General features: G+C 68.9%; 60 protein-coding genes (2 of these 60 running past the window's edge). 32 read left to right on the top strand and 28 right to left on the bottom strand.

Translation table 11 applies throughout. The annotated features are described in order from the left end of the window. From K3A85_RS01650 to K3A85_RS01635, 4 genes are all read right to left on the bottom strand, one after another. Positions 1 to 1,999: the 5' portion of a chromosome segregation SMC family protein gene (locus K3A85_RS01650; RefSeq protein WP_225204754.1), read on the bottom strand. The gene continues 1,439 nt to the left of window position 1, outside the view; only the first 1,999 of its 3,438 coding nucleotides appear in the window; the start codon lies at positions 1,997 to 1,999; its stop codon lies off the left edge, out of view. A gap of 41 nt (positions 2,000 to 2,040) precedes the next feature. Further along, positions 2,041 to 2,805, bottom strand: a complete 765-nt coding sequence (locus K3A85_RS01645) for a thioredoxin domain-containing protein (RefSeq protein ID WP_225204753.1) — start codon at positions 2,803 to 2,805, stop codon at positions 2,041 to 2,043. A gap of 74 nt (positions 2,806 to 2,879) precedes the next feature. Further along, positions 2,880 to 3,608 (bottom strand): thioredoxin domain-containing protein, encoded by a 729-nt coding sequence (locus K3A85_RS01640; protein WP_225204752.1) that lies wholly within the window; start codon positions 3,606 to 3,608, stop codon positions 2,880 to 2,882. After that, positions 3,605 to 4,186, bottom strand: coding sequence for a DUF721 domain-containing protein (locus tag K3A85_RS01635; protein WP_225204751.1), 582 nt, complete (start codon positions 4,184 to 4,186; stop codon positions 3,605 to 3,607). Before K3A85_RS01635 ends, K3A85_RS01640 begins: the two co-directional genes overlap by 4 nt. 29 nt (positions 4,187 to 4,215) lie before the next feature. On the opposite strand from K3A85_RS01635, the gene K3A85_RS01630 reads away from it, so the two are divergent. From K3A85_RS01630 to K3A85_RS01610, 5 genes are read left to right on the top strand one after another with little or no spacing between them, the layout of a single operon-like run. Continuing rightward, entirely contained in the window at positions 4,216 to 5,307 is a 1,092-nt protein-coding gene (locus tag K3A85_RS01630) for an A/G-specific adenine glycosylase (RefSeq protein ID WP_225204750.1), read from the top strand. 17 nt (positions 5,308 to 5,324) lie between these two features. Next, entirely contained in the window at positions 5,325 to 6,599 is a 1,275-nt protein-coding gene (locus K3A85_RS01625; RefSeq protein WP_225204749.1) for a serine hydrolase domain-containing protein, read from the top strand. Further along, positions 6,599 to 7,483, top strand: coding sequence for an NAD(+) diphosphatase (gene nudC / locus K3A85_RS01620; RefSeq protein ID WP_225204748.1), 885 nt, complete (start codon positions 6,599 to 6,601; stop codon positions 7,481 to 7,483). Before K3A85_RS01625 ends, nudC begins: the two co-directional genes overlap by 1 nt. Beyond that, a complete protein-coding gene (locus K3A85_RS01615; protein WP_225204747.1) occupies positions 7,480 to 8,181 on the top strand; it encodes a DsbA family oxidoreductase in 702 nt (233 codons plus the stop codon). Before nudC ends, K3A85_RS01615 begins: the two co-directional genes overlap by 4 nt. Further along, complete coding sequence (locus K3A85_RS01610; RefSeq protein ID WP_225204746.1) at positions 8,178 to 8,426, top strand: hypothetical protein; 249 nt, start codon at positions 8,178 to 8,180, stop codon at positions 8,424 to 8,426. Before K3A85_RS01615 ends, K3A85_RS01610 begins: the two co-directional genes overlap by 4 nt. Before the next feature lie 12 nt (positions 8,427 to 8,438). Here K3A85_RS01610 and K3A85_RS01605 read toward each other — a convergent pair whose 3' ends face one another. Both K3A85_RS01605 and mgtE read right to left on the bottom strand, forming a co-directional pair. Next, on the bottom strand, positions 8,439 to 8,831 hold the full coding sequence (locus tag K3A85_RS01605) for a DUF1489 family protein (RefSeq protein ID WP_225204745.1): 393 nt from the start codon (positions 8,829 to 8,831) through the stop codon (positions 8,439 to 8,441). 10 nt (positions 8,832 to 8,841) lie between these two features. After that, positions 8,842 to 10,302, bottom strand: coding sequence for a magnesium transporter (mgtE, locus tag K3A85_RS01600; protein ID WP_225204744.1), 1,461 nt, complete (start codon positions 10,300 to 10,302; stop codon positions 8,842 to 8,844). Positions 10,303 to 10,412: 110 nt separating this feature from the next. Here mgtE and K3A85_RS01595 point away from each other — a divergent pair, with 110 nt between their 5' ends. From K3A85_RS01595 to K3A85_RS01585, 3 genes are all read left to right on the top strand, one after another. Next, positions 10,413 to 10,868: a peptidylprolyl isomerase gene (locus K3A85_RS01595; RefSeq protein WP_225204743.1), complete on the top strand. Its 456-nt coding sequence runs from the start codon at positions 10,413 to 10,415 to the stop codon at positions 10,866 to 10,868. Between the two features lie 104 nt (positions 10,869 to 10,972). Further along, positions 10,973 to 11,908: a helix-turn-helix domain-containing protein gene (locus tag K3A85_RS01590; RefSeq protein ID WP_225204742.1), complete on the top strand. Its 936-nt coding sequence runs from the start codon at positions 10,973 to 10,975 to the stop codon at positions 11,906 to 11,908. A 189-nt stretch (positions 11,909 to 12,097) separates the two neighbouring features. After that, entirely contained in the window at positions 12,098 to 13,789 is a 1,692-nt protein-coding gene (locus K3A85_RS01585; protein ID WP_225204741.1) for a M10 family metallopeptidase, read from the top strand. Here K3A85_RS01585 and K3A85_RS01580 read toward each other — a convergent pair. The 13 genes from K3A85_RS01580 to K3A85_RS01520 form a co-directional block, all read right to left on the bottom strand. After that, entirely contained in the window at positions 13,786 to 14,196 is a 411-nt protein-coding gene (locus K3A85_RS01580) for a hypothetical protein (protein WP_225204740.1), read from the bottom strand. The genes K3A85_RS01585 and K3A85_RS01580 overlap by 4 nt on opposite strands. Beyond that, complete coding sequence (locus K3A85_RS01575; RefSeq protein ID WP_225204739.1) at positions 14,193 to 15,074, bottom strand: LysR substrate-binding domain-containing protein; 882 nt, start codon at positions 15,072 to 15,074, stop codon at positions 14,193 to 14,195. Before K3A85_RS01575 ends, K3A85_RS01580 begins: the two co-directional genes overlap by 4 nt. Further along, positions 15,071 to 16,009 (bottom strand): hemolysin family protein, encoded by a 939-nt coding sequence (locus tag K3A85_RS01570; RefSeq protein ID WP_225204738.1) that lies wholly within the window; start codon positions 16,007 to 16,009, stop codon positions 15,071 to 15,073. Before K3A85_RS01570 ends, K3A85_RS01575 begins: the two co-directional genes overlap by 4 nt. A gap of 20 nt (positions 16,010 to 16,029) precedes the next feature. Beyond that, positions 16,030 to 16,533 carry an rRNA maturation RNase YbeY gene (ybeY, locus tag K3A85_RS01565; protein ID WP_225204737.1) on the bottom strand — a complete coding sequence of 168 codons (504 nt, stop codon included), beginning with the start codon at positions 16,531 to 16,533 and terminating at the stop codon, positions 16,030 to 16,032. After that, on the bottom strand, positions 16,530 to 17,579 hold the full coding sequence (locus K3A85_RS01560; protein WP_404822872.1) for a PhoH family protein: 1,050 nt from the start codon (positions 17,577 to 17,579) through the stop codon (positions 16,530 to 16,532). The genes ybeY and K3A85_RS01560 overlap by 4 nt, the downstream gene beginning before the upstream one ends. 131 nt (positions 17,580 to 17,710) lie before the next feature. After that, positions 17,711 to 19,045 (bottom strand): tRNA (N6-isopentenyl adenosine(37)-C2)-methylthiotransferase MiaB, encoded by a 1,335-nt coding sequence (miaB, locus tag K3A85_RS01555; protein ID WP_225204735.1) that lies wholly within the window; start codon positions 19,043 to 19,045, stop codon positions 17,711 to 17,713. A 41-nt stretch (positions 19,046 to 19,086) separates the two neighbouring features. Next, positions 19,087 to 19,956 (bottom strand): lysophospholipid acyltransferase family protein, encoded by an 870-nt coding sequence (locus tag K3A85_RS01550; protein ID WP_225204734.1) that lies wholly within the window; start codon positions 19,954 to 19,956, stop codon positions 19,087 to 19,089. Further along, entirely contained in the window at positions 19,940 to 20,362 is a 423-nt protein-coding gene (locus tag K3A85_RS01545) for a Fur family transcriptional regulator (protein WP_225204733.1), read from the bottom strand. Before K3A85_RS01545 ends, K3A85_RS01550 begins: the two co-directional genes overlap by 17 nt. Before the next feature lie 88 nt (positions 20,363 to 20,450). Then, positions 20,451 to 20,891: a MucR family transcriptional regulator gene (locus tag K3A85_RS01540; protein WP_225204732.1), complete on the bottom strand. Its 441-nt coding sequence runs from the start codon at positions 20,889 to 20,891 to the stop codon at positions 20,451 to 20,453. Positions 20,892 to 21,060: 169 nt separating this feature from the next. After that, complete coding sequence (locus tag K3A85_RS01535; RefSeq protein ID WP_318248056.1) at positions 21,061 to 21,516, bottom strand: GNAT family N-acetyltransferase; 456 nt, start codon at positions 21,514 to 21,516, stop codon at positions 21,061 to 21,063. Positions 21,517 to 21,529: 13 nt separating this feature from the next. Then, the gene (gene tsaB, locus K3A85_RS01530; RefSeq protein ID WP_225204730.1) at positions 21,530 to 22,153 is read right to left on the bottom strand and encodes a tRNA (adenosine(37)-N6)-threonylcarbamoyltransferase complex dimerization subunit type 1 TsaB; all 624 of its coding nucleotides are present in this window, start codon (positions 22,151 to 22,153) and stop codon (positions 21,530 to 21,532) included. 18 nt (positions 22,154 to 22,171) lie between these two features. Next, positions 22,172 to 22,765 (bottom strand): malonic semialdehyde reductase, encoded by a 594-nt coding sequence (locus K3A85_RS01525; RefSeq protein WP_225204729.1) that lies wholly within the window; start codon positions 22,763 to 22,765, stop codon positions 22,172 to 22,174. A 22-nt stretch (positions 22,766 to 22,787) separates the two neighbouring features. Then, complete coding sequence (locus tag K3A85_RS01520; RefSeq protein WP_225204728.1) at positions 22,788 to 23,363, bottom strand: NifU family protein; 576 nt, start codon at positions 23,361 to 23,363, stop codon at positions 22,788 to 22,790. 172 nt (positions 23,364 to 23,535) lie between these two features. Between K3A85_RS01520 and K3A85_RS01515 the strand changes: the two genes are divergently transcribed. The 3 genes from K3A85_RS01515 to K3A85_RS01505 all read left to right on the top strand — a co-directional run bounded on the left by K3A85_RS01515 (position 23,536) and on the right by K3A85_RS01505 (position 28,580). After that, a complete protein-coding gene (locus tag K3A85_RS01515; RefSeq protein ID WP_225204727.1) occupies positions 23,536 to 24,129 on the top strand; it encodes an FKBP-type peptidyl-prolyl cis-trans isomerase in 594 nt (197 codons plus the stop codon). Positions 24,130 to 24,196: 67 nt separating this feature from the next. After that, positions 24,197 to 27,091 (top strand): M16 family metallopeptidase, encoded by a 2,895-nt coding sequence (locus K3A85_RS01510; RefSeq protein WP_225204726.1) that lies wholly within the window; start codon positions 24,197 to 24,199, stop codon positions 27,089 to 27,091. A gap of 115 nt (positions 27,092 to 27,206) precedes the next feature. After that, positions 27,207 to 28,580 carry a class II 3-deoxy-7-phosphoheptulonate synthase gene (locus K3A85_RS01505; RefSeq protein WP_225204725.1) on the top strand — a complete coding sequence of 458 codons (1,374 nt, stop codon included), beginning with the start codon at positions 27,207 to 27,209 and terminating at the stop codon, positions 28,578 to 28,580. 67 nt (positions 28,581 to 28,647) lie between these two features. On the opposite strand, the gene K3A85_RS01500 is transcribed toward K3A85_RS01505, so the two are convergent. The 4 genes from K3A85_RS01500 to K3A85_RS01485 form a co-directional block, all read right to left on the bottom strand. Next, positions 28,648 to 29,721: a phosphotransferase family protein gene (locus K3A85_RS01500; protein WP_225204724.1), complete on the bottom strand. Its 1,074-nt coding sequence runs from the start codon at positions 29,719 to 29,721 to the stop codon at positions 28,648 to 28,650. A 23-nt stretch (positions 29,722 to 29,744) separates the two neighbouring features. Further along, entirely contained in the window at positions 29,745 to 30,836 is a 1,092-nt protein-coding gene (locus tag K3A85_RS01495) for a Zn-dependent alcohol dehydrogenase (RefSeq protein WP_225204723.1), read from the bottom strand. Between the two features lie 92 nt (positions 30,837 to 30,928). After that, positions 30,929 to 32,221 carry an acyl-CoA dehydrogenase family protein gene (locus K3A85_RS01490; protein ID WP_225204722.1) on the bottom strand — a complete coding sequence of 431 codons (1,293 nt, stop codon included), beginning with the start codon at positions 32,219 to 32,221 and terminating at the stop codon, positions 30,929 to 30,931. A gap of 129 nt (positions 32,222 to 32,350) precedes the next feature. After that, positions 32,351 to 33,205 carry an SDR family NAD(P)-dependent oxidoreductase gene (locus K3A85_RS01485; RefSeq protein ID WP_225204721.1) on the bottom strand — a complete coding sequence of 285 codons (855 nt, stop codon included), beginning with the start codon at positions 33,203 to 33,205 and terminating at the stop codon, positions 32,351 to 32,353. 173 nt (positions 33,206 to 33,378) lie between these two features. On the opposite strand from K3A85_RS01485, the gene K3A85_RS01480 reads away from it, so the two are divergent. The 4 genes from K3A85_RS01480 (at position 33,379) to K3A85_RS01465 (ending at position 37,652) form a co-directional block, all read left to right on the top strand. Then, a complete protein-coding gene (locus K3A85_RS01480; protein WP_225204720.1) occupies positions 33,379 to 34,542 on the top strand; it encodes an acyl-CoA dehydrogenase family protein in 1,164 nt (387 codons plus the stop codon). A gap of 186 nt (positions 34,543 to 34,728) precedes the next feature. Beyond that, a complete protein-coding gene (locus tag K3A85_RS01475) occupies positions 34,729 to 35,868 on the top strand; it encodes an acyl-CoA dehydrogenase family protein (RefSeq protein WP_225204719.1) in 1,140 nt (379 codons plus the stop codon). A gap of 96 nt (positions 35,869 to 35,964) precedes the next feature. Beyond that, entirely contained in the window at positions 35,965 to 36,765 is an 801-nt protein-coding gene (locus K3A85_RS01470) for an SDR family oxidoreductase (protein WP_225204718.1), read from the top strand. A 5-nt stretch (positions 36,766 to 36,770) separates the two neighbouring features. Further along, complete coding sequence (locus K3A85_RS01465) at positions 36,771 to 37,652, top strand: SMP-30/gluconolactonase/LRE family protein (protein ID WP_225204717.1); 882 nt, start codon at positions 36,771 to 36,773, stop codon at positions 37,650 to 37,652. Positions 37,653 to 37,706: 54 nt separating this feature from the next. Here the strand turns inward: K3A85_RS01465 and gmk are convergent, their stop codons facing one another. Genes gmk through K3A85_RS01450 form a run of 3 tightly spaced genes read right to left on the bottom strand, consistent with a single transcriptional unit; the run spans position 37,707 to position 39,420 of the window. After that, a complete protein-coding gene (gmk, locus tag K3A85_RS01460; RefSeq protein WP_225204716.1) occupies positions 37,707 to 38,384 on the bottom strand; it encodes a guanylate kinase in 678 nt (225 codons plus the stop codon). A 60-nt stretch (positions 38,385 to 38,444) separates the two neighbouring features. Further along, positions 38,445 to 38,879, bottom strand: coding sequence for a hypothetical protein (locus K3A85_RS01455; RefSeq protein ID WP_225204715.1), 435 nt, complete (start codon positions 38,877 to 38,879; stop codon positions 38,445 to 38,447). 40 nt (positions 38,880 to 38,919) lie between these two features. Beyond that, entirely contained in the window at positions 38,920 to 39,420 is a 501-nt protein-coding gene (locus K3A85_RS01450) for an SspB family protein (protein WP_225204714.1), read from the bottom strand. 108 nt (positions 39,421 to 39,528) lie between these two features. Between K3A85_RS01450 and hisB the strand changes: the two genes are divergently transcribed. The 15 genes from hisB to K3A85_RS01375 all read left to right on the top strand — a co-directional run bounded on the left by hisB (position 39,529) and on the right by K3A85_RS01375 (position 51,037). Further along, positions 39,529 to 40,122 (top strand): imidazoleglycerol-phosphate dehydratase HisB, encoded by a 594-nt coding sequence (gene hisB / locus K3A85_RS01445; RefSeq protein WP_225204713.1) that lies wholly within the window; start codon positions 39,529 to 39,531, stop codon positions 40,120 to 40,122. Beyond that, entirely contained in the window at positions 40,115 to 40,735 is a 621-nt protein-coding gene (gene hisH / locus K3A85_RS01440) for an imidazole glycerol phosphate synthase subunit HisH (protein WP_225204712.1), read from the top strand. The genes hisB and hisH overlap by 8 nt, the downstream gene beginning before the upstream one ends. A 96-nt stretch (positions 40,736 to 40,831) precedes the next feature. Then, on the top strand, positions 40,832 to 41,602 hold the full coding sequence (locus K3A85_RS01435; RefSeq protein WP_225204711.1) for an SDR family oxidoreductase: 771 nt from the start codon (positions 40,832 to 40,834) through the stop codon (positions 41,600 to 41,602). Then, positions 41,599 to 42,735 carry a glycoside hydrolase family 130 protein gene (locus K3A85_RS01430; RefSeq protein WP_225204710.1) on the top strand — a complete coding sequence of 379 codons (1,137 nt, stop codon included), beginning with the start codon at positions 41,599 to 41,601 and terminating at the stop codon, positions 42,733 to 42,735. Before K3A85_RS01435 ends, K3A85_RS01430 begins: the two co-directional genes overlap by 4 nt. A gap of 394 nt (positions 42,736 to 43,129) precedes the next feature. Next, complete coding sequence (gene hisA, locus K3A85_RS01425) at positions 43,130 to 43,855, top strand: 1-(5-phosphoribosyl)-5-[(5-phosphoribosylamino)methylideneamino]imidazole-4-carboxamide isomerase (protein ID WP_225204709.1); 726 nt, start codon at positions 43,130 to 43,132, stop codon at positions 43,853 to 43,855. A gap of 160 nt (positions 43,856 to 44,015) precedes the next feature. Continuing rightward, positions 44,016 to 44,777 (top strand): imidazole glycerol phosphate synthase subunit HisF, encoded by a 762-nt coding sequence (gene hisF / locus K3A85_RS01420; protein ID WP_225204708.1) that lies wholly within the window; start codon positions 44,016 to 44,018, stop codon positions 44,775 to 44,777. Between the two features lie 32 nt (positions 44,778 to 44,809). Then, positions 44,810 to 45,130 (top strand): phosphoribosyl-ATP diphosphatase, encoded by a 321-nt coding sequence (locus tag K3A85_RS01415; protein WP_225204707.1) that lies wholly within the window; start codon positions 44,810 to 44,812, stop codon positions 45,128 to 45,130. Between the two features lies 1 nt (position 45,131). Beyond that, positions 45,132 to 45,530: a histidine triad nucleotide-binding protein gene (locus K3A85_RS01410; RefSeq protein ID WP_225204706.1), complete on the top strand. Its 399-nt coding sequence runs from the start codon at positions 45,132 to 45,134 to the stop codon at positions 45,528 to 45,530. Between the two features lie 66 nt (positions 45,531 to 45,596). After that, positions 45,597 to 46,073, top strand: coding sequence for a YbgC/FadM family acyl-CoA thioesterase (locus tag K3A85_RS01405; protein WP_225204705.1), 477 nt, complete (start codon positions 45,597 to 45,599; stop codon positions 46,071 to 46,073). Next, positions 46,070 to 46,771, top strand: coding sequence for a protein TolQ (gene tolQ, locus K3A85_RS01400; RefSeq protein ID WP_225204704.1), 702 nt, complete (start codon positions 46,070 to 46,072; stop codon positions 46,769 to 46,771). The genes K3A85_RS01405 and tolQ overlap by 4 nt, the downstream gene beginning before the upstream one ends. A 4-nt stretch (positions 46,772 to 46,775) precedes the next feature. Next, positions 46,776 to 47,231 (top strand): protein TolR, encoded by a 456-nt coding sequence (gene tolR, locus K3A85_RS01395; protein WP_225204703.1) that lies wholly within the window; start codon positions 46,776 to 46,778, stop codon positions 47,229 to 47,231. A 34-nt stretch (positions 47,232 to 47,265) separates the two neighbouring features. After that, entirely contained in the window at positions 47,266 to 48,228 is a 963-nt protein-coding gene (locus tag K3A85_RS01390) for a hypothetical protein (protein WP_225204702.1), read from the top strand. After that, positions 48,225 to 49,631, top strand: a complete 1,407-nt coding sequence (gene tolB, locus K3A85_RS01385; RefSeq protein WP_225204701.1) for a Tol-Pal system beta propeller repeat protein TolB — start codon at positions 48,225 to 48,227, stop codon at positions 49,629 to 49,631. The genes K3A85_RS01390 and tolB overlap by 4 nt, the downstream gene beginning before the upstream one ends. Positions 49,632 to 49,866: 235 nt before the next feature. Continuing rightward, positions 49,867 to 50,385 (top strand): peptidoglycan-associated lipoprotein Pal, encoded by a 519-nt coding sequence (gene pal, locus K3A85_RS01380; protein WP_225204700.1) that lies wholly within the window; start codon positions 49,867 to 49,869, stop codon positions 50,383 to 50,385. 118 nt (positions 50,386 to 50,503) lie between these two features. Beyond that, entirely contained in the window at positions 50,504 to 51,037 is a 534-nt protein-coding gene (locus K3A85_RS01375) for a J domain-containing protein (RefSeq protein WP_225204699.1), read from the top strand. Between the two features lie 186 nt (positions 51,038 to 51,223). On the opposite strand, the gene K3A85_RS01370 is transcribed toward K3A85_RS01375, so the two are convergent. Then, positions 51,224 to 51,607: a ribonuclease HI gene (locus K3A85_RS01370; protein ID WP_225204698.1), complete on the bottom strand. Its 384-nt coding sequence runs from the start codon at positions 51,605 to 51,607 to the stop codon at positions 51,224 to 51,226. 12 nt (positions 51,608 to 51,619) lie between these two features. Here K3A85_RS01370 and K3A85_RS01365 point away from each other — a divergent pair, with 12 nt between their 5' ends. Both K3A85_RS01365 and K3A85_RS01360 read left to right on the top strand, forming a co-directional pair. After that, on the top strand, positions 51,620 to 52,177 hold the full coding sequence (locus tag K3A85_RS01365) for a pseudouridine synthase (RefSeq protein WP_225204697.1): 558 nt from the start codon (positions 51,620 to 51,622) through the stop codon (positions 52,175 to 52,177). A gap of 10 nt (positions 52,178 to 52,187) precedes the next feature. Then, positions 52,188 to 53,630: a S41 family peptidase gene (locus K3A85_RS01360; RefSeq protein WP_225204696.1), complete on the top strand. Its 1,443-nt coding sequence runs from the start codon at positions 52,188 to 52,190 to the stop codon at positions 53,628 to 53,630. Here K3A85_RS01360 and K3A85_RS01355 read toward each other — a convergent pair. Further along, positions 53,620 to 54,347, bottom strand: the 3' portion of a protein-coding gene (locus K3A85_RS01355; protein ID WP_225204695.1) for a CCA tRNA nucleotidyltransferase. It continues 448 nt past the right edge of the window; 728 of the gene's 1,176 nt are visible here — the last part of the coding sequence; its start codon lies beyond the right edge, outside the window; the stop codon is at positions 53,620 to 53,622. The two genes, K3A85_RS01360 and K3A85_RS01355, sit on opposite strands and share 11 nt — an antisense overlap.

The raw sequence follows: 54,347 nt of genomic DNA, 5'->3' as shown, positions 1-54,347 counted from the left end.
CCAGCGCTCCCTGCACGCGGGCGAGCTCGGCGCGCGCCTCGGCGTCACCGGCTTCGGCTGTGGCCAGCGCTTCGCGCAGCGCGGGCAGGCGGGACTGCAGATCGGAGAGGCGGTTCTCGGCTTCGAGCGCTGCAGCCTCGGCCGCGCCTTCGCCGCGGGCGACAAAGCCGTCCCAGCGGCGCAAGTGGCCGGTGCGCGTCACCAGCCACTCGCCCGGCGCGAGCGGCTGGCCCTCGTCGACTTCGACCGCTCGGACCAGCGAGAGCCGCGCCTGCACTTCCGGCGGGCAGCTCGGCACGTGCTGCGCCAGCGAGTCGGCGAGGGGCGGCGGTGGGGGTGCGCCAGTCCAGAAGCGTCCCTCGGCCTGCGACGGCGCCGGACCGACGGGCGCGGCGGCATCGCGACCGAGGACCGCGGCGAGCGCCCGTTCCCACCCCGGCGCGGCGCGGCTGCCAGACAGCGCGGTCTGCCCCTTGCCCTTGGCCGCCGCCGCCTTTTCACGCGCAGACTTGTCGCGAGCGAGCGCATCGGCCTCGCGTTCCACCCCGGCGAGGTCGGCGCGCGCCCCGGCGAGGGCATTGCCTGCCGCATCGCGCGCGGCGGCGAGCCGTTCGCGCTCGCTGCCGAGGCGCTCGCGCTGCGCCTGCGCCTCGGCCAGCGCTGCCGCCGCCGCGGCGCGCCGGGCTTCGGCTTGCGCGATCTGTGCCGCCGGGTCGGCTTCGCGGGCGAGCGCCTCGGCTTGACCGGCAAGTCGCGAAAGGTCGGCATCGAGCCGCGCGAGGCGCTGGCGCGCGGCGGCCACGGCCGCTTCGGCAACGCGCCATTCGGCGTCGATCCCGGCCTGCTCGGCCACCTTCTGCGCCAGCGCCAGCTCGGCCGCGCGCCCGGCGCGTTCGGCGTCCTCGACCGCGCGCGCCGCGCCCGGGCGGCGTGCCTCGTCCTCGGCCAGCGCGGCTTCGGCGAGGCTCACTTCGGCTTCGAGCCGGGCGAGCGCGGCCGCGGCATCGGTGGTCAGGCGGTCGGCGGCGGTGCGGTCCTCGTCGATCCGGCGCAGCTGCCGGTCGATGTCGGCAAGGCGCTGCTGGGCGGCTTCGAGCTGCGCGGTCAGGCTGGCGATGCGCTGACCTTGCGCTGCCGAATCCTGGCGTCGGTCGAACAGCCCCTCGCGCGCCGCCGCCAGCGCCTCGCCGGCAGCGTGCTGTGCCGCCTGGGCCTGTGCGGCGGCGGCCTGCGCCAAGGTCACGGCCTGCTCGGCGACCTGCGCCTCCCGCCTCGCCGCATCGGCGGCGGCGGCGGCATCCCGCCAGCGGGCGAAGACCAGCCGCGCTTCGGCGATGCGGATCTTCTCGCTCACCGCCTTGTAGCGCTCGGCGGCGCGGGCCTGGCGGCGCAGACTCCCGATCTGGCCTTCCAGCCCGGCGAGCAGGTCGTCGAGCCGGGCGAGGTTCGCTTCGGTGGCGCGCAGCTTCTGCTCTGCATCGCGGCGGCGCACGTGGAGCCCGGCGATGCCTGCCGCTTCCTCGAGCATCATCCGCCGCTCGGCAGGCTTGGCGGCGATCACCGCGGCGATGCGGCCCTGGCTGACGAGCGCGGGGCTATGCGCGCCGGTCGCGGCATCGGCGAAGATCAGCGCGACGTCCTTGGCGCGCACGTCCTTGCCGTTGACGCGGTAGGCCGAGCCTGCGCCGCGCTCGATCCGCCGGACGACTTCGAGTTCACCGCCGTGCGGCCCGGCGGGGTCGGTCTCGGCGGTCAGCATCACTTCGGCGAAATCGCGCGCCGGGCGATTCGCGGTCCCGGCGAAGATCACGTCTTCCATCCCGCCGCCGCGCATCGAGCGGGCCGAGCTTTCGCCCATGACCCAGCGGATCGCTTCGAGCAGGTTGGACTTGCCGCAGCCGTTGGGGCCGACCACGCCCGTGAGGCCCGGTTCGATGCGCAGTTCGGCAGGCTCGACGAAGCTCTTGAAGCCCGAAAGCTTCAAGCGCCGGAACTGCATCGGACCCGGCCCCCCCAAGGCCGCCTACCGACAGAAGCGCATCAGCGCGCGCCGGCCTTCTTGATCAGCGGCTCGAGCTCGGCCCACGAAGCGACGCCGGTCTTGGTGCCGTTGAGGATGAAGGTCGGCGTGCCGGTCACGTCGAAGTCCTGCACCGCCTTGTCGGTCGCGGTGGCGAAGGCGGTGGCCTTGGCGGTGTCGGTCACGCAGGCGCTCGCCTTGTCGGCGGCGATGCCGCGCGCGTTGAAGAACTCGGTCATTCCGCTCATCGCCGCGATCTTGGTGAAGCGCTGTGCGGGCGGCGAGCCGGCCGCATCCTTGTAGGCGGCATCGCCCGCCTTCTGCAGGTTGGCGAACATGTTCGGCTGCCAGTCCCAGAACTGCTCGCTGAGCGGGATGACCGCCTCGGGCGACCCGCAGGTGGCGAGAAGTGCCGCCGGGATGTCGAGCGCGTTGAGCATGAACAGGCGCAGCTCGTAGCTGACCTTGCCCGAGTTCACGTACTCGTCGCGCAGCTTGGGGAAGCCCTCCTTCGAGAAGGCGGCGCAGTGCGAGCACGAAAGCGCGCCGAATTCGAGCAGCTTGATCGGGGCATCGGGGTTGCCCATCAGGTAGCCGCCGTCCTTGGTCGGGGCGATCACTTCGGACCAGGCCTTGCCCGCCGGCGGCGCGACCGCCGCGACCGGCGCGGCTTCGGCGATTTCGCCCGCAGGCGCCGCGGCATCCTTCTTGCCACAGGCGGCGAGACCGAGGGCGAGCGGCACGGCAAGCGCGGCGAAAGCGAAACGGAGGGCGGCAGGCTTCATCTGATGGTTCCCGGTCTGCGTGACGTATCTTGAGGAAAGCGGCCTAGCCGATCCGGCCGCGCGGTTGAAGCGGCTCAGTCCAGCGCGGCTTCAAGCTGCGGCTTGAGCGCCGCCCACGAATAGGTGCCGGCCAGCGGAACGCCATTGAGCAGGAAGCTCGGCGTGCCGTTGACGTAGTCCTTCTCGGCGGCTTCCTGGGTCTGCTGCGCAAGCCGTCCGGCGAGCGCGGTGTCGGCAAGGCAGCGGTCGGTATCGGCGCGCGAATAGCCACGCTTTTCCATGATGTCGTAGAAATGGAGGTCGGATGCGATCGCGCGCATGCGCGCCGGCAGCGGCCCGCTGTACCAGCGCGCCTTCTGCCCCTCGCTCGCGGCCAGCACCGGCGCGATCCAGGTCTGCTGGCTGCGCAGGAACGCGCTATGGTTGGCGAAGAAGCGGCTGGGCGCGCCGCAATGGGTGAGCAGCGCCACGGTCATGTCGATCCCGTCGCGCACGAAGCTGCGCACTTCGATCGAGCCCTTGCCGGTGGCGATGAAGCCGATCCGCAGCTGCGCATCGGATTCCTGTTCGAAGTGCGCGCAATGCGGACAGGTGTAGCTGATGTATTCGACCAGCTTCACCTTCGCATTGGGATTGCCCAGGACATGGCTGTCGCGCGCCGTGCGGACCACCGTGGCATTCCAGTTGCCGTTCGTCGCCGCGGGCAGCGGCTTGCTCGCGCCGGTCAGCGCCAGCGTACCGAACAGCGCCAGCACGATCATTCCCAGCCAACCCATGGCCTTGCGGTGCATGTCTTGCCTCACTTCGTATCCTTCCTGCCTGCTGCGCTGGCCTCGCCCAGGCTGCGCGCCAGCGATTCGAGCACCGTGCGCAGTTCCGGATCGCCGATATCGCGCAAGCTGTCGCCCAGTTCCATGGGGATCGGCTTGAGCGAAGGCGGCGCGGCAGGCTTCCGCGGGGAACTGCTGCCAGCGGGTGGCTGAACCACGCCTTGCCGCAGCTTGACCCGCGCCACCGCGCGATAGCCGAAGAAGCGGTTGACCCGCTCCATGATCTCGGGGGCGACGTGCTGGATCAGCGGCGCGTGCGCCGGCGTCACCACCAGCTGGAGAATGCCGTCGGACTTCTCGCCCGGGGGGAAGCGGATCGATTCGGGCGCGCAATGGCGGGCGTGCGCCTCGCCGACGATCTCGGGCCAGCGGGTGACCACCGAACTCTGCACGAAGCCGAAGCGGCGGAACGCGGTGCGGCCGATCGCAGGCATCAGGTCGGCGATCTGACGCGCCTCGCCGCCGCGCGGGCGTTCGTACTCGCGCGCGGCCGCGGCCCGTGACCCGGCCTTGGGGGCAGTGCGGCGCGGCTTGGCGGGATCGCGTTTCATATCGCCGGCCGCCATGCCATAGCGCGGCGATGCAGGCCAGTGGCGCAACCCTTTCATCCTCCGTCGAAACGGCCCCCGGCGTCGCGGCGGCCCTGCTCGCCTGGTACGATATCCACGCCCGCCGCCTGCCGTGGCGTCGACTGCCCGGGCAAGCGCGCCAGGACCCCTATCGCGTATGGCTGTCCGAGGTGATGCTCCAGCAGACCACCGTCGCTGCGGTAGGGCCCTACTACGCGAAGTTCCTCGAGCGCTGGCCGCGGGTCGAGGATCTCGCCGCCGCCGACGATGCCGAGGTCATGGCCGCCTGGGCCGGGCTCGGCTATTATGCCCGGGCGCGCAACCTGCTCGCCTGCGCGCGCGAAGTTTCCCGGCTCGGCGCCTTTCCCGATACCGAGCAGGGCCTGCGCGCGCTTCCGGGCCTTGGCGACTATACTGCTGCCGCGGTCGCCGCGATCGCCTTCGACCGGCCCGCCGTCGTCGTCGATGCCAATGTCGAGCGGGTCGTGGCGCGGCTGTTCGCGATCGAGACGCCGTTGCCGGGCGCGCGGGGCGCGATCCGTGCGGCGACCGCGACGATCACCCCCGGACGCCGCGCCGGCGATTTCGCGCAAGCGATGATGGACCTTGGCGCGTCCGTCTGCACGGTGAGGGCGCCGCGATGCCTGCTCTGTCCCTTGCGCGCCCATTGCCGGGCTCTCGCGCAGGGCGAACCGGAGCGCTTGCCGGTCAAGGCCGCGAAGAAGGCCAAGCCCTTGCGCAAGGGGCGCGCATTCTGGATCGAGCGCGACGGCGCGGTGCTGCTGGTGCGGCGCGAAGGGCGCGGCATGCTCGGCGGCATGCGCGCGCTTCCCGACAACGGCTGGTCGGCCCGCGGCGACGGGTCGGGCGAGCCTTTCGCTGCAGATTGGACGTCGCTCGGGCTGGTGCGGCACGGCTTCACCCATTTCGATCTCGAACTGCAATTGATGCTTTGCGCATCGCCCGAAATGGCTAGTCTTGCGGGCGAGAACTGCTCGGGAGAATGGTGGCCGGTCTCGCAGATCGAGACGGCCGGCCTGCCCACCGTGTTCGCCAAGGCGGCACGGCTGGCGCTGGCGGAAAGGGGAGAGCGCGGACAATGAACGTATCGCGGCGCGACATGCTTCGTTCGGGAGCCCTGCTCGGGGTCGGGCTGGGGCTTGCATCAAGGGCCGGGTGGGCAGCCTCTGCCGGCAGCGTCGACGAACGCTATCCCGCCGTCGCCGCGCTGCTCGATCGCTATGTCGGCGCCGGCAAGCTCTCGGGCCTCGTCGCCACCGCCGGCTGGGGCCAATCGCCGATGGAGACGATCGCGCGCGGCGTTGGCACCAGGGGAGAGCGCACTCCGCTCGGCCCGGACAGCCTGTTCCGCATATATTCGATGACCAAGCCGGTCACCGGGATGGCCGCGATGATGCTGGTGGGAGAGGGGCGACTGGGGCTCGACCAGCCGCTTTCGGACATCCTTCCCGCTTATGCCCGGATGCAGGTGCTGACAGCGCCCGACGCGCCGCTCGATCAGGTACGCCCCGCGACCGCGCCCATCACCATTCGCCAGCTGCTCACCCACACGGCGGGCCTCGGCTACACCATCGTCCAGAAAGGGCCGATCAAGCAGGCGTACGAACAGGCGGGGATCGTCCCCGCGCAGGTCAGCCGCGTGCCGGTGCCGGGCCTGTTCTTCGGCTCGGCCGCGCCGAGCCTTGCCGAATTCGCCGACCGGCTGGCCGCCCTGCCGCTGGTCTACGAGCCGGGCTCGCGCTGGAGCTATTCGGTCTCGCTCGACCTGCTCGGCCGGGTGATCGAGGTCGTGGCGGGCATGCCGTTCGACACGTTCCTGGCGCAGCGCATCTTCGGGCCGGCCGGGATGACCAGCACCTGGTTCACCGTTCCGCAGGCGCAGGCCCACCGCCTCACCACCAACTACGGCCTGCTGGGGGACGCGGTGCTGCCGCTCGACCCGGCGCGCAGCTCGATCTATCTCGACAAGCCGGCCTTTCCCTATGGCGGGGCAGGACTGGTCACTTCGCCGCGCGATTACGACCGCTTCCTGACGATGCTGGCGAACGGCGGGCGCGTGGGGCGGGCGCAGGTGATGGACGAGGCCGCGCTGCGCCTGGGCCTGAGCAACCTGTTGCCGCCCAACGCCGTGGTCGAGGACCGCTTCGTGCGCACCGGCGGCTTCGGCGCGGGCGGGCGGGTCGGCCTCGGCGAGGACGCCGGCACCTTCGGCTGGTCGGGCGCAGCGGGCACGGTCGGCTTCGTCAACGCCCGGATCGGGCTCAGGGCGGGGCTCTATACCCAGTACATGCCGTCCGACGCCTTGCCGGTGCAGGAAGAATTCAGGGCGGCGATGCTCGCCGATGTCCTGGCGCGAACGAAAAGGGCCGCGTGATGGTGGATACGACGATTGCCTTTGCGGGGTCCGGCCTCGACCGCGCCGACCACATCCGCTCCGATCCGGACCAGCTCGCCGGGCTGATGAACTGGCGCGCGCGTCTGCTCCGGCTCGATGGCATCGATCCGGTGATCGCCGACGACGGCGGGCTTGCCTGGGGCACGCTGGCCGATGCCGATCCGGCGGCGGAGCTGGTGTTCCTCGGCCTGTCCGAGGACGGGCGCGGCTGCTTCGCCGAAGTCGCCCCGCGCCTGGTCGGCAGCGTCGCCCCGCCCAACCCGCGGCTGTGGCAGGCGATGTCCATGCTGCCCGGCGTCGAGCTTGCGACTTATGGCGGCGCGCGCAGCCTCGTCGACTGGCACGCGCGGCACCGCTTCTGCGCGCAGTGCGGCAGCGCGACCAAGCTCGCCAAGGGCGGCTGGCAGCGCAACTGCACCAACGAGGCGTGCAAGGCCGAGCACTACCCCCGCGTCGATCCGGTGACGATCATGCTCGTCGAATGCGAAGGCGAGCTGCTGCTCGGCCGCCAGCCACGCTTCCCGCCCAAGCGCTATTCTGCGCTCGCCGGCTTCGTGGAGCCGGGCGAATCGATCGAGGAAGCCGTCGCCCGGGAAGTGTTCGAGGAGGCCGGCGTGCGTGCGCGCGACGTGATCTACGTCGCCAGCCAACCCTGGCCGTTCCCGTCCTCGCTGATGATCGGTTGCTGCGCCGTTGCCGACGACAAGACCATCACCATCGACGAGCGGGAACTCGACGACGCGCGCTGGTTTACGCGCGCCGAAGTCGAGCTGGCGATGTCCGGCGATGAATCCGGCGCCTTCATCGCGCCGCCGCCTTTCGCGGTCGCGCATCATCTCCTCAAGTGGTGGCTGGCGAAATGAGCGCTCCCGACAAGGTTATCGTCGACATCTGGTCCGACGTGATGTGCCCCTGGTGCGTGATCGGAACGCGCCAGCTCGAAAAGGCGCTCGAGACGCTCGACGGCGAGATCGAGGCGGAAATCCGCTTCCATCCCTTCGAGCTCAACCCCGACATGCCCCCCGAAGGCGAGGACAGCGCCGAGCACATCCGCCGCAAGTACGGCACCTCGCCCGAACAGGCGGCCGAGGGACGCGCGCGGATGAAGGCGATCGGCGAAAGCGCGGGCTATTCGTTCGACTATGCCGGCGAGGGCGAAGCGCCGCCAGCGTGGATGTGGAACACCCGCGCCGCGCACCGCCTGCTCGTCTGGGCGCTCCGCGACCTGGGGCCTGAAGTCCAGGGCCGGCTCAAGCACGCGCTGTTCGATGCCCACTTCCGGCACCGTCGCCGGATGGCCGACCGCGACGTCCTGCTCGACATCGCGGAGGAAACCGGCCTCGACCGCAACGCCGCCGAAGCCGCGCTCGACGATCCTGAGATCGACCGCCTGGTCATGGCCGGGCAGCGTCAGGCCTGGGACATGAATGTCGGCGGCGTGCCGGCGATGGTCATCAACGGCAAGATCATGGTCCCCGGCGCGCAGGACCCGCAGACCTACGCCAACGTTCTTCGCAAGGTGGTGCAGAAGGAGCGCGAACGCGCGGCGGCAGCGGGATGACCGGGGCCGCGACGGCGCAGGCGGCGCTGCAGGACCACTTCGCCTACTGCCTTCAGGTGCTCGGCGGGGTCACCGCGGCTTCGCGGCGGCTCGGCATCGACGAGCGCGCGCTGCGCCGGTTCGTGAACGGGGAGCGCGAGATCAGTCCCAGGCTGATGCGCGACACCGCCGAGGCCCTGCGCCAGCTCGCCGCAGACGCAACGGCGGCGCAGGAGCAGATCGCCGGCATGCTGAACGAGACGTAGCCGCGGCGCGGCCTAGACCAGTCCCAGCTTGGCCAGTTCCCCCGCCAGCGACGGCGGCAGCATTTCCGCGCTTTCGCCATCGGCCAGATCGCGCGGAGCGTCGGCGTCCTCGAGGTAGCGCCAGCCCTGGTGGGCGCGCTTGGGCTTGGGGTGGACGTCGATCAGCCTGGTCGCGATGACGATGTTGGTGCGGCCATCGGGCGCTTCCTCGAAGCCGAGGATGGGCGAGCGCGCCACCAGCTGGTGCTTCAGGATCCAGAACAGCGAGCCGCCGACCATTTCTGCGTGCCGCTTGGGCAGGTAGCGCGTGGTCAGCCGCGCCTGCGCTCCGCGCGTGGCGAACCAGCCGTGGACTTCGCCCAGCGATTGCGCGCCATAGGCGACCTTGGTCATGTGGAGTGGCATCAGGCTTCTTCTAACCGGTCAGGCCCGTCAGGACGGCGAGGCCGAGGAACGAGAAGAACCCCATGACATCGGTCGCCATCGTCACGAATACGGCCGAAGAGACAGCCGGATCGACCCGCAGCCGGTCGAGCGCCACGGGGACGAGAATGCCGGCGAGGCCGGCGACGAGGTTGTTGATCACCATCGCCGCCGCGATCACCGCGCCAAGGTGCGGGTTGGCGAAGATCAGCCCGACCCCGATGCCGATCATCGCGCCGAGCGAAAGGCCGTTGGCGGTGGCGATGCGCAGTTCGCGCAGGATCATGCGGATCGTGTTCGAGCTGGTCAGCTGGTTGGTGGCGATCGCGCGGACGACCACGGCGAGCGTCTGCGTCCCGGCGTTGCCGCCCATTCCCGAGACGATCGGCATCAGCACCGCGAGCAGCGCGAAACGGGCGATCGCGCCCTGGAACATGCCGACCACCGAAGAAGCGATGATCGCGGTGCCGAGATTGACCACCAGCCAGGCAAGGCGCGTGCGCACGGTCAGCAGGATCGGCTCGTTGATGTCGCCGTCACCCGCGCCCGACAGGCGCAGGATGTCCTCGCTCGCCTCTTCCTGGATGATGTGGACCACGTCGTCGACGGTGATCTGCCCGACCAGGCGCCCGCTCTCGTCGACCACCGCAGCCGAGATCAGCGCGTACTTCTGGAAGCGCAGCGCGACCTCTTCCTGGTCCATCGTCACCGGGATCAGCGTCTGGTCGCGCTTCATCACGTCGGAAAGCGCGACATGGCGCGGCGCGCGCAGGATCCACGAAAGCATGCAGGTGCCGACCGGGCGATGCTTCGGGTCGACGATGAACACTTCCCAGAACTCGGTGGCGAGGTCCCGGCCCTCACGCATGTAGTCGATCAGGTCGCCGACGGTCAGGTGTTCGGGCACCGCGATGAAGTCGCGGCTCATCAGGCGGCCGGCGGATTCCTCGGGGAACGACAGCGCGCTCTCGATCGCGGCGCGGTCTTCCGGCTCCATCTCGGCGAGGACGGCCTGCTGGTCCTCCTCGTCGAGGTCTTCGATCATGGCGACGGCGTCGTCCGTCTCCATCTGCTCGGCGAGCTCGGCGACCTCCTCTGGCTCGAGCTCCTCGACCAGGTCGTCGCGGACCCAGTCGTTCATCTCGGCCATCACTTCCGAGCCGAGCAGGTCGTTGATCGCGCGGGCGAGCGGCGCGCGGTACTCGCCGCCGATCAGCTCGAACAGGTCGGCGATGTCGGCCGGGTGCAGCGGCTCGACCAGGTCGTAGACCCGCTCCTGGTCGTCGGCGTCGAGCGCTTCGGTGACCTTGCGGATGAACCGCGGCTTGAGCGTGTTGTCCTCTTCGTCGAGGCTGTCCGAATGGCGCGATTCATCGGCCGGCGGCGCCTCTCCCGCAGGATCCGGGAGGCCGTCGGCAAGGAGAGTCTCGACCCGGTCTTCCTCGCGCTCCATCGGCGCGGGGATAGGCGATGAGCCTGCAAAAGCAACCGCCTTGGCCGCGCCCACGTGACTTTGTTGGGCAAGCGCCTATATCGGCGGCAAACCGAAAGGAAGTGTACCCCATGGCAAACGAAAAACTGGTTCTGTCGCTCGATACCGGCGACGTCGTGATCAACCTGCGCCCCGATCTGGCGCCGGGCCATGTCGAGCGGATCAAGGAACTGGCGGGCGAAGGGTTCTACGACGGGGTCAAGTTCCACCGCGTGATTCCGGGCTTCATGGCACAGGGCGGCTGCCCCCAGGGCACCGGCATGGGCGGTTCGTCCAAGCCCGACCTGCAGGCCGAGTTCAACGATGCGCCGCACGTGCGCGGCGTGTGCTCGATGGCGCGCACCAGCTACCCGCATTCGGCCAACAGCCAGTTCTTCATCTGCTTCGACGACGCCCGCTTCCTCGACAAGCAGTACACCGTGTGGGGCGAGGTCGAGAGCGGCATGGAGCACATCGACGCGCTGCCCAAGGGCGAGCCGCCGGCCAACCCCGGCGTGATCCGCAAGGCCAGTGTGGTTAGCGCCTGACCCCAAATCACTGAAAGACATGAAAAGGGGTGGAGAAATCCGCCCCTTTTTTTGGTTAATTCGGTTGGAACCCGCCGCTGTCCTCGGTACTTGCAGCCGCGGGCATGAACAGGGTTGGAACTTCGCGGGGCGAAACCGGTGGCGAGAGGGCCGCGCCGGTCGAGGCGGGCAGGGAACGGATGGCCTACTGGCGTCCGTCGCCTGCGCTCGCGCCGTTCGTCAGCGGCTATCACTTCTACGCCGTCGATCCGCCGGCCGGCGAGCGGCACCGCGACGTGTTCCAGCCGGCATGGTTCTCGCTTCGCGTCCTGCGCACGCCGGCGACCGACTGGACCGTCCGCGTCGGTCGTGGCCGCAGCCAGGCGGTCCCTCCGGTCGCGCTGTTCGGCCCGAGCAGCGCCGTCACCTGGTCAGAGAGCGACGCGGGCGAAGTCGTCGGCGCCGGGCTCACCCCGCTCGGCTGGATGCGGTTGACGCGCATCGCCGCAGCCGACTGGGCCGACCGCGTGGATGACCCGGCGACGGTGTTCGGCACTGACCTCGCGCAGCTCGCCCGCGATTTGCGCGCATCGCCGCCCGAGCAGGCGCCGGCGCTGTTCGACAGATTCCTCGCGCCCTTGCTCGATCGACCCGCCCGCGCCGAGGACCGCGTGGCGACGATGACCGAGGCCCTGCTCGACCCGACGGTCCAGTCGGTGCGCCAGCTCGCGATGCAGGTCTCGGCGACCGAGCGCACGATCGAGCGGCTGGCGCAGCGCGCGTTCGGCTTTGCCCCCAAGCTGCTGCTGCGCCGCTCGCGCTTCCTGCGCTCGCTCCATGCGATGTGGGACACCGATCGCGGCGAGCGCGCTCTCGCGATCGATCCGGGCTACACCGACTACTCGCACTTCGTGCGCGAAGCCCATGCCTTCCTCGGCATGACGCCGGGCCGCTTCATGCGCATCGGGACGCCGATGCTCGCGCGCTCGTTCGCCTTGCGCCGCGAACGGCTCGGCTCGCCCGCGCAGGCGCTGCTCGACGGGCGCCCGGGGAAGCGGTAACCGGCCCTGCCATTTACCATCCAAGCCTCTGGGCGGCTTGCGTGGCGCCGCGCGCGCGGGGCCCTGCGCTGCTAATGCGGCCTGCGTATCCTTGCGCAGCCTACCGGTCGCGGTCTTAGCGCCGCCTTCACGTGCCGCGCACCAATGCTGCCGCATTCGGCAAGACCCTGCCGCGCAACGAGGACAGCCATGGCGCTCTATACGGATCGTTCGCCGGTCGGCCGCTACGGCCTGAGCGGCAACAAGTTCATCGACGGCCTGCTTCCCGGTGCGCTCGCCTCGCGGGTGGCCTGGTCGACGATCGACAACGGCGTGACGCAGGTCTCCTACAGCTTTCCCTGGGCCGATGGCGTGGCAAGCCCGTTTCCGCAGAACTACGGCCTCGGCGAGAATGTCGCGGCGGTGACCGGCGCGGTCACCTCGGCCCAAGCGGCGCAGATCGACAAGGCGTTCGACGCCTGGGCCGGCGTCGCCCGGATCGCCTTCACGCAGCTGGCGGAGACCGCTGCAGGCACCGTCGGAGACATCCGCATCGCCTTCACCTCGGCAGTCCCGAGCCGTTACTGGGGCTATGCTTTGGGTGTCTCGGACGGGATGAGCAACGCACACGGCGACATCTGGATCGACGATTCCATCATCGGCCAGTCGTTCGAGGCGGGCACCTACAACTTCATGTCGATCATGCACGAGATCGGCCATGCGCTCGGCCTCAAGCATCCGTTCGACGGCGCCAAGATCCCGGCGGGCTTCGACAACCGCCGCTTCACGATCATGTCCTACACCGATCCCGAAAAGGTCTGGTGGCGCAACCCCGATACGGGGGCGACGACGTACCTGATCAAGTCGCCGATGGTCTACGACATCCTCGCGATCCAGAAGATCTACGGCGCCAACACCAGCTGGCACACCGGCGACGACGTCTACGAATTCTCGCCCAAGGCGCCTTCGTTCGAAGCGATCTGGGACGCCGGCGGAACCGACACCTTCAGCGTCTCGGCCTTCACCCAGGGCTGCACGATCGATCTTACCGCCGGCGCCTATTCCTCGCTCGCCTACGATTCGGTGGCGCTGTCGATGAACATCGGCATTGCCTTCAACTGCGCGATCGAGAACGCGCGCGGCGGGGAAGGGGGCGACACGCTGCTCGGCAACGAAGGCGCCAATGCCCTTGCCGGCGGCAACGGCGCCGACACGCTGCGCGGCAACGGCGGCAACGACACGCTCGATGGCGGCGCCGGCGACGATACCCTCGACGGCGGGCTCGGCGACGATACGCTGATCGGCGGCGACGGCGTCGACACGGTGACCTTCGCTGCGTTCAAGACCGCGGTGAAGGTCGGCCTCGACATTTCCGGCCTGCAGGCGACCGGCGCTGGCAACGACAGCTTCTCCGGCATCGAGAACCTGGTCGGGGGCGCCGGCGCCGACCTGTTCGTCGGCAATGCCGCGGCCAATCTGCTCGACGGCGGCGCGGGCGCCGACCGGCTCGTCGGCGGCGATGGCGCGGACGTGCTGATCGGCGGCGAAGGGAGGGACATCACCAGCGGCGGCGGCGGCGCGGACGTCTTCCTGTTCCCCGCGCTCAAGGACCTCGCCGGCAAGGCGCTGGCCGCTGCTGACCAGATCACCGACTTCAGCCGCAGCGACGGCGATCGCATCGACCTTTCGGGCATCGACGCGGTCAAGGCGACGACTACGGTCAACGAGGCCTTCAGCTGGATCGGCAGCGCCGCCTTCAGCAAGAAGGCGGGCGAACTCAATTACACCGTATCGCAAGGGATCGGTCTGGTGATGGGCGATATCGACGGCAACGGCACCGCCGATTTCGCGATCCGCATCGACGGCGCGCCCGCGCTGACGGCCGCGGACTTCGTGCTCTAGCGCCGCAGCAGCAGCCGGCTTTCGGCCACCTCGATCACCGGGATTTCCCATGGGTGCGCCGCCATCAGCGCATCGAGCGCGGCATCGACATCGGCCTGGTCGGCGCCCTCGCGGATCCACGTGGTCAGCGTAACTGTCGGCGAATAGGTCGTCTCGGCGGCGTTGCCCAACGTCGGCGTGGCTTCGGGGCCGGGCACGAAGGTCTCCCAGCCGAGCGTGATTTCCGCGACCCCGTGGTAGAGCCCGAAGTCGCCCAGCGCGCCCTGCTCGCGTATGATCGCAAGCATCGCGCGCAGCGTCGGATCGCGCTCGAGCGCGCTTGCTTCGCCGGCGAGCAGCGCACGCAGGGTCTCGGCTTCCACCGGCACGTGGACGCGGACCGAACGGACGATGCGCGACGCTGTCACAGGCCTGCCTTGAGCATCCAGTCGTGGAACAGGCGCACCGGGCGCGACTGCAGCGCGCGCGGCCGGCAGACGAACCAGTACGAATAGGGACTGTCGACGTCGATGTCGTAGACCCGCGCCAGCCGGGGATCGTGGCTGCGCAAGTAGTGATCATCGTGCATGATCGCGATGCCGAGGCCCTGCGCTGCCGCCTCGAGGATCAGCTGGCCCGAATCGAAGTGGTCGATCGCCGCGGGTTCGAGGCTTTCGATGTGCAGCGCGCGCTTCCACGCCTCGAAGCTCATCGGCAGGTCGTTGTGGATCAGGAAGGTCTGCTTCGACAGCTTGGCGACGTCGGGACGATCGCCGAGTTCGTCGACCAGCGCCTTCGAGGCGATGGCGTGGACGCGGTTGTGGTCGAGCCGCACCGAATGCAGCGTCGCGTCCGGTCCCTCGGACAGGATGATCGCCGCATCGATCGTGTCGCCGAGCTTGGTTTCGGCGACGTTCGAGCTGTCGATGTCGATGTGCAGCTGCGGGTGGAGGCGGCGCAGTTCGCCAAGGCGCGGGAACAGCCGCTGGCTGCCGAACAGCGGCAGCACGCCAAGGCGCAGGCGCATGACCTTGCCGGTATCGACCAGGCGGTCGATGCGGTCGGTCATCTCGTCCATCAGCGGGGCGACCGCGTCGTACAGCCCCTGGCCTTCCTCGGTCAGCTTGAGCAGCTGGTGCTTGCGCTCGAACAGCGGTTTGCCGACGAACTCCTCGAGCGCGGCCAGCCGGCGCGACAGCGCGGACGGGCTGAGCGCGAGTTCGGCCGCGGCGGTCTTGGCCGACCCTGCGCGTACCACGCGGATGAAGGCTTCCAGCGATCGCAGCGGGGGCAGGCGGCGGATCATTCTTCCTCGGACTCGGGCGGCTTGGGGGCATGAAGGCGCAGGCGGGTCAGCCGGCGCTCGTCGCCCTCGGTCACTTCGATGCGCCAGCCGCTGGCATGTTCGAGCACGCGGCCGACGGGCGGAACCTCGCCGGCGAGCACGACGGCGAGGCCGCCCAGCGTATCGACGTCTTCTTCCACTTCGGCAAGTCGGGGATCGACGATTTCCCCTACGTCATCCAGTTCCGCCCGGGCGTCGGCATCCCAGGTGTCCGGATCGAGCCGGATCAGCAGCTCCTGCGGCGCATCGTCGTGTTCGTCCTCGATCTCGCCGACGATTTCCTCGACCAGGTCCTCGATCGTGATAATCCCGTCGGTCCCGGAGTACTCGTCGATCACCACGGCGAGGTGGGTGCGGCTGGCGCGCATGTCGGCCAGAACGTCGATCGCCCCGCGCGCCTGCGGCACGAACAGCGGCTGGCGCATCAGCGCGAGCCAGTCCGCCGGCGGCGCCTTTCGCTCGAGCGCCAGCGCGGCAAGGTGCGGGAACACGTCCTTGATGTGGATCATCCCGATCACTTCGTCGAGCGTGTCGCGATAGACCGGCAGGCGGCTGTGGCCGTGCTCGGCAAACGCCGCGACCACGTCCTCGAAGCTGCACTCGGCCGAAATCGCCACGATCTGGCCGCGCGGAATCGCGACGTCGTCGGCGTCGTGCTCGCTGAAATGGAGCAGGTTCTTGAGCATCTGCCGCTCGAGCGGAACGAGATCGCCGCCACCGCCTTCGCCGTGCCCCGGCTCGTGCTCGTGTTCCTCGATCGCTTCCTCGATCTGCGCGCGCAGCGACTGATCGTGGTCGGGACCCCTGAAGAAAGCCTTGATCACGCGCCATAGCGCGCCGCTACTGTCTCCGTCTCCCGATCGGCTCTCGCCGGCGGAGGCGCTGCCTTCGGCCACTGGTGTTTGTCCCCTGTTGGTCAATCTTCGACCGCATATGGGTCCGCGATGCCGATCAGTGCAAGCGCCTTCCGCTCCAGATCTTCCATTTCCTCGGCTTCGCGCTCGCCCAGTTCGTGGTCGTGCCCCGCGAGGTGGAGCAGGCCATGGACGACCAAGTGGCTCGCGTGGACTTCCACCGAGACTCCCTTTTCGGCCGCCTCGCGTCGGCACACGCCATGCGCGAGGATCAGGTCGCCGAGCATGCCCGGCGCGCCTTCGTTGGCCCCTGCGACCAGCACTTCCGCGCGCGAGAGCATCGGAAACGACAGCACGTTGGTCGGCTTGTCCTTGGCCCGCCACTGCTTGTTGAGCGCGTGGACTTCCTCGTCGTCGGCCATGACCAGGCTCACCAGCAGGTTGTCGTGGGCAAGCTCAGGCGCGACCTGCGCGGTCGCTTCGGCGGCGCGGTTGGCCAGCGCCTCCCAGTCGGTCGCATCGCCCCAAACCGGATCGATGTCGATCTCGAGAACCGGCGCGCTCAAGCGTTGGTCCCTTCGTAGGCCTCGACGATGCGCCCGACGATCGGGTGTCGCACGACGTCGGCGGTCGAGAAGCGCACCGTGCCGATCCCTTCGATGCCCTCGAGCCGGCCGACCGCGTCGGCAAGCCCGCTGGCGTTGACGCCGCCCGGCAGGTCGACCTGCTTGGGGTCGCCGCAGATCACCATGCGGCTGTTCTGGCCGAAGCGGGTGAGGAACATCTTCATCTGCGCCGGCGTGGTGTTCTGCGCTTCGTCGAGGATGACGAAGGCGTCGGCCAGCGTGCGCCCGCGCATGAACGCGATCGGCGCGATCTCGATCTCGCCCGAGGCGAGCCTTCGCTCGACCTGCTCGGGCGGCATGCAGTCGTAGAGCGCGTCGTAGAGCGGGCGGAGATAGGGATCGACCTTCTCCTTCATGTCGCCGGGCAGGAAGCCCAGCCGTTCCCCGGCCTCGACCGCCGGGCGCGACAGGATCAGCCGCTGCACGCTGCCGCTGATCAGCTGCGCCACCGCCTGCGCCACCGCGAGGTAGGTCTTGCCGGTGCCTGCCGGGCCGAGCGCGAAGATCACGTCCTCCTTGACCAGCGCGCGCATGTATTCGATCTGCGTCGCGCTGCGCGGAACGATCGTCTTCTTGCGGGTGCGAATCATGATCGGCGGCGCGCCGTCGGGGGCGCCGGTGATGATCCCTTCGAGCGTTGGTTCGTTCGACATCATGATCAGTGCTTCGACCGCGCCGGCGTCGACCTCCTGTCCCGTCAGCAGCCGCTGGTGCATGCCCTTGAGCACGTCGCGCGCGCGGGCGACCGAATCGTCCGGGCCTTCGATCTGCACGCGGTTGCCGCGCGCCGAGATATAGACGCCGAGGCGGTTCTCGATCTGGACGAGGTTCTGGTCGAACTGGCCGAACAGCGCTCCCAGGACGGTCTGCTCGTCGAATTCCACCTCGACCCGCGCGCGCCGGTGCAGGTCCGGACGATGCGGCTCCATGCCCGAGGAGCCAGGATCGCGATGCGCTTCGGGAGCGCGAGGGAATTTGCGAGCCATATCGAGGGGAAGCGTGCTCCTTTCGCCGGGGACAGGGCGGAGATTAGGGCGCGATGTTGCCGGCGCAAGACAGCCTCCTGCGAAAAGGCGGCAGCGCGCGACGATTTGCACAGGGTTGTGCGAAATGCGCCTCAGGCAGCGACCTTGGCCAGCACCTTGCCCGCCAGCGAGTTCGGCCCGGCCTCCACCAGTTCGACGCGCACGAGATCGCCGATCTGCGCCTCGCCGGTGAAATGCACCGACTGCAGCCACGGCGACTTGCCCAGCCACTGCCCTTCGTGGCGGCCGCGCCGCTCGACCAGGACGTCGCAGGTCCGCCCGACGCTCGCCGCGTTGAACGCGTGCTGGTCGCGGTTGAGCGCGTCCTGAAGCAGCCGGAGCCGCTCGTCCATCACCGCTGCCGGGACATGGTCGGGCATGGTCGCGGCAGGGGTGCCGGGGCGCGCCGAATACTTGAAGCTGAATGCCTGGGCATAGCCGACCGCGTCGACGAGGCGCAGCGTGTCCTCGAATTCCTGCTGGGTCTCGCCCGGGAAACCGACGATGAAGTCGCCCGAAAGTGCGATATCCGGCCGCGCCGCGCGCACCCGCTCGAGCACCTTCAGGTAGCTTTCTACGGTGTGGCTGCGGTTCATCGCCCTGAGCACGCGGTCGTTGCCCGCCTGCACCGGCAGGTGGAGGAACGGCATCAGCTTGTCGACTTCGCCGTGCGCGGCGATCAGCCCCTCGGTCATGTCGTTGGGATGGCTGGTGGTATAGCGGATGCGCGCAAGGTCGGGATCGGTGGCGAGCGCGCGGATCAGCCCGTCGAGCCCGACGGCGCGGCCCTTGTCGTCCTCGCCTTCCCACGCGTTGACGTTCTGGCCCAGCAGCGTGATCTCGCGCGCGCCGCCCGCCGCCAGCAGCTTCGCCTCCTCGACGAGGTCGGCGAAGGGGCGGCTGATTTCCGCGCCGCGGGTATAGGGCACCACGCAATAAGTGCAGAACTTGTCGCAGCCTTCCTGCACCGTCAGGAACGCGCTCGGACCCGAGCGACGCCGCTTGGGCAAGGCGGCGAACTTGGCCTCGGCCGGCATGTCGGTTTCGGTCGCGCGCTTGCCGGCGGCGGCTTGCGCCACCATGTCGGGCAGCCGATGATAGGCCTGCGGCCCCACCACGACCTTGACCGCCGGCGCGCGCGCCATGATCTCCTCGCCCTCGGCCTGCGCGACGCAGCCCGCCACCGCGATCAGCGGGCTGGTCCCGTCGTCGCGCCGCAGCCGGCCGATGTCCGAATAGACCTTCTCGGTCGCCTTCTCGCGGATATGGCAGGTGTTGAGCACGACGAGATCGGCCTCGTCGCGCGCATCGGCTGCCGTCATGCCTTGCGCAGCGAGCAGTTCGGCCATGCGCTCGCCGTCGTAGACGTTCATCTGGCAGCCGAAGCTCTTGACGTGGAACGTCCGGGGGGGAGTCGGAGTGGACATAAGCCGCGCCCCTTACGCGATTTCGCAAGGGGGGTGAAGAGCTAGCCCTCTGCGGGCTCGGAGACCGGCGCAGGCGCGGCGAAGCGCACTTGTGGCACGTCGAGCGCAAATGGGCGTAAGCGTTTGCCCAGCGCGGCCTCCAGCGCCGGCTCGATCTGCGCGCGCGCCTGTGCGGCGATGGCCTTGCGCCCCGGATGGTCGCGCGGGTGGAACGGCTCGAGATAATGCACGTCGAGCCGGAAACTGCCCTTGCGCGCCAGCACCCGCAGCGCGTTGGCGAGGCCGCTTTCCTCGCCGATCCAGCCGATCCATTCGGCGACCGGGCCATAGTGCAGCACCACCGGCTGGACCAGCACGCCGGGTGGCGGCGGTTCGAGCACGCGCAGCATCGCGGTCTTGAACGGCAGCAGCGACTGTCCGTCGGTCGTGGTGCCTTCCGGGAACACCGTCACCGACCAGTTGTCGGCAAGCGCTTCCTTCAGCCGGTTGATCTGGTCGGCCACGCCCATGCGGTCCTCGCGGCTGACGAAGACGGTGCGGTTGAGCTTGGACAGCCAGCCGACCACCGGCGCGCGCTCGAGCTCGGCCTTGGCGACGAAGGCGGTGCCGCTCGCCCCGGCAAGCGCGAGGATGTCGACCCACGAGACATGGTTGGCGATGAAGAACACGTCGCGGCGCAAGTGCGTGCCGTGGGTGCGCACCCGCGCGCCGACCAGCCGCGCCGCCATGCGCAGGAACAGCATCGGCATCGGCGAGCCGTAATGGACGGTGCGCCACACGTAGTGCAGCGGAACGCAGACCAGCAGTGCGAGGAAGAGTCCGAGCGCGCGCAGGCCGATGCGGACCTTGCCGGCAAAGTCGATCGGCGCCCCGCGTTCGGGGCCGACCGCGCGATCAGCTGTCGCGGTCAAGCTTGACGCCGTAGAGTTCCATGCGGTGATCGACCAGGCGATAGCCCAGCTTCTCCGCGATCTGGCGCTGCAGCGCTTCGAGCTCGGGATCGACGAACTCGATCACTTTGCCGGTCTCGACATCGATCAGGTGGTCGTGGTGCGCTTCGGGCGTCGCCTCGTAGCGGGCGCGGCCGTCGCCGAAATCGTGGCGGTCGAGGATGCCCGCTTCCTCGAACAGGCGCACGGTGCGGTAGACCGTGGCGATCGAGATGCGCGGATCGACCGCGGCGGCGCGCTCGTGCAGCTTCTCGACGTCGGGGTGGTCGGTGCTTTCGGACAGGACCTTGGCGATCACCCGGCGCTGGTCGGTGATCCGCAGGCCGCGTTCCGCGCAGAGAGCTTCGATGTCGATGGCCTGGTGCACTGTCGGTCCGTTGCAAAGAAAAATGGCCCGCCGATCATAGACCGGCAGGCCATTTCTTCAACCGGGCAAGCTTCAGATCCCGTGGAGATCAGGCTGCCGTCTTGGCGCGACCACGCTTGGGCGCGGGCTTACGGCCGAGGCCGATCTTCTTGGCGAGCTCGCGGCGCTTCTCGGCATAGGCCGGCGCGACCATCGGATAGTCGGCGGGCAGGTTCCAGCGCGCGCGATACTGTTCCGGGGTCATGTTGTAGCGCGTCGCAAGATGGCGCTTGAGCATCTTCAGCTTCTTGCCGTCCTCGAGGCAGACGATGTGATCGTTCTTCACCGAGGCGCGAATGGAAACTGCCGGCTCGGGCGCGGGTTCACTGCTCGGTTCGTTGGTATTGATCCCGGCCAGCGCCGAATAGACGTTGGAGATCAGCGTCGGCAGGTCACCGACCGCCACGCTGTTGTTGCTCACGTGCGCGGCAACGATGTCCGAGGTGAGGGTGATCAGCGTTTCGCGCATATCGTGTTCAATTTCAGCCATATTTTCGACCCTTTTTCTCTACCATTGCTGCGATGCAGCGGATGGCGCTTTCGACTCTTGCGAAGATGAGGTCTTTATAGGCCGTTACAACAAAGAAACAACTGTATTGACCGCTCGGATTCGGCAGAATGACCGAAAATTCATAATTCTCTGAAAAACCTGCGATTAATCACAGGTCGAGCGCATGGCTGATCGCGTCGAGGCGCGATCCGTCGCTTGTCCGGTAGTAGTTCGGCCGCCGTCCGACCGGCACGAAACCGTGCGCCAGGTAAAGATGACCCGCCGGATTGCCCGCGCGCATCTCGAGAAACAGACGCTGCATCCCGTCACTTCTTGCATCCGCGATGAAACGCTGCAGCAACGCATGACCAAGACCCCTGCGGCGAAAGGCAGGTGCAATCGCGAACAGAAGAAGTTCTTCCTCGTCCAGGATTCGGCGCGACAGGTAGAAGCCGGCGACCGTGTCGTCCCGGCGCACGTTGGGTCGGCCTTCGGCGGTGATCAGGCCGTAGCGGGTGCCGGGCATGACCAGCGCGTCGCCTACCTGCCGGCGGTTCCAGGCCTCGCCGTATTCGGGCGCGAACGCCTCGTCCATCACCAGCATGATGCGGTCGAGATCGTCCATCATGGCCGGTCGGTCAGGCAGCGCCCGGCAGGCGCGCGTCGGGCGGTCGGCCGTAGCGCGCGTGGGTCTCGGTGGTGAGCAGACCTGCCGGCAGCAGGTCGAAGCGCTGCGCGTCGGGCCACAGCGGCAGGATTGCGGCAGGGGCCGCCTGACGCAACGCGGCCAGCGCCTCGGCCTGGCTGCCGGCGATGACGGCGCCGCGCGATTGCGCCGCGACCGCCTCGGGCGCAGCCGAGAGCAGCGGCGCGAGCGGGGCGCCTGCGGCATCGAAGGCGCGGAAGAACCATTCGCCGTGGCCGCCCGTGGTGACGACGTCGATGCTGTGGCCGGGATGCGCCTGCGCCGCCATCGCGGCGAGCAGCGAAAGACTGTCGTAGCCCGCCACCGGCACGCCCCAGGCGAGCGCGAGCGCACGCGCCGCGGCGAGGCCGACGCGGATGCCGGTGAAGCTGCCGGGGCCGAGATCGACCGCGATGGCCTCGGCGCGCCCCTTGCCGGGCAGCGCGGCCACCATCGGCACGAGCCGTTCGGCATGGCCGCGGCCGAGCATGGCGCATTCGCCCGCCACCAGTCGCGCATCGTCGAACAGCGCGACCGAGCAGGCCTCCGTCGCGCTGTCGATCACCAGGCGGCGCAAGCTTTCGGGCCTTCCTGGTCAGGCGATGCGGTTGAAGGTCGGGAAATCCGGGCGCGGCGAGCGCTCGAAGATCGTCGCCGGATCGCCATAGCCCAGGGTCGAGATGAAGTTCGACCGGACCCTCGGCGTGTCGGCGAAGAAGGCGGCGTCGACCGCGGCATTGTCGAAGCCCGACATCGGCCCGGTATCGAGCCCGACGGCGCGTGCCGCCACGATGAAGTAGGCGCCCTGCAGCGTCGAGTTGCGCATCGCCGACACCTCGCGCAGGGGCTCGTTGCCGTCGAACCAGCTCTTCGCGTCGGTGTGCGGGAACAGCCACGGCAGCTGCTCGTGGAAGTCGAGATCCATGCCGATGATCACCGTCACCGGCGCCTTGCGGATCTTGTCGGGATTGGTCCCGCCGGCGAGCGCGGCGAGCTTTTCCTTCGCCGCATCCGAGACGCACCATACCAGCCGCGCCGGCATCTGGTTGGCCGACGTCGGGCCGAACTTCATCAGGTCCCAGATCTGGTGCAACTGCGCTTCGCTGACCGGCTTGTCGAGGAACCCGTTGTAGGTCCGGGCGGTGCGGAACAGCTGGTCGAGCGCGGCGTCGGAGAGCGGCTGGGACATTGTCTGGTCGGTTCCTTCGGCCTCAGGCGGCGCGGACTTCGGTAACTTCGGGGACGTAGTGCTTGAGCAGGCTCTCGATGCCGTGCTTGAGCGTCGCGGTCGAAGAAGGGCAGCCCGAGCAGGCGCCCTGCATCTGCAGGTAGACCACGCCTTCGCGGAAGCCGCGATAGACGATGTCGCCGCCGTCGTTGGCCACCGCCGGGCGCACGCGGGTCTCGATCAGGTCCTTGATCTGCGCGACCACGTCGGCGTCGGCCGGATCGTCGCCGAAGTCGGCGTCCTCGCCCGGCACCGCGATGCCGCTCGCCGAACCGCCGACGAACAGGGGCGCAGCGCTGACGAAGTGGTCGAGCAGCAGCGAAAGCACCTGCGGCTTGACGTCGGCCCACTGCGCGCCCGGCGCGATCGTCACCGACACGAAGTCGCGGCCATAGAACACCCCGGTCACGTCGCCGAGGTCGAACAGCGCCTGCGCCAGCGGCGAGGCCTCGGCCTCCTCGGGAGAGGTGAATTCGCGCGTGCCTGCGGCCATGACCAGTTCGCCCGGAAGGAACTTCAGGGTTGCCGGGTTCGGGGTGGTCTCGGTTTCGATGAACATGGCCTTGCATGTAGGCCGGGCGAGAGGCGGGTCAAGGGCCGATCGTGGGGCGAGGCGGCTTGCTTCCTGGGCCAGCCTCGTTGGCCCGTCTCCATGAAAGGGAAGCAAGGCCCGGACCACGTCGGCGTGCGCGTTGTCAGAACTGTAACATGACGGCTATACGGCGCGCGACATGATCACGACCCTCCCGCGCCACGGCGCTCTCGCCTCGCTCCTCGCCCTCGCTCTTTCCGCTGCGCCGGCCTGCGCGGCCGAGACGGCGCCCGCTCCGGCGGCGGCCGCCGCTGCGGCCTCGCCCGACGTTCTCGCCGTGCCGCTGATGCCCACGGTCGGCGCGCAGTACCGCACCTGCTCGGCCAAGACCGCCTCCGGCCTCGGCTACCAGGTGCTCAAGGCAGGCACCGGGCCCAAGCCCGGCAAGAACGATTTCGTGCTGATCAACTATATCGGCTACCTCGCCGCGACCGGCGCGGTGTTCGACCAGAACGTCAGCGCGCCGCTCAACCTCGACGCGGTGATCCCCGGGTTCGCCGAAGGGCTGCAGACGATGCCGCGCGATTCGATCTATCGCCTCTGCATCCCCGCCGCGCTCGGCTACGGCGCCAACGCTTCGGAGAAGATCCCGGCCAATTCGGACCTCGTCTTCCAGATCCAGCTGATCGATTCCAAGACGATCGCCGAAGTCGAGGCGATGCGCGCCGAAATGCAGAAGGAGCAGGCCGCGCAGCAGGCCGGCGCGACCGCCGCCCCCAAGGCCAAGAACTGACACCACGCCGCGCGGGTGAAGGGCTATTCACTGGCCCTTCACTTTGCGCTTGCCTATAGAGCTTGCGATGACATCCTCCTCGGGCTCCTCGCAGCGCTTCTCCCGGTTTGCCTCGCTCCTCCTCGCCGGCGTGCTGGTCCTTCCCCAGCCGTCGTCGGCCAGGCCCGCGGCCGCCGCCCCGTCCGCCCGGCACGATCCGTCGAACTGGCTCTACGAAGGCAGCGACGTGCCGCACGACAAGGAGTGGGTGTTCGGCACCCTTCCGAACGGCCTGCGCTATGCCGTGCGCAAGAACGGAGTGCCGCCGGGACAGATCTCGGTGCGCATCCTGGTCGATGCGGGTTCGCTCTACGAGACCGAGGCGCAGCGCGGCTACGCCCACCTGATCGAGCACCTCAGCTTCCGCGATTCGAAGTATCTCAAGGCGGGTGAGGCGATCCCCACCTGGCAGAAGCTCGGCGCGACCTTCGGCAGCGACACCAACGCCGAAACCAGCGCGACGCAGACCGTCTACAAGCTCGACGTGCCCGGGATCGACGCCGCCAAGATCGACGAGACCTTCAAGCTGCTCTCGGGCATGATCACCGCGCCGATCTTCACGCCGGTGGGGGTACGGACCGAAGTGCCGATCGTGCTGGCCGAAATGCGCGAGCGCACCGGCCCGCAGAGCCGGGTGATCGACGGCACCCGCGGCGTGTTCTTCGCCGGCCAGCCCCTCGCCACGCGCTCGCCGATCGGCACGGTCGACACGCTCAACGCCGCCACCGCCGAAAGCATCAAGGCGTTCCACGACAAGTGGTACCGCCCCGACAACACCGTCATCATCGTCGCTGGCGACGCCGAGCCCGAGGCGCTCGTCGCCCAGATCAAGACCTGGTTCGGCGGCTGGAAGAAGCAGGGCAAGAAGCCGCCGCAGCCCGATTTCGGCAAGCCGGTGCGCCCGGCCGGGGCGGACCCGGCAAATCCGGTCGGGGAAACCAGCGTGCTGGTCGAACCCGACCTTCCGCGCCTGTTCAACTACGCGATCCTGCGCCCCTGGACCAAGGTCGACGACACCATCGCCTACAACCAGGGGCTGATGATCGACCGGCTCGGGCTCGCCCTCATCAATCGCCGGCTCGAGGCCAAGGCGCGCGGCACCGCGAGCTTCCTTGCCGCGTCGGTCGAGCAGCAGGACGTCAGCCGCTCGGCCGACACCACGCTGATTACCGTCACCCCGCTCGGCGACGACTGGAAGAGCGCGGTCCACGACGTGCGCGCGGTCATCGCCGATGCGCTCGCGACCCCGCCCAGTCCCGAGGAAATCGCCCGCGAGGTCGCCGAGTTCGACGTTGCCTTCAAGGTGCCGGTCGAGACGCAGGAGACGCTCGCCGGCTCCAAGCTCGCCGACGACATCGCCAATGCGGTCGACATCCGCGAAACCGTCGCCAATCCCGACACCGTCTACGACATCTTCCAGAAGTCCAAGCCGCTGTTCACGCCCCAGGCGGTGTTCGAGCACACCCGCGCGCTGTTCACCGGCGCGGTCGTGCGCGGCGTGCTGATCACCCCCAATGCCGCCGACGGCACCGAGGCCGACGTCAAGGCGGCGCTGACCGCGCCGGTCGACGCGGCCGCGGGCAGCCGCATCGCCGCCAACGCGCTCAAGTTCTCCGACCTGCCGCCGATCGGCACGCCCGGCACGGTGACTTCGGCCGAGCCGGTCGGGCTGCTCGGGATCGAGCGGTTCGAACTGTCGAACGGGGTCAAGGGGCTGCTGTGGCAGAGCGCGGCGGAACCCGGCCGGATCATCCTGCGCGTCCGCTTCGGCCGCGGCTATGCCGCGATCGACCCGAAGGATGCGGTCTACGCCTCGATCGGCGAAATGGCGCTGATGGACACCGGCTTTGGCAAGCTCGGCCGCGACGATCTCGACCGGCTCGCCACCGGCCGCAAGCTCAGCCTCGATTTCGACATCGACGACACCAGCTTCGTGATCAGCTCGGACACCCGGCCCGCCGATCTCGCCGACCAGCTCTACCTCTTCGCCGGCAAGCTCGGCATGCCGCGCTGGGATCCGAACCCGGTGCTGCGCGCCCGCGCCGCCTCCAAGCTCGGCTACGAGGCGACCAACGCCTCGCCGCAGTCGGTGCTGGCGCGCGATGCCGGCTGGCTGCTCAAGAACAGCGACCCGCGCTACGCCCGTCCCACGCCGGCGCAGCTCGACACGGTCACGCCCGAAGGCTTCCGCCGGGTGTGGGAGCCGCTGCTCGCGCAAGGACCGATCGAGGTCGACATCTTCGGCGACTTCGCCCGCGACGATGCCGTCGCAGCGCTCGAGCGCACGTTCGGCGCACTGCCGCGGCGACCCGATGCGCCCGAATCGACGCTCGCGCCGACGATCCCGGCGCACAACGAGACTCCGCTCACGCTGACGCACCACGGCGATGCCAACACCGCCGCGGCGATGGTCGCCTGGCCGACCGGCGGCGGCCGCGCCGGCGTGCGCGAGGCGCGCCAGCTCGAACTCCTGGCGCAGATCTTCAACATCCGCCTGTTCGACGAGATGCGCGAGAAGATCGGCGCGAGCTACGCCCCGCAGGTCGCCTCGAACTGGCCGCTCGACGTGCCCTCGGGCGGCTACGTCGCCGCCACCGTCCAGCTTCGCCCGCAGGACCTGCCGGCGTTCTTTGCCGCGGCCGACACGATCGCCGCCGACCTCTCGGCCAATCCGCCGACCGCCGACGAGATCGCCCGCGTCACCGAGCCGATGAAGCAGCTGATCACCCGCGCCAGCACCGGCAACGGCTTCTACATGTTCCAGCTCCAGGGCGGCGCGCTCGAGCCGCGCAAGTTCACCGACATCCGCTCGGTGCTCGCCGACTACAGCAACACCACGCCGCAGCGCATGCAGGCGCTCGCCAGCCGCTACCTGGTGCGCGATCGTTCGTGGCGCCTGCAGGTGGTTCCGCGCCCGAAGTGAAACGATCGGACGCATTGCCGCGCTGAGCGATGCGTCCGATTGCACTGATCGCCAGCCTTCCTTTGCATTTATGACCCGGGCCGCGTATGGCCCCGCGTCTCGAAAGGAAGGAACAGTGGCAAACAACTGGAATGCGAACAGCTGGCGCGGGGCAGAGGCGCGGCATCTGCCGACCTACCCGGATGCGGACAGGCTTCATGCGGTCGAACAGACGCTGACGAGCTTTCCGCCGCTGGTGTTTGCCGGCGAAGCGCGCGCGCTCAAGGCGGATCTCGCCCAGGTTGCGGCGGGCAAGGGTTTTCTGCTCCAGGGCGGGGACTGCGCCGAATCGTTCGCCGAGTTCCACCCGAACAACATCCGCGACACCTTCCGCGTGCTGCTGCAGATGGCGGTGGTGCTGACCTTCGCCAGCAAGCAGCCGGTGGTCAAGGTCGGCCGCATGGCGGGCCAGTTCGCCAAGCCGCGCTCCTCGCCGGTCGAGAAGATCGGCGATGTCGAGCTGCCGAGCTACCTTGGCGACAACATCAACGGCATCGAGTTCACCGCCGAATCGCGCATCCCCGATCCCGAGCGCATGCTGCGCGCCTATTCGCAGGCCGCCGCCACGCTCAACCTGCTGCGCGCGTTCTCGACCGGCGGCTATGCCAACCTGCGCCAGGTCCACCAGTGGACGCTCGAGCACATCGGCAAGAGCCCGTGGGCAGCCAAGTTCGGCGAGATGGCCGACAAGATCGGCGAATCGCTCGATTTCATGGAAGCCTGCGGGGTCGATCCGCAGACCGTGCCCCAGCTGAAGGGCACCAGCTTCTACACCAGCCACGAAGCGCTGCTGCTGCCGTACGAAGAGGCGATGACGCGCCAGGATTCGCTGACCGGCGACTGGTACGACACCAGCGCGCACATGCTGTGGATCGGCGACCGCACCCGCTTCGAAGGCTCGGCCCACGTCGAGTACCTGCGCGGCGTCAACAACCCGATCGGCATGAAGTGCGGGCCGAGTCTTGCGCCCGACGCGCTGCTCAAGATGCTCGATACGCTCAACCCCGCGCGCGAAGCCGGCCGGATCACCCTGATCAGCCGCTTCGGGCACGACAAGGTCGAAGCCGGGCTCGCCCCGCTGGTCCGCGCGGTGAAGCGCGAAGGCCACCCGGTGGTGTGGAGCTGCGATCCGATGCACGGCAACGTGATCAAGGCCGACAACGGCTACAAGACGCGCCCGTTCGACCGCATCCTGTCCGAAGTGAAGGGCTTCTTCGCGGTCCACCGCGCCGAAGGCACCCACGCCGGCGGCATCCACATCGAGATGACCGGCCAGGACGTGACCGAATGCACCGGCGGCGCGGTCGCGATCACCCAGGAAGCCCTGGCCGACCGCTACCACACCCATTGCGACCCGCGCCTCAACGCGGCGCAGTCGATCGAGCTGGCCTTCCTGCTAGCCGAAATGCTCAACCTCGAACGCAGCGAAAAGCGCGCCGAAGCGGCCTGAACGCACGCTTCCCGGGCGATGAAAGGAGGGGGTGGTGCCGTCTTGGCGCCGCCCCTTTTCTATCCGCTCAGCGCGCTCCGGCCCGCTGCGCGAAGGCCCAGGCTGCCTGTGCGAGCGGCGTGACCCGTTCGGAGCTGGCCTTGGCGTGCGCCGAAGAGGCAGTGCCGTCGATCACCCGCTTCTTGATCCCCTGGACGATGCCGGTCAGGCGGAAGAAGTTGTAGGCGAGATACCAGTCGAGGTTTTGCAGGCCATCACGCCCGGTCTTCTCGCAATAGCGCGCCACCACTTCGTCCAGCTCGGGGATGCCGAGCGCCTTGCGGTCGAGGTCCTGCACCCCCGAACGCCCGGCATTGTCGGTGAACCAGGCGATGCACAGGTAGGTGAAGTCGGCCAGCGGATCGCCCAGCGTCGACAGTTCCCAGTCGAGCACCGCCAGCACCTTGGGCTCGGCGGGGGCGTAGATCATGTTGTCGATGCGGTAGTCGCCGTGGACCACGCTGGTGCGGGTCTGTTCGGGCAGCGTTGCCGGCAGCCATTCGATCAGCCGCTCCATCTCGGGCATCGTCTCGGTTTCCGAAAGGCGGTACTGCTTGGTCCAGCGGTCCACTTGCCGGCCGAAATAATTGCCGGGCTTGCCGTAATCCGACAGCCCCGCCGCCTCGACATCGACATTGTGCAGCGCGGCCAGCGTGTCGACCATCTCGAGGTAGGTCGCGCGGCGCTCTTCCGGGGTCGCGCCCGGCATCGCGCCGTCCCAGATCGTGCGCCCTTCGATGCAGCCCATCACGTAGAACATCGCGCCGATCACGCTGTCGTCGCTGCACAGCCCGTATTGCGGCGCGACCGGGAAGCCGGCGCGCGACAGGCCCGACTGCACCTTGAATTCGCGGTCGACCGCGTGCGCCGATGGCAGCAGCTTGCCGAACGGCTTGCGCCGCAGGACATAGGCGCGCTCCGGGGTCTCGATGCGATAGGTCGGGTTCGACTGCCCGCCCTTGAACTTCCGCACCGCGATCGGCCCGGCAAAGCCTGCGACATTGTCCTCGAACCAGCGGGTGAGGGCGGTCTCGTCGAGCCGGTCGGCCCCTTCGGGCTCGACCGTTCCGGTAAAGGCCGCCTGTGCGTCGATCTGGCTCACCCGCGTGGTTCCCTGCCTGCCGCTTACTGGTCGAACACGATCACGCTGCGCGCGCTGTGTCCGGCCTTCATCTTCTCGAAGCCCTCGTTGATCCCGGACAGCGGGATGCGCTCGGCGATGATCGTGTCGAGGTCGAGCAGCCCGCGCATGTAGAAATCGACCAGGCGCGGCAGGTCGACCGGGAAGCGGTTGGCGCCCATGATCGCGCCCTGCAGCTTCTTGCCCGACAGCAGGTCCATCGCCGCAAGGCCGACCTTCTCGTTCAGCGGCATCATCCCCAGGATCGTCGCGGTGCCGCCGCGGCGCAGCGTGGCGACGGCGAGGCTGGCCGAAGCCGGGCGTCCGACCGCCTCGATCGCGTGGTCGACGCCGCCCTTGGTCAGCTCGACGATCTGCTTGGCGGCGTCCGGGTCCATCGCATCGACCACGTCGGTCGCGCCGAGCTTCCTTGCAAGCTCGCGCTTCTCGGGGATCGGGTCGGCGGCGATGATCCGCCCGGCGCCCGCAATCTTCGCGGCGTTGATCGTGGCAAGCCCCACGCCGCCGCAGCCGACGACCGCGACCGTCTCGCCCGGCGTCACCTTGCAGGCGTTGAACACCGCGCCCGCGCCCGTGGTCACCGCGCAGCCGATCACCGCGGCGCGGTCGAGCGGCATTTCGGGGTTGATCGCCACGCAAGCGTGCTCGTGGATCAGCATCATTTCGGCAAAGGCCGAGAGGTTGAGCATCTGGTTGACCGTGCTGCCGTCCGAGCTGCGCGTCAGGCGCGGCGCCTCGCCGGGGCCGCGGCGGGTGTCGCCGCCAAGGCACAGCGCCATCCGCCCGGTCACGCAGAATTCGCAGTGGCCGCAATAGGCCGAAAGGCAGGTGACGACCGCGTCGCCGACCTTGACCGTGCGCACTTCGCTGCCGACCGCCTCGACGATCCCGGCCGCCTCGTGCCCGGCGACGCAGGGCATCGCGTGGGGGTAGGTGCCTTCGATGAAGTGCAGGTCCGAATGGCACAGCCCGCAGGCGGCGGTGCGGATCAGCACCTCGTGGGGGCCGGGCTTGGATACGGTCAGGTCGTCGATGACCAGCGGCTCGCCGGCTTTTTCGAGGATGGCGGCTTTCATCGCGGTTCTCCCATGCGGCCGCAGGCCCTGCCGGCGGCGAAATGCGTCAGCTCGCCCCGGCCGACGGCGGCCGGGGCGAAAGGGTCGTCAGGTCAGCGCGACACGCCGATGTCGCCCGAGCTCATGCCACCATCGCCCTGCGGCGCGTCGGTGTGGCGGGCGAACTCGATCCGCGCGATCGAACGGGCGTGGACTTCGTCCGGTCCGTCGGCAAGGCGCAGCGTGCGCATCTGGGCATAGGCCGAGGCGAGGCCGTAGTCTTCCGACACGCCGCCGCCGCCGTGCGCCTGGATCGCGTCGTCGATGATCCGCAGCGCCATGTTCGGGGCCTGGACCTTGATCATCGCGATCTCGAGCGCGGCCGACTTGTTGCCGACCTTGTCCATCATGTCCGCCGCCTTGAGGCAGAGCAGGCGGGTCATCTCGATGTCGATCCGCGCCTGCGCGATGCGCTGCTCCCACACCGAATGGCTCGCGATGGTCTTGCCGAAGGCGACGCGCGACTGCAGCCGCTTGGCCATCTTGGCGATCGCTTCCTCGGCCACGCCGATCGTGCGCATGCAGTGGTGGATGCGGCCGGGCCCCAAGCGCCCCTGCGCGATCTCGAAGCCGCGCCCTTCGCCGAGCAGGATCGCGTCGAGCGGCACGCGCACGTCCTTGAGCTCGACTTCCATGTGCCCGTGCGGTGCATCGTCGTAGCCGAACACGGGCAGGTGGCGGATGACGTTGACGCCGGGCGCGTCGATCGGGACCAGCACCATCGACTGCTGCTGGTGGCGCTTGGCCGAGGTGTCGGTCTTGCCCATCACGATCGCGACCTTGCAGCGCGGATCGCCCAGGCCCGAGGACCACCACTTGCGCCCGTTGATCACGTAGTGGTCGCCGTCACGCTCGATCCGCGTCTCGATGTTGGTGGCGTCGGACGAGGCGACCTGCGGCTCGGTCATCAGGAAGGCCGAGCGGATCTCGCCGTTCATCAGCGGGCGCAGCCACTGCTCCTTCTGCTCGCGCGTGCCGTAGCGGTGCAGCACTTCCATGTTGCCGGTGTCGGGCGCGGCGCAGTTGAACACTTCCGAGGAGAACCCGATCCGCCCCATTTCCTCGGCGCAGAGCGCGTATTCGAGGTTGGTCAGGCCGGGTCCTTCGAACTCGAAGGTCTCGTCGACGTGGTGGTGGCCGCCGTTGCGCGGCGGCATGAACAGGTTCCAGATGCCCGCGGCCTTGGCGCGCGCCTTCTCCTCCTCGACCACCTGCAGCACCTTCCAGCGCCCGCCGCTCGCCTGCTCGGCCTTGTAGTCGCCCAGGCGCGGGCGGACATGGGCCTCGATGAAGTCGCGGACGCGGTCGCGCCAGTAGACCTGCCGGTCGGTGTAGTCGAAATCCATGGCCTTCTGTTCCTCCTGCGCGCCCCGATGGCGCGCTCCCTTGCTCGCTTAAGGAATCGGTTAAACCCGGTCTTGGTGCCGCTCGCCTTGCGCGAAATCAAGCGCCCTCGAAGGTCGCGAAAACCCTCGTCACGCAGACGTCCCTTGCGCGGCACTGGCCATCGCTTCCAGTTGCTGGAACAGCCCCGGCGTGGTCTCGTCCCACGAATGGCGCGGCCCGATCGTCAGCCCGCCGTCGACGATCAGCGAAGTGCCGTTGACGAAGCCCGCCGCCTCGCTCGCCAGGAACAGCACCGCTTCGGCGATGTCGTCGCCCTGGCCGCCGCGCGCCACCGGCTGCGCCGCCTGCGAGATCCCGGCGATCACCGCCTTGGCCTGCGCCTCGATCTCCTCGGGCAGCCCGATCGCGCGGGTGAAGATGTTGGTGTTGATGAAGCCCGGCTGCACCGCATTCACCCGGATCTGGTGGCGGGCGAGGTCGGCCGCGCTGGTCTTGGTCAGCTGCAGCACGCCCGCCTTGGCCACGGCATAGGCATTGGGCGAATAGCCCGGGCCGATCGCCGCGACGCTCGAGGTGTTGACGATCGAGGCGCCCTTGCGGCCCTTCATGTGCGGCACGGCATAGCGGATGCCGAACGCGACCGAGCGCAGCAGCAGGTCCATCGTGCGGTCCCAGCCTTCGGGCTCGATCTCGTCGATGGGGGCGCGGTCGCCGCCGGCGCCGGCGTTGTTGAATACCGTGTCGATCCCGCCGGTTTCGGCCGCGGCGCGGTCCATCAGCGCCTTGATGTCCTCCGTGCTGGTCACGTCGCAGCGCACGCAGGTGACCTGCCCGTTCGAGGCGGCGGCGGTTTCGGCAAGGCCCTTCTCGTCGATGTCGGCGGCATAGACCAGCGCGCCTTCGCCGGCGAACTTGATCGCCGTGGCGCGGCCGATTCCCGAAGCCGCGCCGGTGATCACCACCGTCTTTCCGGCAAAGCGCATGTTCCTCTCCATCGTGCTTGTGTTTGCCCGCCAGCTTAGGCCCGCGCCCGGCATCGTCAATGGTCCTGCACTTGACGCTACGGCATGCACGCATGCCCGCAAACCGCGGAAATCTGCGCTTGCCAGCGCGGTCCGACTCGCCTTAATTTGCCGGTTAAGAGAGGAGTCCAACGATGACCGACCTGGAAGCTTTCCGCCAGGAAATCCGCGCCTGGCTGGAGGAGAACTGCCCGCCCGAAATGCGCGAGCCGGTGCGCGACGACGACGACGTCTGCTGGGGCGGGCGCAACTTCACCTTCAAGAACGCGGCGCAAAAGCTCTGGCTCGATCGCTGCGTCGCCAAGGGCTACACCGTGCCCGACTGGCCCAAGGCCTACGGCGGCGCCGGCATGACCCCGGCCGAGGCCAAGATCTGGCGCGAGGAAATGGTCCGCATCAACGCGCGGCCCCCGCTGTCCTCGTTCGGCATCTGGATGCTCGGCCCCGCGCTGCTCAAGTTCGGCACCGAGGAGCAGAAGGTCCACTACCTCGGCCAGATCGCGCGTGGCGAGATCCGCTGGTGCCAGGGCTATTCCGAACCGGGCTCGGGCTCCGATCTCGTGTCCTTGCAGACTTTCGGCGAGGACAAGGGCGATCACTGGGTGGTCAACGGCCAGAAGATCTGGACCAGCTACGCCAACAAGGCCGACTGGATCTTCTGTCTCGTCCGCACCGACAAGACCAACAAGTACCAGGGCATCAGCTTCCTGCTGTTCGACATGACCAGCCCCGGCGTCACCACCAAGCCGATCAAGCTGATCAGCGGCAGCTCGCCGTTCTGCGAAACCTTCTTCGACAACGTGAAGGTGCCCAAGGACCAGATCGTCGGCCAGCTCAACCGCGGCTGGGACGTCGCCAAGTACCTGCTCGGCCACGAGCGCGAGATGATCTCGGCCACCGGTGGCGCGGACCGCGCCGGCTCGCTCGGCGCCACGCTCGGCCGCAACGGCGCGCTCGAGGACCCGGTGCTGCGCGCCCAGGTCGCGCTGTTCGACGTCGATGCGCTCGCCTTCACCGCGATGAGCGAGAAGTTCATGGACGAGGTCAAGGTGGGCAAGGGGCATCCTGCGTTCCCCAACCTGATGAAGTACGCCGGCACCGAGCTCAACAAGGCGCGCCATGAGCTGCTGATGTCGGCCGGCGGCAGCACCGCGCTCGAATGGGAGAGCGAGGAGACCGACGGCGGCGCCCTGCCGCGCGCCTGGCTGCGCACCAAGGCCAACTCGATCGAGGGCGGCACCAGCGAGGTCATGCTCAACGTGGTCTCGAAGCGCATCCTCGAGCTGCCGGGCGCGTAAAGCACCTGGAGGCGGCCCGGCCGTGCTGCCGAGCCTGTCGAAGCACCGTCCTTGGTCTTGGCGCACGACCGCCGAAGAGAAGGGCAGCCCTTCGACAGGCTCGGGACAGCGGGTCCGGGCCATTCATTGAATTTTCCAAGCGGTCCGGGCCATTGCGCCGTGCCGCACCGGGATGGGAGATCCCCGATGCCTTTGTACCTCAATGAAGACCAGGCGATGCTCGCCGACACCGTCACCGGCTTCCTCGCCGATGAAGGTTCGATCAAGAAGCAGCTGCGCCACTATCGCGACATGAACTGCAAGGACGGCTTCGGCCACGCGCTGTGGAAGCAGTTCGCCGAGATGGGCCTTACCGGCATGCTCGCCGCCGAAGCCGATGGCGGGCTCGGCATGGGCCATGTCGAAGCGGGCGTCGTGCTCAAGGAAATCGGCCGCAACCTCACCCCGTCGCCGTTTCTCACCACCTCGGTGATGGGCGTCACCGCGCTGTCCGAAGCCTCGGCCGATCTCAAGGGCCGTTATCTTCCGGGCGTGATCGCCGGCGATGCCGTGCTCGCCGTCGCCATCGACGAAGGCGCCAAGCACCGGCCCGAACGCATCGCCGCGCGCGCCGAGCGCTCGGGCAACGGCTTCCGCCTGTCGGGTCGCAAGGACTTCGTCGTCCAGGGCGCCTCGGCCGATGCGATCATCGTCGCCGCGCGCACCTCGGGCAGCGACAGCGATGCCGATGGCATCACGCTGTTCGCGGTCCCAAGGGACGCCGCCGGCGTCGGCCACAACTCGGTCCGCCTGGTCGATAGCGCGATGGCGAGCCATGTCACCTTCGACAACGTCGAGCTCGATGGCAGCGCCGTGATCGGCGAAGTCGATGGCGGCCGCGCGCTGCTGAACAAGGTGCTCGCCGCCGGCCGCCTCGGCGCCGCCGCCGAACAGACCGGCGTCGCCTCGGGCGCGTTCGACATCACCACCGCCTATCTCAAGACGCGCAAGCAGTTCGGCCAGCTGATCGGCGAATTCCAGGCGCTGCAGCACCGCGCCGCGCACCTCTATTCCGAGATCGAGATCGCCGATGCCACGGTGATGAAGGCGCAGCAGCTGCTCGATGCGGGCTCGGAAAAGGCCGAACTGATGGTCGCGGTCGCCAAGGCCAAGGCGGGCAAGGCCGCCAGCCTCGCCGTGCGCGAAGGCGTCCAGATGCACGGCGGCGTCGGCATGACCGACGAATTCGACATCGGCCTCTACATGAAGCGCGACCGCGCGCTCGCCGAATTCCTCGGCGACCAGTACTACCACGCGCAGAAGGTCGCCGAACTGAGCGGCTACTGAGCGTGACGTTTCACTGAACCGGAAGGGCGGATCGGCGCGGCAGCCGGTCCGCCCTCTTTCGTCCCGCCACCGCTGCGGGGCAGGGGAGAGAAGACCATGGACTTTGCCAAGCTGTTCAGCCTCGAAGGCCGCGTCGCCGTCGTCACCGGCGGCTCGCGCGGGATCGGCGAAATGATTGCCGAAGGTTTCATCGCGGCGGGCTGCGAGCGCGTCTATGTCACCGCGCGCAAGGTCGAAGTGGTGCAGGAAACCGCCGCGCGCCTTGGGTCCAGATGCATCGCGCTGCCCGGCGACATCTCGACCACGGCGGGCATCGAGGCGCTGGCGCAGGATCTGCGTTCGCGTGAAAGCAAGCTCGACATCCTCGTCAACAACGCCGGCGCCGCATGGGGCGCCGAATTCGCCGAGTTCCCCGAAAGCGGCTGGGACAAGGTAATGAACCTCAACGTCAAGACGCCGTTCTTCCTGACGCAGAAGCTGCACGATCTGCTCAAGGCGGCCGCAACCGACCACCCGGCCAAGGTCATCAACATCGCCTCGATCGACGGGCTGCGCCCGAACGCGTGGGAGACCTACTCCTACCAGGCGTCGAAGTCGGCGCTGATCCACCTCACGCGTCGCATGGCCGCGCGCCTGATCTGCGACAACATCGTCGCCAGCTGCATCTGCCCCGGCGCCTTCCCGTCCGAGATGAACAAGGCCGCCGCGCGCAATCCCGAAGCCTCGGCCAGGGGCATTCCGTCGCGGCGCGTCGGCACGATCGAGGACATGGCGGGCGGCGCGATCTATCTCGCCAGCCGGGCAGGGGATTATGTCGTCGGCACGCCGCTGCCGATCGACGGCGGCATCGTCAACGGCTGGGTGCCCGAAGACGCCGTCGATCCTTCCGGGCACTGAGCGGGATGCCCCGCGCCGTCCGCACTCTCGCCACGGGCCTTCACTTCGGCGAAGGCCCGCGCTGGCGCCACGACCGCCTGTGGTTCAGCGATTTCTACAAGCATTCGATCTGCTCGGTCGACCTTGCCGGTGATCTGCAGGTCGAACTCGAACTCGACGACCAGCCTTCGGGCCTTGGCTGGATGCCCGACGGCTCGTTGCTGTTCGTCTCGATGCAGAAACTCCAGGTCTGGCGGCGCTGGCCCGACGGCCGGCTGGCGATGCACGCCGATCTGTCTGAGATCGCGGTCCATCGCTGCAACGACATGGTCGTCGCGGCCGACGGCACAGCCTATGTCGGCAACTTCGGCTTCGATCTCGATCGCGTCGCGCGCGAACAGGGGCTCGGCGCGATCTTCGCCGCCCCGCGGCTCGCCGCGCTCGCGCGGATCGCGCCCGACGGCACGGCAGCCGTCGCCGCCGAAGGGCTCGCCTTCCCCAACGGCATGGTCATCACCCCCGATGGCCGCACGCTGGTCGTCGCCGAAACCTTCGGCATGCGCCTTACGGCTTTCGACATCGCCGCCGACGGAAGCCTCTCCAACCGCCGCCTCTGGGCCGACACCGCGCCGCGCCTGCCCGATGGCATTGCCCTCGATGCCGAAGGCGCGATCTGGATCGCCAACCCCGGCGCGGCCGAATGCGCGCGCATCGCGCAGGGCGGCGAGGTGCGCGAAACGATCGGCGTCGAAGGCACAAACGTCTACGCCTGCATGCTCGGCGGCCCCGAGGGACGCCACCTGTTCATGCTCTGCGGCCCCCACAGCGATGCGCAGAAAGCGGCCGAAGCGCCGCTCGCCGACATCCGCGTCGTCGAAGTCGACGTCGCTCGGGCGGGGTTGCCTTGATCCTCCCCTGCAAGGGGAGGGGGACCACCCGAAGGGTGGTGGAGGGGTAAAGCCCTAGCCCCGCGTCAACTGGCGCACGAAGTCGATCAGCCCGGTCTGGCGCGTGCGGCGCATGCGCTCGGCCTCGAGGATCTGCTGCACTTTGGCAAAGCAGGTCTCGACATCGTCGTTGACGACCACGTAGTCGTAGCCGTCCCAGTGGCTGATCTCGGCCTGCGCCCGGGCCATCCGCGCCGCGATCACCTCGGCGCTGTCGGTCCCGCGCCCGACCAGGCGGCGGTTCAGTTCCTCGAGGCTCGGCGGCAGGATGAACACCCGCACCACGTCGGCCTGCGCCTTCTGGTAGAGCTGCTGCGTGCCCTGCCAGTCGATGTCGAACAGCACGTCCTGCCCGGCCTTCAACTGGGTGCGGATGTGCGCCTTGGGCGTGCCGTAGCTCTTGCCGAAGACTTGCGCCCATTCGTAGAACTCGTTCGCCTCGACCATCCGGTCGAACTCGTCCTGGCTGACGAAATGGTAGTCCTTGCCTTCGACCTCGCCTGGCCGAATCGGCCGCGTCGTCGCCGAGACCGACATCGCGATGTCGGGGACTTCCGCCAGCAGCCGCCGCGCGATCGTCGTCTTGCCCGCGCCCGAAGGCGAGGACAGGATGAACATCAGCCCGCGCCGTTGCAGCGTGTCGGACGTGCGGGGCGGGGTGGCGAGCGGGAGGGCGGACGCGTCGTGGGCCATGCGCGCTCATGCCGCAGAGCCGCCCGCGCGGTCAAGCCGTGGCGCCCCCAAATGCCGAGGTCAGGCCTTCCTGCCCTTTTCGGCCTGCGCGGCGACCTGTTCCTCGCCCTTGGCCTTCTGCGCCGCGGCGTGGCGCCGGTCGTAGAGCGTCTTGGCGAGCAGGCCGCCGCCGACCACGATCGCGCCCGGCACCGAGCGCGTCGCGACGCGGGCGAGCGCGGTGCCGACCAGCGATTGCGTCAGGCTGCGGCCCTTGACGATCTTCCTCGCCTTGCCGGTCCCGAACTTCTGGCCGAGCACCCCGGTCTCGACCCCGCGGCGCAGCAGCGCGCCGCCGGCGCGCAGCGCGATGTCGGCCAGGATCACCGTGGTCATCGGGTTGGGGCTCGGCTCGGGAACCTTGGCGGCGGCATCGGACGCTGCATCGGCGGCGGCGTTGCCGGCCTTCTTCGCCCGCGCGGTCACCCGCCTTGCACCCTTGCTGAACAGTCCCATCTGCCGACCTTGTCCGAAAAGGCCCGCCAGGCGGAGCCCGTTACTTGCGCTTGCCGAAGTCCACCGACACGACGTTGGACCCGTCTTCGGTGCGATCAACGGCCTTGGCTTCGCCGCGTTCCGCGTCGCCGTCGTTGCCCGGGCTGTCGAGCTCCTCGTCCTCGATGTCGGCCGAGGCCTGGAACTGCAGGCCGAAGTCGACCGCCGGATCGACGAAGGCGGTGATCGCGCTGAACGGCACGACCAGCGTCGAGGGGATCTGGTTGAAGCTCAGCCCCACGCTGAACTGGTCTTCCTCGACCTTGAGGTCCCAGAACTTGTTCTGCAGGACGATCGTCATCTCGTCGGGGAAGCGTTCCTTCAGCCGCGCCGGGATCGACACGCCGGGCGCGCCGGTCTTGAAGGTGATGTAGAAGTGGTGGTTGCCGGGCAGGTGGCCGCCCGTGGTCTCGACCTGTCCCAGCACGCGGCCGACGACGGCGCGCAGCGCTTCCTGCACGATTTCGTCGTAGGGGATCAGGCTGTCGGGGGTATCGCTCATGGCGCTTACCCTTCGCCGCACAGCGCCGTCCGGTCAAGGGGCGAGACGGGGCCGAAGCGACGAAGCGGACGATTGATTCTGCTCGCCGCAAGCCTATAGCCGCCTCCCATGCGCACCGGATCGATCAAGCGAAAGACCGAGGAAACCGACATCGACGTGTCGGTCGATCTCGACGGCACCGGCACCTACCGGGTGGAAACCGGAATCGGCTTCCTCGACCATATGATCGAGCAGTTCAGCCGCCATTCGCTGATCGACGTCACCTGCCGCGTGAAGGGCGATCTCCACGTCGACCAGCACCACACCACCGAGGACAGCGCCATCGCGCTCGGCCAGGCGATCGCGCAGGCGCTGGGCGACAAGAAGGGCATCACCCGCTACGGCCACACCTATTCGCCGATGGACGAAGCGCTCTGCCGCGTCGCGCTCGACATCTCGGGCCGCCCGGTGCTGGTGTGGAAGGCCGCCTTCACGCAGCCCCGCCTCGGCGAGATGGACACCGAGCTGTTCGAGCACTGGTTCCAGTCGATTGCCCAAGCCGCCGGGATCACGCTCCACATCGAAAGCCTCTACGGCAGCAACAACCACCACATCATCGAAGGCATCTTCAAGGGCTTTGCCCGCGCCATGCGCCAGGCGATCGCGATCGACCCGCGCAAGGCCGATGCCGTCCCCTCGACCAAGGGCATTCTCGGTGGCTGAGGTGATCGCGCTGATCGACTACGGCGCGGGCAACCTCCATTCGGTGCACAATGCGCTGAAGGCGGCGGGCGGCGAAGGCATCGCCATCACCGCCGATCCCGACGTGGTGCGCGCCGCCGACCGCATCGTCCTGCCCGGCGTCGGCGCGTTCGGCGCCTGCGCCGGCGCGCTGCGCGCCATCCCCGGCATGGTCGAGGCGATGGCCGAACGCGTCCATGTCGGCGGAGCGCCGTTCCTCGGCATCTGCGTCGGGATGCAACTCCTCGCCACGCGCGGCATCGAGTTCGGCGCGACCGACGGGCTCGACTGGATCGCGGGCGAAGTCCGCCCGATCGAGCGCACCGATCCGGCGATCAAGGTCCCGCACATGGGCTGGAACGATGTCGAGCCGGGCCACCATCGCAGCCTGGTCGAGCCGGGCGAGGCCTATTTCCTGCACTCGTTCCACTTCGCCCCCGACGATGGCGCCCACGTCGCGGCGATGACCGACCACGGCGGCGGGCTCGTCGCCGCGGTCGCGCGCGACACCATACTCGGCGTCCAGTTCCACCCGGAAAAGAGCCAGGACTACGGCCTCGCGCTGCTCGCGCGCTTCCTCGACTGGAAGCCCTGAACCGGGCCGCAACGGGCAGGCGGGGCCTCGCCCGGGGCAAGTCGTGGAACGTCCGCGCTCCTTTTGCCCTTTTAACCGGGTGAAGGAGACCGCCCCGTGGCAACGACCCCCCAGAACAACCTGTCCGATGCGCATACCGAGCGCCCCGCGCTCGCCGGCCGGCGCATCGCCATCACCGGCGGCACCACCGGCATCGGCCGCGCCATCGCCGTGCTGCTTGCGAGCGAAGGCGCCCGCGTCTTCGTCTGCGGGCGCGACGAGGCCCACCTTGCCGACGCGCTCGCGCGCATCCGCGAAGTGGGGCAGGGCGACGGCGTCAGCGTCGACCTGTCGCGGCGCGAGGACGTGCCCAAGTTCTTCGACGCTGCCGAAGCCGGCCTCGGCGGGCTCGATGCGGTGGTGATCAACCAGGCTGTCCCCGCGGTCGGCCTCGACGATGCGCCCGAGCCCGACATTGCCTACCAGACCGCGACCAATTTCACCGCCTACCTGCTTGCCGCCAAGGCCGCGTCCGAGCGGCTCGGCGAGGGCGCCGACATCGTCTTCATCGGCTCGATGAGCGCGGTCAGCCGCGAGCCCGGATCGTCGGTCTACGTTGCCGCCAAGACCGGGATCGAGGGCTTTGCCCAGGCGCTGCGCAAGGAGCTGGCCGAACGCAACATCAAGGTCGGGCTGGTCGAGCCGGGTCTTGCCGGTTCCGACCTGCAGTACCCCGACATCCCCGCCGACAAGCAGCGCGAGATGATCCACCAGGAGACCATGCTGCGGGCAGAGGACATCGCCGTCTCGGTCCAGTTCATGTTGACCCAGCCGCGTCGCGCCACCATCTCGCTGGTCCGCATCGAGCCGCGCGTGGAGGCGCAATGACCGGCCGGTTTCCGTACGATCAACTCGTCCTCACACCGCATGTCGTCGATCTGTCGCGCTCGCCGCTCGCCGGCCATTTCGATGCCGAAACCTATGTGCTGGGGGCCTTCAACCCGGGCATGACCGTGCTGCCCAACGGCAACGTGCTGCTGATGGTGCGCGTTGCCGAGGCGCTGCGCACCCCCGTGCGCGACGGCAAGGTCCACGCGATCCGCTGGGAACGCGGCGCCTACGTGCTCGATGCCTGGCCGCTCGAGCTGGCCGACACCGCCGATCCGCGCAAGTTCCTGCTCCATGGCGGGGGCTGGAAGGTCATGGCGCTGACCTCGCTGTCGTGGCTGCTGCCGGTCGAAATGTCTCCCGACGGGCTCGAACTTGTCGCGATCCATTACGACAAGGCGATCGCGCCGCAGGGCTCGTACCAGTGCTACGGCATCGAGGACGCGCGCATCTCGCGCATCGAGGGACGCTACTGGATGACCACCTGCTCGGTCAGCCCCGAGCGCCATTCGACCACGCTCTACACTTCGGACAACGGGCTCGACTGGGACTTCCAGGGGATCGTGCTCGATCACCAGAACAAGGACATGCTGCTGTTCGAAGGGCTGGTGGACGGCCAATACTGGGCGCAGACCCGGCCCCTGGGCGATCTCTACTTCGCCTACCCGCCGGGCAGCGAATGGCGCCCCGGCCCCTCGATCAATCTCGCGACCTCGCCCGATGGGCTGCACTGGAAGCCGCACCTTGCGCCGCACATCCGCCCGCACGCCGGCACCGTCGCGACCGCGCGGATGGGCGGCGGCGCTCCGCCGATCCTGACCGAGATCGACGGCAGGCGCGGCTGGCTTTCGCTCTGGCACGGGGTCGAACCCAAGGAGATCGTCGGCATCTACCGCACCTACTGGACCCTGCTCGACGAAGCCGACCCGACCCGCGCGCTCGCGACCAGCCATACCCCGCTGCTCGAACCCGACGCGGAACTGACCCGCCCGCTCGAAGACCTGCTCTACTTGCGCGATGTCGTGTTCACCACCGGGGTGATCGACGCCGGCGACCGCTTCATCGTCGCCTCGGGCGAAGCCGACCTCGCCTGCCGCATCACGCACGTGCCCAAGGAAGCGTTCGGAGCGTAGAAGAACGGTGCTTCGACAGGCCTGGCACGAACGGGCAGGAGAAGGGCTCAACCCAACACCGTCCGCCCTGAGCCTGTCGAAGGGCTGTCCTTTTCTCGCAACCTCATGGCACAGGAAGATGGTTCGCGCAGAGATCGCAGAGGCCGCAGCAAAGAAAAGAAGGGCCTCACGCAAAGACGCGAAGACGCGAAGAGGTCGTTGGCGGGCCGCAGGCCCTGCTAGGCACCCCAATGCGGAAACAGAGCGGCTTTGCCGCAAGCACCAGCCCGTCTGCGTCTTCGCGTCTTTGCGTGACCCAAACCTCTTCCCTTCCTCCGCGCCTCTGCGCTCTCTGCGCGAACCAAATCCCCTTCCGCCTTCCCGCCGCGCCAAACCGATGCTACGCGCCGCGGCCATGATCGTCTTTCCAGCCATCGACCTCAAGGGCGGGCAGGTCGTCCGCCTCGCCGAAGGGGACATGGATCGCGCCACCGTCTACGGTGACGATCCCGCGCACCAGGCCCAGCTCTTCGCCGCTGCGGGCAGCCAGTACCTCCATGTCGTCGATCTCGACGGCTCGTTCGCCGGTCGCGCCGAAAACCGTGAGGCGGTCGAAGGCATCCTCAAGTCGTTCGGCGGCCACGTGCAACTGGGCGGCGGCATCCGCACGCGCGAAGCGGTCGAAGGCTGGTTCGATCTCGGCGTCAGCCGCGTCGTCATGGGCACCGCCGCGCTGAAGGACCCCGAGTTCGTCAAGGACATGGCCAGGGCCTTCCCCGGCGGCATCGTCGTCGCGGTCGACGCGCGCGACGGCATGGTCGCCACGCAAGGCTGGGCCGATGTGTCCGACGTCGAAGTCGTCGACCTCGCCCGCCGGTTCGAGGACGCGGGCGTCGCCAGCCTGCTGTTCACCGACATCGGCCGCGACGGCCTGCTCAAGGGCGTCAACATCGACGCCACCGTCGACCTCGCCCGCCGCGTCGATATTCCCGTGATCGCCAGCGGCGGCGTCAAGGGCATCGATGATATCCGCATGCTCAAGATCCACGAAGCCGACGGCATCGAAGGCGTCATCACCGGCCGCGCCCTGTTCGAAGGCAGGCTCGACCTCGCCGCCGCCATCGCGATGGCCGAGGCATGACGTTGAATTGCCCCTCCGTCAGCCGCCCTGCCGCTGCCACCTCCCCATTTGTGCCCTGCAAAAATGGGGAGGACCTCATTGTTCCTCCCCGTTTTTGCAAAGCACAAACGGGGAGGGGGACCGCCCGAAGGGTGGTGGAGGGGTATCTCGGAGACATGCAATGACCGTCCGCGTCCGAGTCATTCCCTGCCTCGACGTCCGCGATGGCCGCGTGGTCAAGGGCGTCAACTTCGTCGATCTGCGCGATGCAGGCGATCCGGTCGAGCAGGCCCGCGCCTATGACAAGGCGGGTGCCGACGAACTCTGCTTCCTCGACATTTCAGCGAGCCACGAAGGGCGCGGCACGCTGCTCGACGTCGTCGCGCGCACCGCCGAGGTCTGCTTCATGCCGCTCACCGTCGGCGGCGGTGTCCGGTCGGCAGAGGATGCGCGCGCGCTGCTGCTGGCGGGTGCCGACAAGGTGGCGGTCAATTCCGCCGCCGTCGCTCGGCCCGAACTGGTGCGCGACATTGCCGAACGCTTCGGCGCGCAATGCGTCGTCGGCTCGGTCGATGCGCGGCGTACTGGCCCCGGCAAGTGGGAAATCTTCACCCACGGCGGCCGCAAGCCCACCGGGATCGACGCGCTCGCCCATGCCGAAAACCTCGCCAAGCTGGGCGCGGGCGAACTGCTCGTCACCTCGATGGACGGCGACGGCACCAAGGCCGGCTACGATCTCGAACTGACACGCCTGATTGCCGACGCCGTGCCGGTGCCGGTGATCGCCAGCGGCGGGGTCGGCAACCTCGACCATCTCGTCGAGGGCGTGACCAAGGGCCACGCCAGCGCCGTGCTCGCCGCCTCGATCTTCCACTTCGGCCAGCACTCGATCGCCGAGGCGCACGCCGCCCTGCGCGCCGCAGGCCTGCCCGCCCGCTCTTGACCCTGCCTGCGCGCGCGGCCATGCCCACCCCCATGACCGACGACACGCTCTTCCGCCTCGAAGCGACCATCGCCGAGCGCCTCCAGGGCGATCCGGCGGCCAGCTACGTCGCGAAACTGCACGGCAAGGGCCTCGGCAAGATCGCGCAGAAAGTGGGCGAGGAAGCGACCGAAGTCGTCATCGCCGCGCTGTCGGGCGATGCGCAGGACCTGACCGGCGAAGCGGCCGACCTCGTCTTCCACCTCCTCGTCCTGCTGGGCGAGAAGGGCGTGCCGCTGTCCGCCGTCCTCGCCGAACTCAACCGCCGCGAAGGCACCTCGGGCATTGTCGAGAAGCAGAGCAGGAGCAGTTGAAATGGCAGTCGACGCCACCCAGCCCTACGACGACCAGAACATCTTCGCCAAGATCCTGCGCGGCGAGATTCCCTGCCGCAAGGTCCACGAGGACGAGTGGAGCCTCGCCTTCCACGACATCAACCCGCAGTCGCCCACGCACATCCTGGTGATCCCCAAGGGGCCCTACGTCAGCTGGGACGATTTCAGCGCCAAGGCCTCGGACGCCGAGATCGCCGGCTTCGTCCGCGCGGTCGGCCATGTCGCGCGCGAGGCGGGCCTCGTCGCGCCGGGCTATCGCCTGCTCGCCAACGCGGGCACGCACAGCCACCAGGAAGTGCCGCACCTCCACGTCCACATCTTCGCCGGGCGCTACCTCGGGCCGCTGCTCGCGCCGGCGAGCGGCGGGGCGGCGCAATAAGCGGGCAGAAAAGTTAACGCGTCCTTGCCCATCGATTCCCCGCTGGGCTAGGGTGCCCTGCATCCCATGCTTGCGCCCGATCCCCCCGGCGGCCGCTTCGACGGCTCGGTCCACCTGTTCCCGGTCCGCGTCTACTTCGAGGACACGGACCTGTCGGGCGTCGTCTATCACGCCAACTACTTGCGCTGGTTCGAACGCGCCCGCTCCGACATGCTGCGCCTGCTCGGCATCGGCCAGCGCGCCGCGCACGATGCGGGCGAGGGCGCCTATGCCGTGACCGAGCTTGCGCTGCGCTATCTCCGCCCGGCGAGGCTCGACGATGCCGTCTACGTCGCCAGCCGCGTAACCGAAGTCACCCCCGCCACCTGCCGCCTCGTTCAGCAGGCATACGTTCAGCAACCAGACAGGGGCGAAACGCTGCTCTGCAGCGCCGAGGTGCGCGTCGCCTTCGTCGCGCCTTCGGGGCGCCCGCGTCGCCAGCCGGCGGCATGGGTCGCCGCATTCCGGACCATACTCAACCAGGAAGGCCTTTCTCCCGCATGACCTTCGACCTGCTCGCCGCCGGCGCCGCCGCCGCGCCCACCCGGCTCAACCCCGTCGAGCTGTTCCTCCACGCCGACATCGTCGTGCAGATCGTGATGGGCGCGCTCGTGCTGGCGAGCGTGTGGGTCTGGACGATCATCATCGGCTTCTCGCTGCGGATGATCGCCATCGGCCGCCGTTGCGACGCCTACGAGGAGGAGTTCTGGGACGCGCGCGACATCGACGCCTTCCAGAAGGCGAACAAGGGCAAGGACATCCCCTCGGCCCGCGTCGTCACCGCCGCGCTCGCCGAATGGCGCCACTCGACCGCGGTGAAGGCGATCGACCGCGAAGGCACCCGCCAGCGCCTCGCCATCGCGATGGAGGATGCGGTCACCGTCGAAAGCGAGAAGCTGTCCAACCGCTTGAACTTCCTCGCCACGGTCGGCTCGGTCGCGCCCTTCGTCGGGCTGTTCGGCACCGTCTGGGGCATCATGGACAGCTTCTTCAACATCGGCGCGCAGCAGAATTCCTCGCTCGCGGTGGTCGCGCCGGGCATTTCCGAGGCGCTGTTCGCCACCGCCATCGGCCTGTTCGCGGCGATCCCCTCGGTCATCGCCTACAACCGCTTCTCGCACCGCGTGAACCGCTTCGAATCGCGCCTGTTCCGCTTCGCCGATCGCTTCCACGCGACCCTCAGCCGCGAGCTGGAGCAGTAAGGCGATGGCGATGAACCTCCAGCAGGGCGGAGGCGGCGGTCGCCGGCGACGCCGGGGTCGCGGCGCCGGCGCGGCGATGAGCGAGATCAACGTGACGCCACTGGTCGACGTCATGCTGGTGCTGCTGATCATCTTCATGGTCACCGCGCCGATGCTGACCGCGGGAGTGCCGATCGACCTGCCCGACAGCAAGGCCGAGGCGCTGAAGGAAGAAAAGAACGAGATCACCGTCAGCATGGACGGCGATGGCCGGGTGTTCCTCGACGACCAGGAATTGGCCCCCGGCGAACTCGCCGATCGCCTCGCCGGCATCGACAAGGGGGAAAAGGCCCCGCTCGTCACGCTGCGCGCCGACCGCAACCTCAAGTACGACCGGGTGATCGCGGTGATGGGCGAGCTGAACGCCGCCGGCTTCAAGTCGATCTCGCTGGTCACCAACGGTTCAGTCACGGCCCCATAGCGCGATGGCGATGCGTGGCGAGAGCACATCGGGGATGACCCGCGAGGAAGCGCTGGCGCTCGGCCTCGCGCTCGTCGCGCATGTCGCGCTGATTGCCGCGCTCACGCTGTCGCCGCCGGGCAAGGACATCGCCCCGCCGCCCGAGCGGATGACGATCACCTTCTCGGACGAGATCGCCGACACCTCGACCTCGCCCGACCCCGCCGCGCAGGCCGCGCCCGACGTCGCGCCGCAGCTGGGCGAGCCCGCGCCCGAGGCCCAGCCGCAACCGCAGCCTGCGCCGCCGCAGCCCGCACCGCTCCCGCCGCCGCCCAAGCCGCAGCCACCCCAGCCGCAGCCCCAGCCGAAGCCGCAGCCCCAGCCTCAGCCGCAGCCTCAGCCGAGGCCGCAGCCCAGACCCCAGCCCGCGCCTGCCAAGCCCGCACCTGCAAGGCCGCAGCCCGCTCAGTCGAAGCCCGCGCCCGCGCCGGCCAAGCCTGCGCCTGCGAAGCCTGCCGCGGCCCAGTCCGCGCCCGCCAAGCCCGCGCCCGCCAAGCCCGCGCCCGCCGGCAACGAGGCCCCGCGCCGCCGCCCCGATGCGCCCACCGGCGGCAGCCGCGTCGGCAGCGATTTCCTCAAGGGCATCCCCGGCGCGACCGCGCCCGGCACCGCGAAGACGCCGCCGGCGCAGGCGGTCGGGCCCGAAGTGAAGTCGGCGCTGGTCGGCGCCATTTCGCGCCAGATCAAGCCGCACTGGACCTCGCCGCAGGGCGTCGATGTCGAAAAGCTGGTGACCGTGCTTGCCTGGGATCTCAATCCCGACGGCAGCCTCGCCGGGCGCCCGATCGTTGTCTCGCAGACCGGCCTCACCGACGCCAACCGCGCCCAGGCCGCGCGCCACGCCGAACAGGCGATCCGCGCGGTCCAGCTTGCCGCGCCGTTCCAGTTGCCGAAGGAATACTACGCCAGCTGGAAGCGCGTCGCCCAGTTCCGCTTTGACAGGAAGTTGTCGCAATGAAGACCGTCAAGTTCGCCCCGCTGATCGGCCTCGCTTCCCTGCCGGGCCTCTCGCTCCCCGCGCCTGCCTTCGCGCAAGTCGAGCAGCTCCCCGCCTCGTCCGCCTCGCAAGGCCCGCAGGCGCCCGCCGATGCCGGCGGCCTCACCGGCTCGGTCACCGACGAAAGCGAATGGCAGGATCTCGGCATCGCCATCCCCGCCTTCCCGACCGACGCTTCGGTCGCGACTGCGGCCGAGGGCGGCAACACCGAAGCGCTCGGGCGCAATCTCGCCCGCGTGGTCTACAACGATCTCAAGAACAACGGCCTGTTCAAGCCGGTCGGGCCCGATGCGCTGCCCGGCATCGGCTATTTCCAGGTCACCGCGCCCTCGTTCGATTTCTGGCGCGGCCGCTCGACCGAGATGCTGGTCCAGGGCTTCGTCAAGGCCGCGCCCGACGGCAAGCTGACGGTCGGCTGCTACCTCTACGACGTGGCGCTGGGCAGCGAGCTGATCCGCCAGGGCTACGTCGTCCAGCCCGCCGAATGGCGCCGCGCCGCGCACAAGTGCGCCGACATGGTCTATGCGCGGCTTTCGGGCGAAAACCCGTTCTTCGACAGCAAGATCGCCTATATCGCCGAAACCGGTCCCAAGGACCACCGGCGCAAGCAGCTGGCGATCATGGACAGCGATGGCGCCAACCACCGGTTCATCACCAATGGCCAGGCCACCGCGCTTACCCCGCGCTATTCGCCCGACTATTCGAAGATCGTCTACCTCAGCTACCTCAACGGCTATCCGCGCATCTATGTCTACGACATCGGCACCGGGCAGCAGCGGCTCGTCACGCAGGGCAAGGGGCCGACCTTCGCCCCGCGCTGGTCGCCCGATGGCAAGTGGATCCTCTATTCAATGGCGATCGGCGGCAACACCGACATCTACCGCGTCTCGGCGCAGGGCGGCCCGTCCACGCGGCTGACCAACACGCCAGGCATCAACGTCGGGGGCTCCTATTCGCCCGATGGCAGCAGGATCGTGTTCGAAAGCGACCGCTCGGGCAGCCAGCAGGTCTACGTGATGAACGCCGACGGCTCGAACCAGCGCCGCATCAGCTTCTTTGGCGGGCGCGCCGCCACGCCCGAATGGAGCCCGCGCGGCGACCAGATCGCCTTCACCCACATTGCCGGCAACTTCCGCATCGCGGTCATGGACCCCAACGGGCAGTCCGTGCGCGACCTGACCGACAGCTGGCAGGATGAAGCGCCCACCTGGTCGCCCAACGGCCGCATCATCCAGTTCTTCCGCACCGAGAAGAACAGCGGCAAGACCGGCATCTGGCAGGTCGACCTCACGGGCCGCAACGAACGCAAGCTCAACACGCCCGTCGACGCCTCCGACCCCGCCTGGGGCCCGGTGCTGCCCTGACGGTCGCGTTTGCTCCCATCCCGGTGGGGAGGGCGACTTCCAACTCCCCTCCCCGGTGGGGAGCGCGACTTCCAACTCCCCTCCCCGGTGGGGAGGGGTTGGGGGTGGGGGGTCAACGCTTGTCGGATACCCCTCCCGAGATCCCCACAAGGCCGCGGATTTCTCCCCTTTTTGTTTGCCCTTCCGCCGTGTGCGATGCACAATCCCTTCACGTCTCGCTTCAGGAGCCCTCCTCATGCCCAAGCTGACCGCCAATATTTCCGCGCTGGCGCTGGTCGCCGCCAGCCTCTCGCTCGCCGCCTGCGCCAGCAAGGCGCCCAAGGAGCTGCCGCCGCAGCCGACCGCGAGCTCGACCACGACGATGCCGCCCGAGCAGCCGACCGGCCCGGTGCCCGGCAGCCAGGCCGATTTCCTCGCCTCGGTCCTGTCCGACACCATCCACTTCGATACCGACCGCTACAACGTCGACACCGAAAGCCAGGGCATCCTGCAGAGCCAGGCGCAGTGGCTGGCGCGATACCCCGCCAAGATGGTCACGCTCGAAGGCCATGCCGACGAGCGCGGCACGCGCGACTACAACATCGCGCTGGGCGAACGCCGCGCCAACGCGGCCAAGAACTACCTCGTCAGCCTTGGCGTCGATGCCTCGCGGATCACCGTGGTCAGCTATGGCAAGGAGCGCCCGATCGCGCTCGGCTCGGACGAGGCGAGCTGGGCCAAGAACCGCCGCGCGGTGACGCTGACCGTCCAGTAAGCGGAACACCTGAGCCCGAAAGGGGCTTTATCGGCAGGACGCCATGGCGCAAGGCTCGGAGCACGAGTCTCGCGCTGGGCGTCCTCTCGTCTGAAAAGGGATCGACAAGGTAGGCAGGATGGCGCGGCAAGGGCGTTCGACCGACTGGGGCTTTCCCCGCTGGCGCGGCTATGGCAGCAGCCGCGAGACGGTCAACGTGCGCCTGTGCGATCGCGCCGGGTGCGACCAGCCGGGCAACTGCCCCGCGCCCAAGTCGCCCAACAGCCCCGACCGCTGGTACTTCTGCACCGCGCATGCCGCCGAATACAACGCCGGCTGGAACTACTTCGAAGGGCTCGACAAGGAAGAGGCCGAGCGCCGCGAGCAGGCCGAGCGTGGCGAGGCCTCCGGCTTCCGCCAGGCGGCCTGGGCCGAATGGGGCGGCTCGGGCGATGGCACCCGCAGCCGCGACGAACTGCGCGCGTTGGAAGTGCTCGAGCTTGAACCCGACGCCGATTTCGAGGCGGTGAAGAAGGCCTGGCGCGCCAAGGCCAAGCTCGTCCACCCCGACGTTCGCCCGGGCGACGAGGCCGCCGCGAAGGAGTTCCAGCGGCTCCAGGTCTCCTACGAAGTGCTCCGCGCCGCCGAGGAACGCCGCACCTGGAAAGGGTGACCCGCAAGGGGGTTTAAACATGCCTTGCATATGCAAGGCTTTCCTACATCGGGGCGTACGCGTAAAAGGGCGGCCCTGGCTCTTTGAAAGCGTCGAAATATCAGCCGGTTGCGCGGGGATTCGGGACAGTCGGGCGGGGGCCGGTTTATTCTTCCTGGAACAGTGTAAACCCCGTCAACCCCCCCCTCAGCGCGGATGGCGTTTCGCCAGCGCTGTTCCGGCGAGGTTCCGGGCTCTTGGAACATGGCGGACGCGGACTTTTTCACCGCCCGCCAGCGCCTCGAACTGGGCGAGCAGCGGCGCCGCTTCCGGCCTCGGCCGGGTCCGCCCCTCGATCACCGCGATCACCGCCAGCGCATCGCCCAGCAGCACGAAATCGGTCAGCCCCCGCGCACGCGCCAGCCGCAGCGCCTCGATCGCCGCGCGCCATTCCGCCTCGTGGCTTCCGCCCTGGCCAAGGTCGTCGCGAACGAACGCCTCGCCGCCGGTCACCACCGCGCACTCCATCGCGCCGGGATTCGGGCGGCAGCCGCCGTCGAAGAAGACTTTCACCCGCGCCGCTTTTGCCATACCCGAAGCCCCATGGCCCGGCTGATCCTGTTCAACAAGCCCTACGGCGTGCTCAGCCAGTTCACCGATACCGCCGGGGAAGGGGCGCGGGCCACGCTCTCGGACCACATCGCGGTGCCGGGCGTCTATCCCGCCGGCCGGCTTGATCGCGACAGCGAAGGCCTACTGCTGCTTACCGACGACGGCCGCCTCCAGGCCCGCATCGCCGACCCGCGGTTCAAGGCGCCCAAGACCTACCTCGTCCAGGTCGAAGGCACGGTCACCGAACCGGCGCTCGAAAGCCTGCGCCGGGGCCTGCGGCTGAAGGACGGCATGACCCTGCCCGCCGGGGCCGAGGCGATCGCGCCGCCGCAGCTCTGGCCGCGCGATCCGCCGGTGCGCTTCCGCAAGACCGTGCCCGATGCGTGGATTGCGCTTACCCTGCGCGAAGGCCGCAACCGCCAGGTCCGCCGCATGACTGCCGCGGTCGGCTTGCCCACGCTGCGGCTGGTGCGCTGGCGGATCGGCGACTGGACGCTGGACGGCCTCGCCCCCGGCGATTGGCGAGAGGTTGCCGTACCCACACACTGAGGAGACTTCGATGCAGCGGCGCAGCTTCGTGAAGACCGGTCTCGCCACGCTTCTGGCCGGCGCGGTTCCCGTGGGCCGGGCCAGCGCGGCCGACCTTGCCGGCGACATGACGATCCTGCGCCGCGCGCTCGACCTGCATCCCGGCCTCTACCGCTATGCCACGCCCGCACAGGTTGCGTCGCGGCTCGATGCGCTGCAGGGCGCCTTCGTCGGCGCCGCAACCCCGGAGCAGCGCTACCTCGCGCTTGCGCGCTTCCTTGCCACGATCCGCTGCGGCCACAGCTACGCCAATTTCTACAACCAGAAGAAAGCGCTGGCCGCCGCGCTGTTCGACCGGCGCACCCGGCTGCCGTTCCACTTCGTCTGGCTGGGCGATGCCATGGTCGTCACCGCCGATGCTTCGGGCCAGCTGTCCCCCGGCACCCGGATCGAGGCGATCAATGGCGAGAGCGCCACAGCCTTGCGCAACCGGCTGCTGCCCTATGTCCGCGCCGACGGGCACAACGACGGCAAGCGCGTCTCGCTGCTGGAGGTGCGCGGTGACGACAGCATCGAGACGTTCGACGTGTTCCAGGGCCTGCTCTCGCCGCCGACCGCTGGCGTGCACCGGCTGGTGGTGCGCGCGCCCGGTGGCCCCGCGCGGCGCATCGAGCTTCCCGCCATCGACCTTGCCGAGCGGCGCAAAGCGATGATCGTGACCGACTCTGGCCCCGATGCGGTGGTCTGGCGCTGGGACATGCGACCCGACGGCGTCGCGCTGCTGACCATGCCCGGCTGGGCGCTCTATGACAGCAAGTGGAACTGGCAGGCCTGGCTCGACGAGCGGCTCGACAGCCTGGACGGAGCGCGCGGCCTGATCGTCGACATCCGCGACAACGAGGGCGGTCTGGAGGAGCCGGGCAACGCGGTGCTCTCGCGCTTCATCGATCGGCCCTACAATCCGCCGCAGCAGGAACAGCGCCTGCGCTTCCGCACGACGCCGGCCGATCTCGATCCCTATCTCGACACCTGGGACGACAGTTTCCGCACGCTGGGGCAGGGCGCCACGCCCCTGCCGGGCGGGTTCTTCCTGCGGCCCGGCAGCGCGGACAACCTCGCCGTCGTGCCCGCTGGCGAGCGCCTGGCGATCCCGCTCGCGGTGCTGACCTCGCCGGTCAACAGCTCGGCCACGTTCCAGTTCGCGAGCGCGGTCCGCACCACCGGAGCAGGGCGGCTGGTCGGCCGCACCACCGGGGGCAACCGGCGCGGGATCAACGGCGGGTGCTTCTTCTTCGTCCGGCTGCCGGCGAGCGGGATCGAATTCGACCTGCCGCTGGTCGGCTATTTCCCGACCACGCAGCAGCCCGACGCCGGGCTCGACCCCGATATCGCGGTCATGGCCAGCGCCGCCGACATCGCCGCGGCGCGCGATCCGGTGCTCGAGCGCGCCGTGGCGACGATCCTCAGGCGCTGAGCGCGGCCTCGAGCAGGGCGGGGATCGCGGCGTCGTCGAAGCCGCTGGCGACCCAGCCATCCTCGACCTTGCGCAGCGTGGCGGCGACTTGGGGACCCGCGCCCACGCCGCGCGCCACAACATCGCCGCCCTTCAGCGGAAAGCGCGGCGCCTCCCAGCCGGCAATCGGGGCGAGCGTCCGTCCTGCCAGCAGCATCCGGTCGCGCGCTTCGTCGATGCCCAGCCGGTAGGCCAGCGCCCGGGCCTCGGCTTCGGTTTCGCTGCCGCTGCGCCGGGCGGCGGCGGCAAGGCGCTTCCTTTGCGCGGTGCTGAGCCGCAGGCGGGCGCCGATCTGGTCGACCGCTGCCGGATCGGCGGGCAGGATCGCGGCGAGCCGCCGCAGCGGATCGGGGGCCACGCCTTCGCGCGCTTCCGCCGCTTCGAGCGCTCCGAGCGGGGCGGGATCGGCTTCGGGCAGGACGTGCGTCAGCACGCCCAGCTCCGCCATCCGCGCCAGCGTGGCCGACGGCGCGGGCAAGGCCAGCAGCGCGAGCAGTTCGCCGGCGATCCGTTCGCGGCTGAGGCCCTTGAGCCCGGCGCCCAGCGCCAGAACCGCGGCTTCGGCCTGCGCGTCGGCAGGCAGCGAACCGAACCGCGCCTGGAAGCGGAAGTAGCGCAGGATGCGCAAGTAATCCTCGCGGATCCGCGTTTCGGCATCGCCGATGAATCGCACGCGGC

This window comes from Novosphingobium huizhouense (assembly GCF_020179475.1).
In the GTDB taxonomy this organism is placed as follows: domain Bacteria; phylum Pseudomonadota; class Alphaproteobacteria; order Sphingomonadales; family Sphingomonadaceae; genus Novosphingobium; species Novosphingobium huizhouense.
Note: the sequence above shows the minus strand (reverse complement) of the source record. Positions and strands in the feature narration are given on the sequence as shown.

Coding starts and splice junctions, on each gene's coding strand:
- K3A85_RS01475 (WP_225204719.1), top strand. CDS start 34,729: ATGCCTTTGTACCTCAATGAAGACCAGGCGATGCTCGCCGACACCGTC.
- K3A85_RS01360 (WP_225204696.1), top strand. CDS start 52,188: ATGCAGCGGCGCAGCTTCGTGAAGACCGGTCTCGCCACGCTTCTGGCC.
- K3A85_RS01525 (WP_225204729.1), bottom strand. CDS start 22,765: ATGTCCCAGCCGCTCTCCGACGCCGCGCTCGACCAGCTGTTCCGCACC.
- K3A85_RS01630 (WP_225204750.1), top strand. CDS start 4,216: ATGCAGGCCAGTGGCGCAACCCTTTCATCCTCCGTCGAAACGGCCCCC.
- tolQ (WP_225204704.1), top strand. CDS start 46,070: ATGACCTTCGACCTGCTCGCCGCCGGCGCCGCCGCCGCGCCCACCCGG.
- K3A85_RS01520 (WP_225204728.1), bottom strand. CDS start 23,363: ATGTTCATCGAAACCGAGACCACCCCGAACCCGGCAACCCTGAAGTTC.
- K3A85_RS01515 (WP_225204727.1), top strand. CDS start 23,536: ATGATCACGACCCTCCCGCGCCACGGCGCTCTCGCCTCGCTCCTCGCC.
- K3A85_RS01605 (WP_225204745.1), bottom strand. CDS start 8,831: ATGCCACTCCACATGACCAAGGTCGCCTATGGCGCGCAATCGCTGGGC.
- hisF (WP_225204708.1), top strand. CDS start 44,016: ATGACCGTCCGCGTCCGAGTCATTCCCTGCCTCGACGTCCGCGATGGC.
- K3A85_RS01590 (WP_225204742.1), top strand. CDS start 10,973: ATGAACAGGGTTGGAACTTCGCGGGGCGAAACCGGTGGCGAGAGGGCC.
- K3A85_RS01615 (WP_225204747.1), top strand. CDS start 7,480: ATGAGCGCTCCCGACAAGGTTATCGTCGACATCTGGTCCGACGTGATG.
- K3A85_RS01625 (WP_225204749.1), top strand. CDS start 5,325: ATGCTTCGTTCGGGAGCCCTGCTCGGGGTCGGGCTGGGGCTTGCATCA.
- K3A85_RS01470 (WP_225204718.1), top strand. CDS start 35,965: ATGGACTTTGCCAAGCTGTTCAGCCTCGAAGGCCGCGTCGCCGTCGTC.
- K3A85_RS01540 (WP_225204732.1), bottom strand. CDS start 20,891: ATGGCTGAAATTGAACACGATATGCGCGAAACGCTGATCACCCTCACC.
- K3A85_RS01560 (WP_404822872.1), bottom strand. CDS start 17,579: ATGGCTCGCAAATTCCCTCGCGCTCCCGAAGCGCATCGCGATCCTGGC.
- K3A85_RS01575 (WP_225204739.1), bottom strand. CDS start 15,074: ATGATCCGCCGCCTGCCCCCGCTGCGATCGCTGGAAGCCTTCATCCGC.
- K3A85_RS01450 (WP_225204714.1), bottom strand. CDS start 39,420: ATGAGCGATACCCCCGACAGCCTGATCCCCTACGACGAAATCGTGCAG.
- K3A85_RS01480 (WP_225204720.1), top strand. CDS start 33,379: ATGACCGACCTGGAAGCTTTCCGCCAGGAAATCCGCGCCTGGCTGGAG.
- miaB (WP_225204735.1), bottom strand. CDS start 19,045: ATGTCCACTCCGACTCCCCCCCGGACGTTCCACGTCAAGAGCTTCGGC.
- K3A85_RS01585 (WP_225204741.1), top strand. CDS start 12,098: ATGGCGCTCTATACGGATCGTTCGCCGGTCGGCCGCTACGGCCTGAGC.
- K3A85_RS01405 (WP_225204705.1), top strand. CDS start 45,597: ATGCTTGCGCCCGATCCCCCCGGCGGCCGCTTCGACGGCTCGGTCCAC.
- K3A85_RS01365 (WP_225204697.1), top strand. CDS start 51,620: ATGGCCCGGCTGATCCTGTTCAACAAGCCCTACGGCGTGCTCAGCCAG.
- gmk (WP_225204716.1), bottom strand. CDS start 38,384: ATGGCCCACGACGCGTCCGCCCTCCCGCTCGCCACCCCGCCCCGCACG.
- K3A85_RS01485 (WP_225204721.1), bottom strand. CDS start 33,205: ATGCGCTTTGCCGGAAAGACGGTGGTGATCACCGGCGCGGCTTCGGGA.
- K3A85_RS01415 (WP_225204707.1), top strand. CDS start 44,810: ATGACCGACGACACGCTCTTCCGCCTCGAAGCGACCATCGCCGAGCGC.
- K3A85_RS01490 (WP_225204722.1), bottom strand. CDS start 32,221: ATGGATTTCGACTACACCGACCGGCAGGTCTACTGGCGCGACCGCGTC.
- tolR (WP_225204703.1), top strand. CDS start 46,776: ATGGCGATGAACCTCCAGCAGGGCGGAGGCGGCGGTCGCCGGCGACGC.
- K3A85_RS01495 (WP_225204723.1), bottom strand. CDS start 30,836: ATGAAAGCCGCCATCCTCGAAAAAGCCGGCGAGCCGCTGGTCATCGAC.
- K3A85_RS01595 (WP_225204743.1), top strand. CDS start 10,413: ATGGCAAACGAAAAACTGGTTCTGTCGCTCGATACCGGCGACGTCGTG.
- K3A85_RS01410 (WP_225204706.1), top strand. CDS start 45,132: ATGGCAGTCGACGCCACCCAGCCCTACGACGACCAGAACATCTTCGCC.
- K3A85_RS01390 (WP_225204702.1), top strand. CDS start 47,266: ATGACCCGCGAGGAAGCGCTGGCGCTCGGCCTCGCGCTCGTCGCGCAT.
- tolB (WP_225204701.1), top strand. CDS start 48,225: ATGAAGACCGTCAAGTTCGCCCCGCTGATCGGCCTCGCTTCCCTGCCG.
- K3A85_RS01430 (WP_225204710.1), top strand. CDS start 41,599: ATGACCGGCCGGTTTCCGTACGATCAACTCGTCCTCACACCGCATGTC.
- K3A85_RS01610 (WP_225204746.1), top strand. CDS start 8,178: ATGACCGGGGCCGCGACGGCGCAGGCGGCGCTGCAGGACCACTTCGCC.
- mgtE (WP_225204744.1), bottom strand. CDS start 10,302: ATGGAGCGCGAGGAAGACCGGGTCGAGACTCTCCTTGCCGACGGCCTC.
- K3A85_RS01375 (WP_225204699.1), top strand. CDS start 50,504: ATGGCGCGGCAAGGGCGTTCGACCGACTGGGGCTTTCCCCGCTGGCGC.
- K3A85_RS01645 (WP_225204753.1), bottom strand. CDS start 2,805: ATGAAGCCTGCCGCCCTCCGTTTCGCTTTCGCCGCGCTTGCCGTGCCG.
- pal (WP_225204700.1), top strand. CDS start 49,867: ATGCCCAAGCTGACCGCCAATATTTCCGCGCTGGCGCTGGTCGCCGCC.
- K3A85_RS01370 (WP_225204698.1), bottom strand. CDS start 51,607: ATGGCAAAAGCGGCGCGGGTGAAAGTCTTCTTCGACGGCGGCTGCCGC.
- nudC (WP_225204748.1), top strand. CDS start 6,599: ATGGTGGATACGACGATTGCCTTTGCGGGGTCCGGCCTCGACCGCGCC.
- K3A85_RS01455 (WP_225204715.1), bottom strand. CDS start 38,879: ATGGGACTGTTCAGCAAGGGTGCAAGGCGGGTGACCGCGCGGGCGAAG.
- K3A85_RS01635 (WP_225204751.1), bottom strand. CDS start 4,186: ATGAAACGCGATCCCGCCAAGCCGCGCCGCACTGCCCCCAAGGCCGGG.
- hisB (WP_225204713.1), top strand. CDS start 39,529: ATGCGCACCGGATCGATCAAGCGAAAGACCGAGGAAACCGACATCGAC.
- K3A85_RS01465 (WP_225204717.1), top strand. CDS start 36,771: ATGCCCCGCGCCGTCCGCACTCTCGCCACGGGCCTTCACTTCGGCGAA.
- hisA (WP_225204709.1), top strand. CDS start 43,130: ATGATCGTCTTTCCAGCCATCGACCTCAAGGGCGGGCAGGTCGTCCGC.
- K3A85_RS01535 (WP_318248056.1), bottom strand. CDS start 21,516: ATGGACGATCTCGACCGCATCATGCTGGTGATGGACGAGGCGTTCGCG.
- K3A85_RS01510 (WP_225204726.1), top strand. CDS start 24,197: ATGACATCCTCCTCGGGCTCCTCGCAGCGCTTCTCCCGGTTTGCCTCG.